The organism is Thermosynechococcus sp., from assembly GCF_046299635.1.
In the GTDB taxonomy this organism is placed as follows: domain Bacteria; phylum Cyanobacteriota; class Cyanobacteriia; order Thermosynechococcales; family Thermosynechococcaceae; genus Thermosynechococcus.
This window is the reverse complement of the sequence record NZ_JBKBHV010000012.1, coordinates 1-57671: the sequence shown is the minus strand read 5'-3', so window position 1 is coordinate 57671 and position 57671 is coordinate 1. Positions and strand designations below refer to the sequence as shown.

Here is a 57671-nt window from a genome sequence, read left to right as displayed (position 1 = left end):
GAAGAAACCTACAATATTGTGGCGGCTCACGGTTACTTTGGTCGTCTTATTTTCCAATACGCCAGCTTTAACAACAGCCGCTCACTGCACTTCTTCCTCGCTGCTTGGCCAGTGGTGGGCATCTGGTTTGCTGCCCTTGGCATTAGCACGATGGCCTTCAACCTCAATGGCTTCAACTTCAACCACTCTGTTGTAGATGCGCAAGGGAATGTCATCAATACTTGGGCCGACATCATCAACCGCGCCAACATCGGTATTGAGGTGATGCACGAACGCAATGCCCACAACTTCCCCCTCGACTTGGCCAGCGGTGAATCGGCTCCTGTGGCGATGATTGCCCCAAGTATCGAAGCCTAAACAGGGCGCTCCTAAACCTCTCTAGTGATAAGTCCAAATATGGCTCCCCACAGGGGGGCTTTTTTTATGGTCATTTCATTATTGGGACGGGAGCTGGTACTGATCAACGATTTTTTGGGCAAAGGCGGGCACATGGGCGGCGAGTTTTTGGGGATAATTGCGCCGCACATAGAGATAGTTGCGGGTGAAGTGGGAGTCAATGGAAAAGCGGGCGTATTCTAGACCCTTAGGGCCGATGCGCTCAATCACCAACCCTATCAGTTTGGCTGCCCACATCGGCAGGGTCACCCCTTTATCGTAGGCAGGAATACTTTGCTGCACGGCAGCGTGGCGATCGCCGGCACTGGTGACCGGCTGAGTTTCCAGTTGATCGCGCACAAGGTCAAGCATTTCTTGGCCACGCTCATTGCGCACCACCAGCCACTGCCAACCAAAAGGAGCCCCCATATAGCCCACCACTAAGTCGGCAAGGCCATTTACGTAATCAAAGCAACTCATGCAGGAAGGGGCAAAAATGTCCTTCAGTTGATTGGTTTTCAGGCCGAAGAAGGGCACCGTTTCTGTGGAGCCGTCACTGTGTTTGAAATGTACCCGAAAGTCTTGCATGAATTCGTAGTGGATCACGGTTGCGGGCGATCGGCTTGTGGTTTCTAGGAATTTTTCCAGACCGGCACGGGTGACGTTATCTACGCAGGGGGTGCCTAGGACGTAGAGCTTCTCAAGCCCCAGTTTCTCTTGGATGGCTCGCAGGGCTTGAATTTGACAGCCGACCCCAATCACTAAAAGCCGTTTGAGGCCGGATTGCTCCACCTGCTCCAGCACCGACAGATTGGGCGAGAGGGTGGGTTTATTGACGCGGGCGGCCAGAATCTCTGCGCGGGTACGGGCAATCACAGGCTTGGGGGTAAAGCGATCGCTCTCGCTATGTTGAACACAGACAACCCCCTCAACCCGTCCCGATTCCAGCATGGCGATGGCAATACTGCTGACAATCCCCGTCCATTGCGCCCCCGGAAGGGGTTCGGTTTTGCGAGCCGCCAGCATCTGCCAGTGAACCCCAAAGTAGCACTCATCCCAGTTGTCAAGATCGCGGGCACGGCCATGACTTTGCTGCTCAAGGCGCTCAAACTGCTGATTGAGAAAGGCACAGGCCTCCTTAACGTAGTGGATATAGTAGGTGTCGCAGAGGCCACACTCACTACACAGCGCCTTGGCGGGACGGGGGCTACCGGGCTTGAGGCCACGGGCTTTTTGATGGGCAGCAGTCATGGGCACTTACTTCAGCAGGGAACGGGCGCGATCGCCAATGGCTTCGGCGGTCAGGCCGTTGTAGGCCATAAGTTCGGCGGCGCTGGCTGTGGTTTCTCCCCGCTGCCATGCCAAGACATCGCGGGGACAGGTGGCGCGCAAAAGAATTGGCTCCAACAGTGCTGCAGACCCGCCAGTTACTCCCAAAAGGGCATCCCCAGCAAAGAGTCTTTGGAATGTGGCCTCATCGGCAAAGCCACCATCCGGTTCAGCACAGGTCTGCCAAGCCACATCGGTGGGGCGATACAGCCGTCGCGGATTGATCACCGAGACAATGCGTACCCGATAGCCCAACTCCTCCAACTGGGGCAGAGCACTATAGACGGGTTGCAAAATCATGTCCCCTAGCACCGCCAGCACCAAGGTGGCACGACCACTAGCAGACTCGTAGAGGGTCACCGCACCCTCCTCAAGAGCCTGTTCTGTTTGGGCAAAGGTGGTGCGCACTGGGAGGGGGGTTTTACTGGCAAAGATGGCAATGCCTTTGTTTTGAGCCGTCAGTGCCCAGCGATAGCACACTTGAATGCTGTTGGCATCGGGAGGAAAGAGGGCAAAGACATTGCCGTTGCGCAGTAGGGCAGCATAGTAGGCTTCAATTTCCGGACGCTGGTGGGTCCAGCCATTGCGTCCCTGCTCTAGGGCACCGGCAGTCAAGAGGGTAACCGTACTGGGGGTCGGTCGCCGCAATTCGGCCATGGCTTGGGTGACCGTTTGCCAAATGGGGAGGCCGTTAACGGCAAAAGACTCGTAGGAGCACCAAAGGCTGCGGCTCCCCATTAAGCACAACCCTGCCGCCAGACCCGCGCAGGCATCCTCGCTCAGAGGTTCATAGACTTGGCCGTTGGGCAGTTGGTTGTAGAGGGGATCTGGAGTCGGGTGAATGATCTTCAGGGCTTGGTTGATATTGCCGATCCCAGAGGCTTCGTTGCCATCGGCATTCGTGACCAAATAGCGGCGATCGCGCTGCCCCACTGCCGCCACCAGTCGCCCCATTGCCGTTGTGGCCACTTTATTTTCCCCCAATTCATAGGCTTCGAGGGCAATTTCCCCAAGGGGAGGCAAGTCTAAAACTTGCTCGGTGACCACCACTTCCGCCGCCGGCCCGCCGGCTGCCGCCACACAGTTTTGGCGCACCAGTTCCCACGCTGCCGGGGAGAGGGCACGGGCTTTCAGAGCATTGACAATATCGGGGTTGTCGAGGGTGTGCTGGGCGTAGAGGTTGTGGGATTTTGCGCCCTTGGCATGGACGCCGGCACCCTTGAGTTGCTTCAGGATAAAGACCGTCAGCTTACCGGAGAGGGCCGATCGCGCCGCCTCCTGCACCCCCTTGAGCACCGCCTGCATAAAGGCCAATCGCTGACCAAAGGAGAAAAGGGTGCTATCCACGTAATCGCCTTCTTGGCCGCTGTCATCAAAGTCCTTGGCATCCACCAGCACCACCTCTTGGAAGCCGTTGCCGTGCCAGTAGGCCATCATGGCCTCATTGCTTTTGGTGGAAACCATGCTGTGGTGCTCTTGGCTGAAGCCATTCCACACCAGAATGGGCAGGAAGTTCGTCACGTCTGGGAAAGCGGTGTGGAAGTGAGCCATACTGCTCATGACGTAGGGTTCCCCTAGGCCACCATCGCCCAAGGTGAAGGGAAAGAGGGTTTGACGGTGCAACCAGGCGGCGGCCATGGCAAAGTGCTGCCCCTGTCCAAGGGGGCCGGCCGGGGCAAGAACGCCGGGAATGTAGCCGGAAAGGTGACCCAGCAGGCCGTGTTTTTCGCGGAAGCGATCGCGCAGGTCTTGAACGGTATAAATGCCCATTTTTTCGAGGGAGCGATCCAAGAACAGGGCGGCGTAAAAACCGGGGGCATGGTGGCCGACTTCAGTGATGATGTTCTTGTACCCCAGCATCACGAGCGCTGCATAGGCTTCCGCTTGGCTGGCAAACCCACCGGGGTGACCGGAGGCCTTACTGCCGGTCATCTGTAAAATCAGATAGCGCAGGGCATCGGCATAGAGAAGTGTTTGATAGGCCGCCTCAGGGGCATCAAGATCTGTGACGGCGCTCTGTTGGGCATTTAGCAGCGGTGTCTGACCATAGCGTTCCCAATCCGGCCAATCGTTGCCAAAATACTGAATTCCGGCACAGAAACTAGGCACCGACGTTACCGCTGTCATAGATTTAGACCCAACTGTTGACTGCACGCTTAGTCTCCTATCTTACAGGGGTGGGGGGTCGCCCTGGCGGCAAAGAGGGTAGGGAATCTGCCTGAAATGCAGGCATTGCCATGGATGACGGCCATAGATTGATTTTTCTGGAGGAAGGGGATTAACAATGGCATTGGTGATAGCCGGCGATCGCAGTGGGGTGGGCAAAACAACGGTGGCTTTGGCATTAAATGCCGCTTTAACAGCACGGGGGCAGCGCGTCCAAACCTTTAAGGTGGGGCCAGACTACATTGATCCGCTCTTTCATACCGCCATCGGTGGTCGCCCCTGCCGCAATCTCGATGCTGTGCTAACAAGTGCCGACTATATCCGCGCCTGTGTCGGCTACCACAGTCAGGGGATGGATGCGGTGCTCATTGAGGGGGTGATGGGGCTATTCGATGGCCGTGGCGGCAGCGACGAGGGCAGTACGGCACACATTGCCCGGCTCCTGCAGGCTCCTATCCTCCTCGTCTTGGATGTGCAAAAACAGGCAGCCTCGGTGGCGGCCTTGGTCTATGGCTTTTGCCACTATGATCCTTCGCTCCAGATTGCCGGCGTGGTTCTGAATCGAGTGGCGGGCGATCGCCATCGGCAAATGTTAGAGGCTGCCCTTGCCCCCCTTGGCGTCCCCATTCTCGGCATTCTCTATCGCGATCAGGCCTTGGCCCTCCCTAGTCGCCACTTGGGGTTAGTGCCTCCCCACGAATTGGCGGACTTGCACCGCCTAGGCGATCGCCTTGCTCATTTGGGAAACACCTGTTTTGAATGGGAGCGACTCACACCGCTTCTTGCCCCCGCTATCCTCCCCTCAGCGCCCCCGTTTGCCGTTTCTCCTCGTTGGTCTGTCACCCTTGGGATTGCCCAAGATGCCGCCTTCCTCTTCTACTACGCCGATACGCTTGATCTGCTCCAAGCCTTGGGAGCCACGTTGGTACCCGTCTCACCCCTAAGCGATGCCCACTTGCCCGACGGTCTGGATGGCGTGATCTTGGGGGGGGGCTTTCCGGAGGTCTTTGCCCCCGAACTGGCAGCGAATCACTCGTTCCTTGAATCCCTACGGCAGGCCATTCAAGGGGGCTTAGCCATCTATGCCGAGTGTGGTGGCCTCCTGTACCTCAGCCAAGGCATCCAAACCCTTGAGGGAAATTACTATCCTTTGGTGGGGCAGCTGCCGACGGTGGCTCACATGGGGCAGAAACTTACCTTGGGCTACCGCCAGACCACAGCTGTGCAAACAAGCGTATGTATACAGCCAGGAGACACCGTTCAAGGCCATGAGTTTCACTACTCCTACTTGAGTGGGTCGCCACCAATGCCCCTCTGGCAGCTGAACGGCCAACCGGAGGGCTGGGGCAATCCTCGCCTCCATGCCAGTTATCTCCACCTCCATTGGGGCGGTCATCCGCAGTGGGCAATCCGCTTTCTGCAGCAGGCCGCAAAGGTTGGATAAGGCCAGCGCCGGTGACGTACCTCTTTAAGGTGTCTGTTAGGAGGGTCAATGCCAAAGCGATACCGTTGGGGGCTATGCCTTTGTCTTGGACTGCTGGGGGCACTCGGTGTGATTTTAGCAGCTTGGGCAACGGCGCCCTCGGAAAACTTGGCGTACTGGCAGCGGGTGATCCAAGAACACCAACAGCACCAGCAGGCGGTGGGTCGGCAGCGTCAGCAGTTGGAACGCCTTGAGGCGGCAGCCGGCGATCGCCTGCAGAGCTTGGAAACCCATTTAGACACCACTACCCGCCAGTTAGCGGCGGCCGGCGATCGCCTGCAAGCCGCAGAAAACCTGCTCAAAGAACTCAAGGGGCAGCAACAGACCCTCCGCCGCCGCTACACCGCCAGTGTGGCCGTGATTCGCGATCGCCTGCGGCGGCTGCAGCGCTACCGTGAGATTCCCCAGTGGGCAATGGTCTTTGAGGCGGAAACTCTCAACGATTGGTTTGAGCAGCAGGGGCGTCTGCGTCAAGTCTATGAGCGCGATCGCCGGCACTTGGCCGCCTTGGTTCGCGATCGCCAGCAACTTCAGCAGCAGGAACGGCATATTCAAGTGCAACAGCGCTTCATTCAAGCCCTGCGCCGCCAACTGCAACAGCAACAGGCCATCTATGAGCGCGAAGCGGCTAATCAACGTCAACTGATTGCCCGCCTTAGGAGCGATCGCCAAGCCCTAGCCTCCATCGAGGCCCAACTTGCCCGTGACAGCCTTGCCATTCAGCAGCTAATTCACCACCGCCTCGGCTATGTCCCCAAGGGTCTCCTGCCGCTGCCCCGCCGTGGCCGACTGGCCTATCCTGTGCAAGCCCCCCTGACCAGTCCCTTTGGCTGGCGGATTCACCCCATTCTGGGCACCGAGCGCTTCCATGCCGGCGTGGACTTCGGCGCCGATTTTGGCACCCTCATCTATGCTGCCGCAGCGGGGCGGGTAATCTTTGCCGGCTGGTCAGGGGGCTACGGCCAAACGGTGATCTTAGATCATGGCGGCGGCATGACCACCCTCTATGCCCATGCCCAGCGATTGCTCGTCCAGGAGGGTGAATTGGTGCAGCAGGGACAACCCATTGCCGAGGTGGGTTCTACGGGACTCTCCACCGGCCCCCATCTCCACTTTGAGGTGCGCTTCAACGGGGAACCCCGCGATCCCTTGGCCTACCTTTAGGAAGGGGGTTGCCAAAACACCCCAATGGCATTGTTAACCCGGGTGGTGGTCACCGAATGGCGATCCACCAAAACCCCACCCAAGTAGAGCGCCGTGGAGCTGCCGCCATCCAGATTCACCGCATTGATCAAGCCCAAGCGGCGGACAATCTCTGCCCATTCCGCAAGGGTGGGTCCCCTGCCGCCTACCCGGTTGTGGGTGGTGACCCAGACAATGCTGCCATCCCGGCGATTGCCCATGGCACTGCGGGGAGCTGCCTGGGCGTCCAAACCTGCCCCAAATTGCTCTCCGGCTGCATTCAAGACCACTTGCCCCTGTTCCACAAGGAGAGGACCGGCGCCGACAATGTTGGGAAGGGCATTAAAGACCGCCGGCACAGCCGTGGTTTCCAGTTCCACCGCCGCCCCCATGGGAAAGCTTGCCAAGGCGGAATGAAAGTTACGGGCTACTAGGAGAAAGCCATCTGGAGGAATGGGAACCGTTTGATTCACCTTGATGGGTTGCTGCCCCACCACCTGTTGATTGCGCACGGTAATCACCACTTCACTACCCGTTTTCCCTTGGTAAACCGCGCCCCAACTGGGGGTATAGAGGGCAAGACCGGCTTGGACATAGCCGGAATTTAACGTGACAATGGGCAGGGTACCGGCAGGCGTCCTCACCTGCTGCTGCAAACTCAGACGACCGACAACGATTTGGCCGCGATCGTCCCAGCCAATGGCACCGCGATTGAGAATAGGGCCGGAAAGCCAATTGCCCTCACTGCGAATTGCCCCCAAGGGCGCTTGGCGATCGCGATTAAAGAATCCGGCATTTAGGGCCGCCGCCGCCCCCCATGCTTGAGCCAGTTCCGGGAGGGTGGCCAATCCCACCACAGTTGTCGGCCAAACGGTCAAGGGACGCAGCCGCAGCCCCGGCTGTTGGGGGTTGAGGATCAGCAAATCCACGGGGAACTGGTGATTGCCGAGGGTAACGGTTTGCTGTTGCCAACGGATCCCCGGTGCCCATTGAATCGTACGGGGTGGGGGGGCATCCCTGCGAAAGTCAATGACCAGCCGCAGTGGGTTGAGCAGCATTGAGGCCACCGGGCGGGCGGTGGCGGGAATTTTGGTTTCTAGCACTGTGCGATGGGGAGTAGCGGTAATTTTGACATTGGGCAGCGGGGTGAGCTGTCCCGTTGCTTCAATGGTCAGGCTCAAATCGCGAGGAGTCAGGCCGCTGCGGCTAAAGGTGAGCCGATTCACCTGCCAAGGTGTAGGGCGGTCGAGTTCAAAGACCCAGCGATCCCCCCAAGGTTGTCGTGCTTGCCGCCAACTGAGAATTCGCGCCGGGGGAGTGCTGATCTGGAGGGTATTGCCTTGGGGTTGCACCTGCCACTGGTATTGCTCAATCCATGGGGTAATGTCCAAGTAGCGATACATGCCGTTGGGGCTAAAGCGCACCGCCAAAGGGCTAAATTGCGGCTGAAACCACGCCACCGGCTGCTGCAAGGGATCCGTGGTCTCCCCCAGCAGAACACCAAAGCGATTGGCAAGACCCCCATCGCTAATCCCCGTGCGCAGTTGATTTTGGTGATCGCGCCACTGCTGCCAAGCCACAGGATAGTCGCGGCCGTTTAGGTTCAGGCGATCGCCCTCCAGACTTTGGGCAAGAGCAACAGTTGCGCTGGCGATCGCCACCGCCATCCCGCTTCCTACGGCTACCGCAACCGACCTTGACCGCACCCTCAACCCTCTCCACCCATACTGAGACGCTGTCAGTATAGAATAGATGTTCCTGTTGCATTAAAGGTTGCCTCGGCAACAACAGGCTGGCTTTAGACCCCTAACCTAGGCCTGATCGGAGGAGGAAGGAACTTCCTCTGGGGGCGGTGCCACTTGGGGCTGAAACTGGAAGAGGGAATACACCACATTGCGGCGAATGGCCACCATCATGTCCAGGAACAGCTCATAGCCCTCCCGCTTATACTCAATGAGGGGGTCTTCTTGACCATAGCCGCGCAGACCCACCGACTCCCGCAGGGCATCCATCTGTTGGAGGTGCTCCCGCCACAGCAGGTCAATTTGCTGGAGGATAAAGAACCGCTCCGCCTGCCGCATCAGGCCGGGTTGGATGCGCTCAATTTCAGCTTCTTTTTGCTCGTAGGCGGTGCGCACTTGCTCATGCAAAAAGGCCTGCATCTCCGGTACGCTCAGGTGCGCCAGATGCTCGGGGCGCAGATCCGCAAGCAAATAGACAAATTCCTGCACCTTGGCCACCAAGCCCTCCAAATCCCATTCCTCCGGGGGCAGATCCGGGTTGACATAAGCGGCAATGATGTCGTCCATTGTTTTTTCGGCGTACTCCAGCACCCGGTCCTTGAGGTCTTCCCCTTCGAGTACCCGCCGCCGCTCGGCATAGATGGCCCGCCGCTGGTTATTCATCACCTCGTCGTATTCAAAGACCTGCTTGCGGATGTCGTAGTAGTAGGTTTCCACCTTACGCTGGGCATTTTCCAAGCTGCGGGTAAGGAGTCCCGATTCAATGGGCATATCTTCGTCAACGCGCAGGGCATTCATGATGCTGGCGACGCGATCGCCCCCGAAAATGCGCAGGAGGTTATCCTCCAAACTCAGGAAAAACCGTGTTGATCCAGGGTCGCCTTGGCGTCCTGCTCGACCCCGCAACTGGTTATCAATCCGCCGCGATTCATGGCGTTCTGTGCCGATCACGTGCAAGCCGCCGAGGGCCACTACCTCTTCGTGTTCTTTTTTGGTGACCACCTCATATTCTTCGCGGATGCGGTTAAAGGCATCCCGCAGCGCTTGAATCACCGGGTCTTGGGTCGGTGCTTTCTCTGAGGCGATCGCCAGCATATCTTCCGCCTGCAACTCGGGCAGGCTACGCTCGCCATAGGTTTTGACTGCTACATCCACCGCATGGCGTAGCAGCTTTTCCGCATCCTTACTGATTTCACAAGGGAAGAGTCCCGGTGAGGCCTTCCAGTTTTTTTGCGCCGCCTGACTAAAGCCTTGGCCGCCCCCGCGATCCATTTTCAGCCCCAATAGCATCATCGGGTCATCACTGGGGGGCATGACAATGCGAGGCATAAAGTATTCCCGCACCTTCAGGCGTGCCATGTAGTCGGCATTCCCCCCCAAGATAATGTCGGTGCCTCGGCCTGCCATATTGGTTGAGATCGTCACTGCACCCTTACGTCCTGCTTGGGCAATGATCTCCGATTCCCGCTCGACATTTTCGGGTTTAGCATTCAGCAGATTATGGGGAATTTCCAACTCCCGCAGCAGTTGGGACAATAGCTCCGACTTTTCTACACTCGTAGTCCCCACCAGCACCGGTCGCCCTGTAGCATGCATTTCTGCACATTCAGAGGCCACTGCCAGCCATTTACCCCGCTCCGTTTTATAGACCACATCGGGAAAATCTCGCCGTTGACTGGGGCGATTGGTGGGTACTACCGTCACTTCTAGTTTGTAGATTTTCTCGAATTCTGCCTCTTCCGTCTTGGCCGTCCCCGTCATTCCCGCCAACTTTGGATAGAGCAAAAAGAGATTTTGGTAGGTAATCGTGGCGAGGGTTTGCGACTCATTTTGAATTTCGAGACCTTCCTTGGCTTCGATTGCCTGATGCAGGCCATCACTCCAGCGGCGACCCACCATGACCCGCCCCGTGAATTCATCCACAATCACCACTTCACCATTGCGGACGATGTAGTTCACATCCCGGTGAAAGAGTTCCTTGGCCTTGATGGCATTAAAGATATAGTGCGCCCAAGGGTCTTGGGGGTCATAGAGATCGCTCACACCGAGCAACTTCTCCGCCTCGATAAACCCCTCATCGGTCATCAGCACATTGCGGGCTTTTTCATCCACCTCGTAGTGCTCATCCTTTTTCAAGAGGCGAGCCACCTCCGCCGCCTTGAGATACTTCTCGGTGGGACGCTCCACTTGACCGGAAATAATCAGGGGGGTGCGGGCTTCGTCAATCAGTACCGAATCCACTTCGTCAATGATGCAGTAGTTAAAGGGCCGCTGCACCACCTCGGCCATGGACGTGGCCATATTGTCCCGCAGATAGTCAAAGCCGATTTCGCTGTTGGTGGCATAGGTAATATCGCAGGCATAGCTTTTCTGCCGCTCTTGGGGCGCCATTTGCTGCTGAATCAGCCCGACGGTCAGACCCAAAAAGCGATGCACCTGCCCCATCCATTCCGCATCCCGCCGTGCCAGATAGTCGTTGACCGTCACAATGTGTACCCCTTTGCCGGTGAGGGCATTCAGGTAGGCCGGCAGGGTGGCCACCAAGGTTTTTCCTTCCCCCGTTTTCATTTCGGCAATCTGGCCCTCATGGAGAATCATGCCCCCGATGAGCTGGACATCAAAGTGGCGCATCCCCAGTACCCGTCGTGAGGCTTCGCGCACCACGGCAAAGGCCTCTGGCAGCAAGTCATCGAGGATTTCGCCATTGTCGAGTCGCTGCCGAAACTCAGCCGTTTTCGCCTGTAGCTCACTATCGCTTAGGGGCTGAATTTGCTCCTCCAGCAGGTTGATCTCGACCACAAGGGGTTGATACTTTTTTATCTTGCGCTGATTGGGATCGCCAAATAGGGCTTTCAGCATGCGACGGGCACCATGGATACAGAGCTATACATTTTAATCGTATAGCAACTGCTAGTTCCTCGCTGCCTAGACGTATTGGCTGATGTCCTCTTGGCAGACATTGCTGAGGTAGGTGAGGGCACGAAACCGCAGCATCACCACCTCCTCATAAAAGGGATTGAGTTTACAGAGGGGGGGAATGGTGATCACTGGCCGACCAAAGAGAGAGAGGGTGCGGGCAAAGGGGCATTGGGCTGGAATCAACCGGCAAATGCGGTGGGCGATCGCCGGTGTGGTAATCGGATAAGTCACTAACCACTGACGGATTTTGGTCATTAAAGAAGTGGGCGTGCGTTGGGCAAGGAGTTGGTTCATGGGGCTGTCCTCACAATTGCGCATACCCTCACGGTAAAAGATAATCTGGTTAAATAGCAATGCACTTTTAATATAAAAAATATTTATCAATAATAAGCATCGCTAAACTTACAGCTGCTGCAAGGGACAGATCTCCATCCCTCAGCTCAGCAGAGTGCTAAACTGTTCAGCAACTCAAACTCTGATGAAGTTTTGTCTAGAAATTTTTCAATTGCTTGCATAAACTGATTTGCTATTTTTCCCCATTCATCTTGGCCTTGCTGACATTCATTAAGGAACATACCCAATGAGTCCACTGGTTGCTAACTACTACCTCACGTACCGCTGTAACGCCCGCTGCCACTTTTGCGACATTTGGACACTAGAGCCGGGCAAAGAAGCCGATTTTAGCACCATCCAAACCAATCTCCGCGATTTGAAGCGTTTGGGGGTGAAATATGTGGACTTTACGGGGGGCGAACCGTTGCTGCGTGCCGATGCCCCGGCCATCTACCGGGAAGCCAAGCGTCTCGGTTTCATGACCAGCATGACGACAAATACGATTCTCTATCCCCGCCGTGCTAAAGAAATTCAAGGCTTGGTGGATTTCTTGAATTTCTCCCTCGATGGTCCGGATGCTGCCACCCACGATCAGTCGCGGGGGGTGAAAATTTTTGACACGCTGGTGGAGTCCGTCAAAATTGCCCTTGAGCTTGGTGAGTATCCGGTGCTCAACCATACCGTCACCGCCCAAAATTACGAACGGATTGGGGAGGTGGCCGAGTTTGCCCAACGTCTAGGGGTACGGGTTTGGTTGAACCCCGCTTTTACCGCCCATGAAAACTACAACGACAAGAAGAACCCCACCGCTGAAATTGCTGACAGCATTGAACAAAACGCGAAGAAGTATAACAATGTTGGTTACAATAAGGCAGCATTGGCTCTCATCCGTGCAGGGGGAAACAAGACCCAAAATCCCCGTTGCAAGGCGGTGGATGCCGTCATTGCCATTTCCCCCAATGATGAGTTGCTGCTACCGTGCTACCACTTTGCGCAGAAGGGAGTCCCCATCAATGGTCGCCTGTACGAACTGTACAAGTCCTCCGAGGTGGTAGAGGAGTATCGTCGCTCCCAAGGCCGACTCGCCGTCTGCGAAGGCTGCACAGTGTGGTGTTATCTCATTCCCAGCTTCTTTAAGGGAGTGGATAAGTACTGGTTTCTCAATCAGGTGACCTATGCCGGAGAATTCCTGGCCCGAAAACAGTTTCTACAACGAAGCCGATCCCCTCGACGAACTCCTGTCGGAGTGGGTTGACGCTCCAGAGAGTCCTCCATTACAACCGCGTTCTGAGGGTCGCCGTCGCAAGGCTTTCCTAGCGCTCTCCCTGATTTGGGGGAGCACGATCGCCCTTCATTTAATCGAAGGCGGCATCTGGCTCATCTATGTCCTAACGCTTGTGATGAGTGTGCAAGCCCTGCGCTACTGGCGGGTTAAACCGCAAACGCCGCCCCTGTCAGAGACAGCAGACAGTGTGCAGCCGATGGTGTCCTTGGTGGTGGCGGCTAAAAATGAGGAGGCGGTGATCGCTCGCCTGGTGAAAAACCTCTGCCACCTGGATTATCCCCACTACGAGGTGTGGATCATTGACGACAACAGTAGCGATCGCACCCCGGATATTTTGACAGAACTTCAGCAGCAGTATCCCCAGCTCAAGGTGCTGCGGCGGCTGCCGGGAGCAGGGGGTGGCAAATCCGGGGCTCTCAATCAAGTGTTGCCCTTGACACAGGGCGAAATTATCGGCGTTTTTGATGCCGATGCCACGGTGCCCCAAGACTTACTGCAGGAGGTGGTTCACCGCTTTCAAGTGCCCCGTGTCGGTGCCGTGCAGGTGCGCAAAGCTATCAGCAATGCCGACCTCAATGGGTTGACCCAAGGCCAGGCTGTCGAAATGATCCTCGATGCCTACTATCAACAGCAGCGGGTGGCCTGTGGTGGCATGGGAGAACTGCGGGGCAACGGTCAATTTGTGCGGCGGCAAGCCCTAGAGCGCTGTGGCGGCTGGAATGAGGAAACCATTACTGACGATCTGGATCTCAGCCTGAAGCTGCATCTCCACGGTTGGGAAGTTGACGTGCTGATGCATCCGGCGGTTCAAGAAGAGGGCGTGACCACCCTAGTGGCCCTCTGGCACCAACGCAATCGCTGGGGCGAAGGCGGCTACCAAAGCTATCTGGACTACTGGCAACCCTTGCTGCGCAATCGCCTTGGCTGGCAAAAAAGCTGGGATGTTCTCTGCTGGTTTTTGATTAAATATGCCATTCCCACCGCCACCCTTCCCGACCTGCTGATGGCGGTGCTGCGCCACCGGCCACCGCTACTGGTGCCCCTGACAACCCTGAGCTTTACGATTTCCATTGTGGGCCTGTGGCGGGGCATTCCTCAGGTTCAATCGGTGAGCCTCTGGCAGCTCTTTTGGCAGAGTTTGCGCGGTACCCTTTATATGCTCCATTGGCTACCGGTGGTGAGTACGACGACACTGCGCATGGCCTTACGGGCTAAACGCCTCAAGTGGGTGAAAACAGTGCACCATGGCACCTAAGATCCACCTAGGAAATCAAGTTGCGGTAGGCTAGGGGCAAGGTCATTCTCAGAGGCTTTCCATGGCGCGCAGCAATTCTAATGTTCTTCCCCTGCTCATTTCCTTGGTTTTTACATTGGCACTGCTGGGGGGAGCAGGGTTGTTGGTTATGCGATTACTGGGTCGTCAAAACCTCTTGCCCCCGTTGTCGAGTAATTCTACCTTGCAGTCCTCTTCACCACCACCGCCCGCCGGGTCGGAGGTTTCCACTGAGCCAGCCGCCAAAACCTTTAACGAGGTCAAGGCAGTTCCCAATGGTGTCTTTGCCTATGGTGGCAGCACCACGTGGGCACCGATTCGCGGCTTTCTGGATCCGATAATTTTGCGGGCTTGGCCGAATTTTCAGTTGCGCTATACGGACCCGCCCAGCGGAACGCCGGGTTCGGGCAGTGGGATCCGCATGTTGCTGAACGGCCAGTTGGCATTTGCCCAATCCTCGCGGTCTCTCAATGCCCAAGAACAACAGCAGGCAGCAGCCAAAGGACTCAAGTTGGTGGAAATTCCGGTAGCCATTGATGGGCTGGCGATCGCCGTCAATCCCCGCCTCAACATCCCCGGCTTAACGGTGCAGCAGATGGTGGACATCTTTACCGGCAAGCTGACCAATTGGAGCCAAGTGGGCGGTCCTAATCTTGCCATTGCCGCGTTTTCGCGGCGGCCGGAGGACGGCGGCACCGTGGAGTATTTTATCCAAGAAGTTCTAGGGGGTCAGCCCTTCGGCTCCAATGTCACGCTGGTGCGGGATACCACCGATGGCCTACGGCGGGTGGCTGCCACCTTGGGCGGAATCTACTATGGATCGGCACCGGAAATCGTTGGTCAGTGTACGGTTCGCCCTTTACCTTTAGGACGGCAACCGAATCAATATGTCCCCCCTTATCGCGAGCCTTATGTGGATCCCAGCCAATGTCCCGGACGGCGCAATGTCCTGAATCACGCCGCATTTCAAGATGGAACGTACCCCATTACCCGCCGTCTGTTTGTGATTGCCAAGGGGGATAACAGTCCAGATGCCCAAGCCGGTCGTGCCTATGCCAATCTATTGTTGAGCGATCAGGGACAGTTGCTCATTGAACAGGCGGGCTACGTTCGCTTGCGGTAGGGGGTGGGAGATTGGATAAACCCCTCAATCGAACCTATGAACGGATCATGGGGGCGATCGCCGGCCTTAACTTTCTCCTTGTCCTCTTTGACCTCACCTATATTCCCCTGCGGGATTTTTGGCTGTTGGGTAAGGTGCGCCTTCCCCTAATTCAGCGGGTGATTGATCTACCTCAGCCCTTCCAAATCACTCCCCTGTACGATCCCATCAAGGGCATTGAACCCCACCGCGCCACCCAAGCATATATTGAAACCGTTGCCAAGCTGCGGCAGACCATTGCCGAGCAGGGGGTAGAGGCTCCGGCCACTCAAGCGCTCTTGGCTCAGTTGCGCCGGCAAAGCACCACGATGGTGGACACCAACCCCTTTGCCTTGGCCAATAAAACGGGCACCCTCGAACAAATCAAGAACCTGATGCGGCTGAGGGTTTTTGGCCATCGCGACGCCTCCTCAAAACAGTCCTTTGAGCGCTTTTGGAGTGTGGAGTATCTCAATACCCAAGACTGGCAGACCAACCTTGCTTGGTTTGAGGAGCAAATTATCCCCCTGATGGCTACGAACTACTGGCGTCGCTACGGTGAGGATGGCCACTTTATCAACCGCTTTGCTACCCTTGATCTCCCCTTCAATCTCCTCTTTTTTGTTGAGTTCTTGGGACGCACGTTTTGGCTGAGCCGGCAATACCGCAGTGCCCGTTGGCGAGATGCCATGTTCTGGCGTTGGTACGATGTCTTCCTCTTTTTCCCCTTTTGGTGGTTGGCACCCCCTTGGGCATGGCTGCGACTTGTGCCGCTGCTGATCCGCCTTGATCAAGCGGAGGTGATTTGCCTAGATAGCCTTGAACGGCAGGCCTCCCAAGGTTTAGTGGCCGCGATCGCCACCGATATTTCGGAAGTGGTGGTCCTGCAAGTCCTCAGCCAACTGCAAAAAGCAATTCGTCACGGCCAGCTTAGCCGCTGGTTAGCCCAAGGCGGCAAAGATCTCAACAACGTAGATGAGCTGGGGGAGTTGGCGGCCTTGGTGGGGCAGGTGGTGATTTACCGCGTGCTGCCTCAACTGCGCGCGGAGGTGGAAACCTTGGTGGCCTACAGTGTGGATCAACTGCTGCGGCAGGCGCCCCCCTATCGGCGGCTATTGGAAATTCCGTCCCTTCAAGCCCTCCCGATCCACTGGCGGCAGTCCCTTGCCAAGGAGATTAGCGATCGCCTCTTTCTGCTGTTAGAGCAAACCGGCAAAAACCAAAACAATTCCCCCCGCGAAGGAACCTTACTGGTGAGTCAACTGGCTCAAAAATTCGGCCAAACCCTGAGTGCCGAGCTGCAGGAGGAACGGGTGGGCAAGATCATTCAAGAGCTGCTGGTGATGTGGCTGGAGGAAATCAAAATTAACTTTGTGCGTCAAACCCAGATGGAAGGCATGGAGAGGATTTTAGAGGAAACCCGTGCCCTGCAGGAACGCCTAGAAAAGGGGCAGCTCAAACCTTAAGCTATTCGAGGGGCTGCAGCAGCCAGAGGGCGGTGTAGGTGATGTCCTGCGGGGTTGGTTGGATGAGGAAAAAGTGCAGATTTTGGGTGGATCGCAGGCGATCGCAAAAAAGTTCTCCCGCTTGGGCCATCTCCGCATCCTCAAACGTCAAAAAGACCCAGCGATCGCGCAAACCGCTGTGCAACACCACCCCACAGGGCTGCCCCGCCACAAACTCCAAGCCATAGGGCACCTGCTCTTGAAACCACCGGGCAAGCTTCAGGGACTTGCGACCGCCGTAGAGAATAATTCCCGGAATCAATGTATCGGCAGCCAAGCCTAGAGAGGCCGGCAACATGGCCATCTCAAAGGCCAGAATCCGCAGCGGATATTGCATCAGTTGCTCTAGATCCGGAGGGGTAATGGCGGCAAATTGCCACGAGTCGCCCCAAATATCCTCCGGCAGTGGCAATGGCGGCGGCTGCTCGATTGCCAAGGGATCGTAGGCTTCCCCCGTATAGGTTTTTAGGGCAGGGTACTCTTGGGCGCGTTGGCGCAGGTAGCGCTTCAGGGCCGGTGTGCGGCGGGTAGCTTCGAGGGCAAGGTTGAGTTCTTGGCAGGCTCCCTCCACCAATCCTAAAGTCTGCGGGCGAAACACCTGTACCCGCTCTGGCAAAGGCCGACCGCAATTTTTGAACTCTGTGACCACCCATGCACTGCTCACCAGCGGCTCTGGGCAAAAGGCGGTGTAGTAAAAATTTTCTTCGGGGTCACAAATCACCAGCTCCCACAGATCAAGGCCACTAGGGGTGCGCAAGGGGCGACGGTAAAGGTCAACTTGCCAACAGGACATTGACGGATAGAAAAGGGCTGCATTTTGCTATTGTGCCTCTTTTCTCCTGATTTGTTGGCGTGTTTTGAGCTTGCATGCTATCCATGTCTAGGCCACAACTTTGCCCCGGAACACCAGATAATTGTAGAGATTGTAGGCCAGCATAATCGGGATTAAGAAGGCCACAAAAATCAGCATAAAGACCTGGGCACTGGGAGAGGCTGAGGCTTCGTAAATGGTGACGCTGGGGGGAATGATATTGGGGAAAATGACAAAGCCCAAGCCGATAAAGGACACCAGAAACAAAAGAAATGTCCACACCAAGGGCATGACTTCTTCGCGCTTTTGTAAACTACGCAGCAAAAGAACCACAAGCAACACACCCAGAATGGGAATGGCTGCAAAAATGTAAAACAGCGGCGGCTGAAACAGTTGGGCACGCAGGTGCTCATGGAAAATGGGAGCACTAATGGTAATCAAGACGGCGCCGATGAACGTTGTCCAAGTAGCGATTGTGGCTGTGCGGTAGTGGGTTTGCTGCAACTCGCCGGTGGTCTTGTAAATCAGGTAGGTGGAGCCAATCAGTACATAGCCCTGAATCAGCGTCAGTGCCACCAATACGGAGTGCCACGTCAACCAATCCCACATGCCACCGGCAAAGTGACCCGCCGCATCAACCTGAATGCCTTCAAAAACGGTGCCCACGGCAAAGCCCTGCCCCAAGGCGGCCAAGAAACTGCCAATGCCAAAGGCAAGGTTCCACACCCGCTTATTATTGGCATTCTCACGAAACTCAAAGGACACTGCCCGCAAAATCAACCCCACCACCATAACCACTGCGGGGATGTAAAGGGCATTCAAAATCGTGGCATAGGCCAAGGGAAAGGCTCCAAACAGCGACCCCCCCATGAGTACCAGCCATGTCTCATTGGCATCCCAAACATTGCCCAGGCTGGTCATGAGGATATTGCGGCGACGTTCATCGCTACTGGTGAGGGAGAGAATACCGATGCCAAGGTCAAAGCCATCGAGGAGAATGTAGAGAAATAGGAATAGACCAAGGATAAAAAACCACACCTGCGGTAGAAAGTGCTCTAAGGGGGCAAGGGGATTCGGTTCCATGGTGTACTCCCTTATTGTTGAGTCTCGAGGGGACGGCGATCGGGTTGGTGTTGTGCCAATTTGATGCGAATTTCCAGTTGTTCGGCATTCTGAAGGCCGGGCACGGGCAGGGCCACATTGGGGCCTTTTTGGATGATGCGGCTACCAAAGAACAGCGCCGCAAAGAAGAAAACCGTGTAGAGGGCAACCAGCCCACTCAGGGAGAAGAGCACGAGTTGGGGCGGTAAATGGGAGACCGCTTCCGCCGTGCGCAATTGGCCATAGACAATCCACGGTTGACGCCCCACACAGCGCACAATCCAGCCTGCTTCGACGGCAAGATATCCCAACGGCCCGGCAAAGATCCAGCCCCACCACAGCCATCGGTAGTTGCCGAGGCGATCGCCCTCAAGACCTGTACGCCACCAGACAACCATCGTGACGATCGCCAGTGCGGCAAGATACAGCCCAATGGCCACCATCAGCCGAAATGAATAGTAAATCAGGCCAATCAGATGGGGGCGATCGCCGGCTGCCCACTCCTTGAGGCCAAGAATCGGGCTATCCAGCGTGGGCTTCAGTTCCAGCAGATAACTCAGCACCCCGGGAATTTTTACTTCAAAGGTGTTGACCTCGGCGGCCTCATGGGGGAAGGCAATCACACTCCAGTCGGCAGGGGTACCCGCCGGCACCGTTTCCCACAGAGCCTCCATGGCGGCTAATTTGGCCGGTTGGTAGTGATAGACCTGCTCGGCACTCAGGTGGCCGACAAAAACCTGCAGGGGAGCAATCACCAAGGCCATGACTAAAACCACCTTCAGGGATTTTGTGAAGAAATTGGGCAGGCGGTTTTGCAGCAAATACCAAGCACTAATGCCGCCAATGACAAAGAGCGAGGTTTCGAGGGTGGCCAAGAACATGTGGGCAAAGCTCTTGACCATGAAGGGGTTGGCGATCGCTTGGAAGTAGTCCTGGACGCGGAATTTGCCCTCGACAAATACCCCCCCGGCAGGGGTCTGCAGCCATGAGTTGGCAGTAAGAATCCAGAAGGTGGACAGATTGGCACCAACGGCAACACAAATGGTCGAAATCCAGTGCATCAGCGGCGGCACCCGTTGCCAGCCAAAGATCATGATGCCCAAGAAGCTGGCCTCCAGCATAAAGGCCATGGTGCCCTCAAACCCCAACACGGTGCCGAAGAAATCTCCCACCGCTTCCGAGAAGGGCGCCCAGTTTAGACCAAATTGAAAGGCCATGGGGAGTCCCGACGCCACCCCTATGCCGAAGTTGAGGATGTACAGCTTAGACCAAAAGCGCGCGTGGTGATAGTAGGCTAAGTTTTTGGTTTTCAGCCACAGCCCCTCGATTACCACAAGGTAAATACTCATGCCGGTGGTCAAGACCGGCCAGAGCATATGGAAAATGGCCGTGAGGGCAAATTGCCAACGGGAGAGCACAACGGTATCGAGACTAGCCGGTGTCATAGGATTACCTAGGGGTTGACCTGCCTTACTTTTAGCAACCCCCCTTCGACTTCGACAAGGAGAATAGGCTACCGTTGCAAAAATTTCAGCTTTCCTTAAGACTCCGCCGCCGTCATGGGCAGGGGGCAGCTACACACCAGATGGCGATCGCCATAGGCATTGTCAATGCGGGCAACGGCCGGCCAGAATTTGTACTCCCGCAGCCAGGGGGCGGGGTAGGCGGCCACTTCCCGCGAATAGGGATAGGGCCATGGATCCTGAGCCAGCATCAGGGCGGGATGGGGGGCATTCTTCAGGGGATTTTGCTGCCGATCGCTCACCCCGGCCTCAATTTGAGCAATTTCGCTCCGAATGGCAATCATGGCCTCACAAAAGCGATCCAATTCCGCCTTGGTTTCACTTTCGGTGGGTTCAATCATCAACGTGCCCGGCACCGGCCAAGAGATCGTGGGGGCATGGAAGCCGTAGTCCATCAGCCGCTTCGCAACGTCTTCCACCTCGATGCCCGCCGATTTTTTCAGAGGCCGCAGATCGAGAATGCACTCGTGGGCCACCAAGCCGTGGGCACCTTTGTAGAGAACGGGATAGTAGGGTTCAAGGCGCTTGGCAATGTAGTTGGCATTGAGGATGGCGATCGCCGTCGCGCGCGTCAACCCCGCCCCCCCCATCAGGGTGATGTACATCCACGAGATCGGCAAAATACCGGCACTGCCCCAAGGGGCGGCGGTCACAGGGCCAATTTCTGAGCCTTGGGGAATCACCTGCGTTGTCGGCAAAAAGGGCGCCAAGTGGGCTTTGACGCCGATCGGCCCTACCCCCGGTCCACCCCCGCCGTGGGGAATGCAAAAGGTTTTGTGGAGATTCAAATGGCAGACATCGGCACCAAAATCTGCCGGCCGGCACAGCCCCACTTGGGCATTCATATTGGCACCATCCATATAGACTTGACCGCCGTGGCGATGGATGATCTCACAGAGGCGGCGAATTTCCGTTTCAAACACCCCGTGGGTCGAAGGATAGGTGATCATCAGCGCCGCCAGGCGATCGCCATAGGTTTCGGCTTTCGCAGCTAAATCGGCAATGTCAATGTTGCCTTGGGCATCGCAATTGACGGCCACCACTTGCATGCCGGCCATGACGGCGCTGGCGGGATTGGTGCCATGGGCAGAGGTGGGAATGAGACAGACGTTGCGCTGGGGTTCCCCACGGCTGTGGTGGTATTGGCGAATCACCAACAGGCCCGCATATTCCCCCTGGGAGCCGGCATTGGGTTGCAGGGAAATGGCATCAAAGCCTGTGATCTCCGCCAGCATTGCTTCTAGCTCTTGAAACAGTTGGCGATAGCCTTGGGCCTGCTCTGCCGGCACAAAGGGATGCAGTTGATTGAACTCCGGCCAGCTGATGGGCAGCAGTTCAGCGGTGGCATTCAGCTTCATCGTGCAGGAGCCAAGGGGAATCATCGAGGTGGTAAGGGAAAGATCCTTGGCCTGGAGGCGGTGTATGTAGCGCAGCAGGGCGTGTTCGCTGTGGTAGTTCTGAAAGACCGGGTGCTGAAGATAAGGAGAGTGACGTTTCAGGGCTGGCGGCAGGCGATCGCCCCCTCTCCTTTCCACCGGCGTAGCGCCAAACAGAGCCAGTAAATCTGCAACATCTTGTTCAGTGGTGGTCTCATCCACGCTAATGCCCACACTGCCATCCTCAAAGTAGCGCAGGTTAATTTGGGCTGCTGCCGCCCGCTCCTTGAGCACATGGAGCGACAGATTCCCTAGGCGAAGGTGCAGGGTGTCAAAAAATTGAGAATGGTAAAGCTGATAGCCGGCGGCTTCTAGGCCTGCTGCTAGGCTCACTGCCCGTTGATGGATGCGCTCGGCAATTCGCCGCAATCCCTCTGGGCCATGATAGACGGCGTACATACTGGCCACAACCGCCAACAGAACTTGGGCGGTGCAAATGTTACTGGTGGCCTTTTCGCGGCGAATGTGCTGCTCCCGGGTTTGGAGGGCCAGGCGCAATGCCGTTTGACCAAGGGCATCGTGGGAGACCCCCACCAGCCGTCCCGGCAACTGCCGCTTAAATTCTTCACGGATGGCAAAGAAGGCCGCATGGGGACCGCCATAGCCCAAGGGCACACCAAACCGCTGCGAACTGCCCACGGCAATATCGGCGCCCAATTCCCCCGGCGGTGTCAGCAGGGTGAGGGCAAGGAGATCGGTGGCCACGGTCACCAACAGTCCCCGCCCATGGGCAGCGGCAATCAGGGCTTGGGGCGATCGCACTGCGCCATCGCTAGCAGGATATTGCAAGAGCAAACCAAAGGCATTTTCCCAAGGCAAGTCATCGGCGGTGGGGTCAATGGGCACAATCTCAATGCCAAGGGGCAGGGCACGGGTGCGCAGCACCGCTAGGGTTTGGGGATGACAGTCTTGAGCCACCAAGAAGCGTTTGGCTCCCTTTTGAGGGCGGACATTCAAGCTCAGGGTCATGGCTTCTGCAGCCGCCGTCGCCTCATCAAGAAGGGAGGCATTGGCAATGGGGAGTCCGGTCAGATCGCTCACAAGGGTTTGAAAGTTGAGGAGCGCCTCTAGGCGTCCTTGGGCAATTTCTGCTTGGTAGGGCGTATAGGGGGTGTACCAGACGGGGTTTTCCAGAATGTTGCGCTGAATCACCGCCGGTGTAATGCAGTTGTAGTAGCCCATGCCGATGTAGCTGCGCCAAAGTTGGTTTTTCGCCGCAATAGCGCGTAGCTTTTTCAGCGCAGCCGCTTCACTGAGACCCTCGCCAAGCGCCAAGGGACGCGGCAAGCGAATTTCCGCGGGAATGACGGCATGGATCAGTTCCGCAAGGCTGCCATACCCCAACAGGCGCAACATTTCGGGGAGATCCGCAGGCGTGATCCCAATGTGCCGTGCCACAAATTCCGCATCTGTTTCTAAGTTGATCTCCAGTTGGGGCAGTGAACTGACCATCCCTATTGCACTCGTAGAGGAAATTGTTCATATATCTTAATCCTTTGGGTGGGGTTTGCGACCATGGATTACCTGTAAACTGTGCCCCAAGTAGTTACTTTGCCGCTCCACGGTAAATCCCTGTAATCGGAGGTGCGCGGCCAAGTCCGTTTGCAGCAGTTCCCAAGCGGTTTCCGTTTCAAACAGCCAGAAAAAGAGGGCCATCCCCGGCCAAAAGAGGGGGACTTGGGGACGATGAAAGTCAATGAGGGCAAACCAACCACCGGGCTTTAGAACCCGCCACACTTCTGCCAAGAGGGCATGCCGCTGCTGCGGGGTCATTTCGTGGAGCGCCATGCTGGTGTGCACCAGATCAAAGGTGGCATCGGCAAAGGGCATCTGCTCGGCAAAGGCTTGGACATAGGTGGCTTGGGGGACGCGCTGTTGGGCACGGGCGATCGCCTTGGGGGAGGCATCCAGTCCGATGACCTGATCAAAGCGTTGGGTTAAGGCTTTTGTGACAACGCCGTGGGCACAGCAGAGGTCTAAAACAACGGCACTGCGGGGCAAATCCAGCGCTTGCCAAGCCAAGCGATGCAGGCGATCGCGCCCCCCGAGCGGGAGTGCGGCAAGGGCACTAATGGTGTCGTAAAGCCACGGATATTGATAGCTCCAAGTGCGTAGAATGGTTGCCACCCGGTCAGGTACAGAATTGAATTTTTCCGAAACTTGAGCCAAGTGTAGCGCCTTTTTGGGAGTAATTCCTTAAGATAAGGACTGTTAAAGAATTCCTAATTCTCACGGCGTCGGGAGTGAACATGGGTCAACTATCCCTCTGGCAGCAGAGCTATCTCCTACTCGGAAGCTTGGTGGGCGTTTTGATGACCATGAGCGGGGGGGCGATCGCCCAACCCCACGCTACGGCAACCGATCTGTTGCCCCTCCATCCCAATCCCGATCCCCTTTACCTGCCCAGTCGTGCCGATCAAGTGAAAATTGATTTGGATCGCCCCCTTACCCTCAACGAAGCGCTTGAACTGGCGCGGCGGAATAATCGCCAACTGCAAATTCTTGAAGCGCAACTACAGCAGAGTCGGGCAGTTTTGCGCCAAGCTAAGGCTGCTCTTTATCCCACCCTCTCCTTACAGTTGGGCATTAATCGTACCGATTCAGCGGCAATTCGCCTGCAAAATGCCCAACTGCCCCCACCCTTGCGCGTAGATAGCACCAGCAACACGTGGACAAGTACGGTGCAACTGGGATACAACATTTTCACCGCCGGCCAACGGGATGGCAACATTAAAGCTGCCCAAGAACAGGTGCGCAATGCCGAACTGGATTTACAGCGGGAACTGGAACAATTGCGCCAGGAGGTCACCAATGGCTACTACAACATCCAACAGGCGGAAGCTCTTGTGCGCATTGCCGAAGCTGCCGTCCAAAACTCGCAAGTAAGTCTGCGGGATGCGATCGCCCGCGAACGGGCTGGCCTGGGCACACAATTCGATGTCCTCACCGCCCAGGTGCAACTGGCCAACAACCAACAGCAACTGGTGCAAGCCCAAAGTCAACTGCAAACGGCTCAACGTCAACTGGCACAGCTGCTTAGTCTGAATGACAAGGCCAATGTGCGGGCGGCAGACCCCATTCGGGTGGTGGGGGAATGGACACTTTCCCTTGAGGAGAGTATTGCCCTTGCCTTGCGCAATCGGGTGGAACTGGAGCAGCAACTGACCCAACGGAATGCAGCCCTCCAACAGCGACGGGTTGCCTTGGCAAATTTGCGACCCCAGCTGGTGGCCGGGGGAAGTTTCAACACCCTTGATAGCCTCACGGATGATAGGGCACCCCGCTGGGGATATACCGTCGGGGGTCAATTGAACTGGACGCTCTTTGATGGCGGGGTTTCCCGCGCCAGTGCCGCCCAGCAGGAGAGTAATGCAGCGATCGCCGAAGCCCAGTATGCCGCCTTTCGCAACTTGATTCGCTTCCAAGTGGAGCAGGCCTACTACACCCTGAAATCAAGTCAGGAAAATATCCGCACCAATGAAGTGGCAGTGCGCCAAGCCACCGAGGGTCTCCGCCTTGCCCGGCTGCGCTTCCAAGCGGGTGTGGGCACCCAAGCGGAGGTGAGCAGTGCCGAAGCAGCCCTAGTTCAAGCCCAGAGCAACCTCCTCAATGCCACGGTTGAGTACAATCGGGCGATCGCTGCCCTGCAACGCTTTGTCAGTGGTTTGCCTCTCAGTCCGCAAGGAACGGTAACCCCGTGATGTTCGGTTTTTTGAATCTCAATAAACCGGCCGGCTGCACCTCCCACGACTGCATTAACGAGCTGCGCAGGCGGCTGCGGCTAAAGCGCATCGGCCACGGTGGCACGTTGGATCCAATGGCCACAGGGGTACTGCCGATCGCCCTTGGGGCGGCGACGCGACTGCTGCCCTATTTGCGGGATCGCAAGGCCTACATCGGCACGGTGCGCTTTGGTCTTACCACGACCACCGATGATATTACGGGTGACCTCTGCCAAGAGCAGCCCGCCGGCCACCTTACCCTTGAGGCCGTTCAGGCACAGCTGCCGCAGTTTATCGGCCGAATTGCGCAATTGCCCCCCGCCTACAGTGCAATTCAAGTGGATGGCCGGCGGCTTTATGCCCGTGCGCGGCTGGGGGAAGTGGTGAGCGTTCCACCACGGATCGTCGAGATCTACGATATTGCCGTGTTAGATTGGCAACCGGGAGAGCACCCCGACCTCACCCTGCGCATTACCTGTGGCGGTGGCACCTACATTCGTGCCCTTGCCCGCGACCTAGGGACGGCGTTGGGGGTAGGGGGAACCCTGGCGGCCCTGCAACGGATTGAAAGTGGTGGCCTCAAGATTGAGGAAAGCCATTCCCTAGAAAGCATTTCCCCAGAGCATTTACCGTTGCGATCGCCCCAAGCGGTTCTCGCTCATCTGCCGTGGCGGGAACTCAATGACGCACAACTCAGCGACTGGTGTCATGGCCGCCCCATTGTCTGTGGGGATCTCCCCCCGGCGGGAACCCTTGTTGGCGTCACGTTTGCCGGTGTTTGTGTGGGCATCGGTGCCAGTGGGGGCGATCGCCTGCAGCCCAAGGTTGTTCTTAAGGAATAACTGGGTCTTCCGAAACATTTTTCTAGTGCTAGCTTAGAAAAAAGAAGTCATCAGTTAGGTGAAGGAATGGGGGTTCGCTGGCAGCAACGTCTCATCTGTTTTTTCGTTGTGCTGGGGGCGGTCTGGGGCGTTTTCTCCAGCGACTTGGCGATCGCCCTAACGGAGGAACAAAAACTCTTCAATGAGGCATGGCGCATTGTCAACCAGGCCTATGTGGATCCCTCCTTTAACGGCCAAAACTGGTGGCTGGTGCGCGAAAAAGCCCTGAAACGTCCGTTGCCCAATCGCGAGGCCACCTACGAGGCCATAGAAAAGATGGTGGCCACCCTTGAGGATCCGTTTACCCGTTTCCTGCGACCTGCCCAATTTCGGAGCCTGCAAACCACCACCGCCGGGGAATTGACGGGCGTCGGCCTCCAGATTAGCACCGACCCCAAAACCGGTGTTCTTGAAGTCATTGCCCCCATTGATGGCTCTCCCGCAGCTCAAGCGGGGATCCAACCAAGGGATCGCATTTTGGCTATTGACGGTGTTCCCACCGCCAAGTTGAGCCTTGATGAAGCTGCCGAACGCATGCGGGGCGCTGCCGGTTCTGCGGTTCACCTGTTGCTGCAGCGGGGCAGTGAAGCCCCTCAGGAAATCACCCTGCAACGTGGCCACATTGCAATTAATCCGGTGATTGCTGAAGCTCGCCCCATCCAAGGGCACACGGTTGGCTATATCCGCCTCACCCAGTTTAGTGCCATGGCGGCCACCGAAATGCGCAATGCCATTCAGCGGCTAGAGCAGCAAGGGGCGCAGGAGTATATTCTTGATCTGCGCAATAATCCGGGCGGACTGTTGCAGGCAGGGGTAGAAATTGCCCAACTCTGGCTAGATGGGGGGGTTATCGCCTATACCGTCGATCGCCAAGGGATTATTGATAGCCTCAATGCCGCTGGGGCAGCCCTCACCCACGATCCCCTCGTTGTGCTTGTCAATGGGGGTACTGCCAGTGCCGCTGAGATTTTGGCCGGCGCCCTGCAAGACCATGGGCGTGCCCGCCTCGTGGGCGATCGCACCTTCGGTAAAGGCTCAATTCAGTCCCTTTTTAGTCTCAGCGATGGATCGGGTCTGGCGGTGACCATTGCCTACTATGAAACCCCCAACCACCACAACATCAACAAAGTGGGCATCGAACCAGATCGGCGGGTTCTCGAGGGGCCGGAGAGTCTGGCGGCCATGGGGACAGCAGCGGATCCCCAATATCTGGCAGCTCTAGAGCTGCTCCACCGCCCGGTGCAGGTTGCCGCTAACGCAGCGTGACAAACTCCTCCGCCGTCGAGGGGTGAATGGCCATGGTGGCATCAAAGTCCTTCTTGGTGGCACCCATTTTAAGGGCGATCGCAATCCCTTGAATAATTTCAGCGGCAGTGTCCCCCACCATGTGGGCACCGAGCACCTCCTCGGTATCCTTGTCCACCACCAGCTTGACGATCACCTTTTCATCGCGACCCGTAAGGCTGTGGTACAGCGGGCGAAAGGCCGTACGGTAGATTTTGACATTCTCTGCCCCCAACTTTGCCTTGGCCTGAGCTTCCGACAGCCCCACCGAAGCCGCTTCCGGTTGGGAAAACACCGCTGAGGGGATCTTTTCGTAGCTCAGGGTGCGCGGTCGGTTGCCAAATTGGGTATCGGCAAAGGCCCGTCCTTCGGCAATGGCTACAGGGGTGAGGTTGACGCGGTTGGTGCAATCGCCCACCGCAAAAATGTGCTCCTGGCTGGTGCGATAGTATTCATCCACGGCAATGGCAACAATTCCTTGGCTGTTGGTCGTGAGGTGCACCCCCGCCTGATCAAGACCTAGCCCCCGCAGGTTAGGGGCACGCCCCACGGCACACAGCACCGTATCCACCTTGGTTTCGCAGGGTTGACCCTCTTGCTCATAGGAGATGCGGATGTGGCCCTGTTTAGTAAGCTTCAAGCCGGTTACGTGGCAGCGAGGACGCACATCAATGCCGTGGCGCAGCATCCCCTCATAGACGCCGTCTTGAATGTCTTGATCAAACCCCCGCAGGGGACGATCGCCCCGCAGAAAGTGGATCACTTCTGTGCCTAAGCCGCGCATAATGGTGGCAAACTCGACGCTAATATAGCCACCGCCGAGAACCGCCAAGCGCTTGGGCTGCTTGGGCAGTAAAAACATCTCCCGTGAGGTAATGCTGTGTTCAATACCAGGCACCTCGGGCTTAATTGCCTCTCCCCCCACGGCAATCAAGATTTTCGCCGCTGTCACCCGCCGCTGAACCTGTCCTTCGCGATCCACCAGTTCCAGGGTGTGGGGATCGACAAACCGCGCAAAAAAGGGCAGCAGTTCAACCCCGGCCTTAGCAAGATAGCTAATGTGCAGCTGGCTGAGACGATTCACCTCTTGCTGCACCGCTTGCATGAGGCGTTCCCAGTTCAATTTGGCTTTGACAGGACGCCAGCCGTAGCCAACGGCATCTTCAAAGAGATGACTGAATTTAGAGCCGTAGACCATGAGCTTTTTGGGGATACAGCCCCGAATGACACAGGTGCCGCCGACCCTATCCCCTTCGGCAATGGCTACCTTGGCGCCATAGGAAGCTGCCCGTTTTGAGGCCGCTAAACCGCCGGAGCCGGCTCCAATCACAAACAGGTCGTAGTCGTAGCTCATTTTTGCTCCCCAAAGCCTAGCCTCAGTCTAGCGAATCGGCGTCAACCCCAAAAGTAGCCGTAGCCAAGGCCGCACAGGGTTGCCATTAGCACAACCAATGCCACATAGGCAATCGTTTTGCGCCAGCCAATGATTTGGCGGATGACCAGCATGTTGGGCAAAGAGAGCGCCGACCCGGCTAGCAGGAGGGCAAGTGCAGGCCCTTGTCCCATACCGTTGGCCAGTAGGCCTTGCAGGATAGGAACTTCCGTCAGGGTGGCAAAGTACATGAACGCCCCGGCGATCGCCGCCACAAAATTTGCCCCAATAGAGTTACCGCCGACGGCTTGGGTAATCCATTGACTGGGAATGAGCGCTTCACTCCCCGGTCGTCCTAGGAGGGCACCGGCAATGAGTACTCCCCCCAACAAGAGGGGTAAAATCTGCTGAGCATACTCCCAGGTGGACTCAAACCAAGCCTTGGCCTCACCCCGCGCCGTACTGGTCAGCCAGCCCAAACCCACAATGGCTGCACTAAAGGGAACCAACGGCTGTGGGGCAAATCGCCATGCGAGGACGGCAGTGACACCGATCACCAGCAACACTTTGGCGGGCTGGAGTTGATACCAAGACATCAACAGGCCACCGAGAATGAGACCCAACAATCCCGTAAGCCACCACTTACTTTGGGCGATCGCCTGCCAGAGGGGAGCTGCGGTGGCAGGCTGTGCCCAGTTGGCAAACACCAGAATGCCTACCAACACCGCAAGGAAGATTACCTGCTGCCAGAGCGGACGGGCAGCTTCCTGGCCGGCCGAGGGCGGGCTACTCCGCGAAGATGCTGCAACCGGGCCGGGAAAGAGGGCTTGCATGATCAACCCAATCACCACACTAAAGAGGATGGCCCCGATCGCCCGCGCCACCCCCAGCGACAGCCCCAACACCCGCGCCGTGAGGATGATGGCCAAGACATTAATGGCCGGCCCGGAGTAGAGAAAGGCGATCGCCGGCCCCAATCCGGCGCCGCGCCGATAGATACTGGCAAAGAGGGGCAACACCGTGCAGGAGCACACCGCTAAAATGGTGCCCGAGACTGCCGCCACGCCATAGGCCAAGGCCTTCGGGGCTTCTGCCCCCAGATACTTCATCACGGCCTCTTGACTGAGAAAGACGGCGATCGCCCCGGCAATAAAAAAGGCCGGCACCAAACAGAGAAGGACGTGCTCTTGGGCATACCAGCGCACCAAATACAGCGCATTCCAGAAGGCAGCATGGAGGCGCGGCCACTGCTGCAACTGCTCAACAGGCAAATAGAAGCACAACAGGAAGACGGCAAGGATGGCGAAAAGGGATTTCCACTGCCCCTGCCAAAAGGTACTGCCTTGCATTGCTCTCTCCTTTGGGAATCTCAGTGGGGGAGTAACGCCGCAATTTCATCCGCACTCAGGACTTTACCTTGGGAGACCACTTGACCGTTGATCCGCAAGGCGGGGGTGCGCATCACGCCGCAGTCGGCGATCGCCAAGGGATCGGTAATGTGATTCACCTCGGCCGTCAAGTTCAACCGCGTCAGGGCAGTGCGGGCATTGGCTTCCAATTCGTGGCACTTTTCACAGCCTGTCCCGAGAACATCAATTGTCAGTTGACTCATACGGGTTTGCCTCAATCGGTTTCTCTCACCCTAGGCTAAACCCTATACCTCACTACAAGGTCAAGGGGAGGAGGGTGCCGACTCCTCCAACAGGGTACAGGTTTGATCCGTCATCCCGGTGGCAAGACGGCTGTGGCATTCCTGAAGGAGGGTTTCCAACTCCTGCTTGAGTGCCTGCAACTCCAGCATCTGGACTTCAATGGCAGCAATTTTCTGTTGGAGTTGCTCATACACCGCCCAGCAGGTGAAGGTGCGCTGCTCGCGTAGATCGAGCAGTTGGCGAATTTCCTTGAGGCGAAATCCCAAAGCCTTTGCCCGCTGGATAAACTGCAATCGCTCAATGTCCACCTCGGTAAATTGGCGATAGCCTCCCGGCGTGCGCTGGGGCGGCGGCAGTAAACCAATGCGCTCGTAGTAATACAGGGTTTGGGGATGAATGCGCAACTGCTCAGCCACCTCTTTGATTTGCCATGTTTTTGTTGTCATGGCCGGGATTTGCGCTCCTACATAAAAGCTTGGCGATGAATGGCCTGGAGTGCTTGGTATTCAGCCATTTTGCCAAGGCGACGGAGCGATCGCAACCGCTGTTCTATGAGCATCCGTGCATCGGTGCGACTAATGGACTCAAACGCCATTCCTCCCGGCCGTTGGCTGACAATAAAAAACAGTCGCTGGGCGTACAACGTGGTAAAAAGTTGCCGATGCTCATCAATAGGGCAGACGCCGTAGAGCAAGCCAAAGGTGGGGTGATTGAGATACTGCTCAGCGGTCATCGAGAAGTTCATTTAGAAAAAAACTACCTCGCAACAGGATCGTGACAGGTCAACACGGCAAGGATGGGTCGTGAGGGGGAAAAACAAGGGAACACCGCAGACTGCGGCTAAAATTAAGTAAAACACTTGACTAAAAAACTTTCCAGATTATACCCAAACCCTCTCCCCCTCTATGACCCGTTCACTTCCTCCCTTTTGGCCCAGTGTGTTGCACCGCTGTGGCGTGATTTTCTTTGGCACGCTGACGTTCTTCTTTACACTGGGGGTGGTGGGTGTGAGTGCTACAGTCTTCTTTGCCCTCCTTGGAGTTTTGTTGGCGCCCACCAGTGAAACCAGTCCCTACGAGCACATTAGCGGCAAGGAAACGAGTCGCGATCGCATTCTCAGAATTGATATTACAGGGCCAATTCTCGGCAGCCCGCAAAACGAAGAGGATACCTTCTTTGCGCCCCTTGTGGGGGTCACCTACGGCTATGAAGTGCAGCAGCAGCTAGAAGAGGCTGCCAAGGATGAAACGATTAAGGCTGTCCTACTCAATTTCAATACTCCCGGCGGTACTATTTTTGGCTCGCAGGCGATCGCCGACGGCATTAAAAGCTACCGCGCAGCCACCCAAAAACCCGTCTATGCCTTTATTGAGGGCATTTCTGCCTCCGGTGGCGTTTGGGCAATGGTAACGGCGGATAAGATCTATGCCGATCACGGCAGTATGATTGGCAGTATTGGCATTCTTGGTCCTAGTGTCCTCTACTACGATCGCCCCACCCGCTTGGATAATGGCCTGCTTCAGGGGGGCGTCACTGCCAACAGTATTGAAGAACGCACCCTCAGTGCCGGTCGGGGCAAAGATATTGGCAATCCCTTCCGTCGCCTTACGCCCCAAGAAATTCAGGTGTTTCAAGCCGGCCTTGAGCAGGAGTACAGCAAGTTTGTCAACCACGTGGCCCAAGCCCGCGGTATTGATCCCACTGTCATCCGCAACCAAATGGGAGCAATGATCTTTAGTAACGATCAGGCGCAGAACTACCGCCTCATTGATGGCACCCGTAGCCGTCCCCAAACCCTCAGCACCCTTGCTAGGGCTGCTCATCTCAAGGAGGGAGAATATGCCATTGTCCGTTTTCGGCGCGATCGCTCTCCTTTGATCCATCAACTCTTTGGGGTTCAGTCACCGCCTCCAGCGCCAGAAGCACAGCAGGTGTGGAAACAAGAGCAACTTTGTGCCCTCAGCCAATTGCGTGCTCTTGCCTACTATGGTTTCCTGTCTTGCCGCCGTCAGTGATGCGCTTTGACATTATTACCCTTTTTCCCGAGTTCTTTGCCTCCCCCCTCAGCAGTGGGCTAATGGCCAAAGCTTTGGCACGGGGCATTGCTGAAGTTGTCCTGACGAATCCCCGCGAGTTTAGTACCGATAAGCACCGGCGGGTGGATGATGAACCCTATGGCGGCGGTGTCGGCATGGTCATGAAGCCTGAACCCCTCTTTGCGGCAGTGGAATCGCTGCCCATCTTACCGCGGCGGGAAATTCTCTATGTCACCCCCCAAGGGCAACCCCTCACTCAGCAGCACCTCTGGCACTGGTCACAGGAGCGAGATCAACTGGTGATTCTCTGTGGTCACTACGAGGGGGTGGATGAGCGGGTAGTGGAGCACCTAGTCACCCAAGAGATTTCCATTGGCGATTTTGTGCTGAGCTGTGGGGAGATTCCTGCCCTTGTGATTCTCAATGGTGTGCTGCGCCTCCTGCCGGGCACTGTAGGCAAAGCTGCTTCCCTCCACCAAGATAGCTTTGAAGATGGCTTACTCGATTATCCCCACTACACCCGCCCCGCCGAATTTCGGGGTTGGACCGTGCCGCCTGTCTTGCTCTCCGGTCATCATGAAAAAATTGCTGCGTGGCGGCGATCGCAACAAATCGAGCGTACCCGACAGCGCCGACCGGATTTATATGCCAAATGGCTTGCTGCGCAGGCGTCTAGAGCCTCTATCGAGGAGCATTTCAAAACCAAAAGCAAAAGTTAAACTAAAATAAAATTAGCAAAACTGGTTATCAAGATAACCTGCGGCAACAGCAACAAGTACTAAAGTTTTCTCAAGGCATTCTTTTACTCGGTCTTTTGAAATGTTTGACGCCAGCCTGTTCCCTGAGATGACAGCAGCAGAGAAGAACCTGATTGATGTTTTGCAGAAGCTTGGCGCCGCGGAGGTTGAGCACTGTCTGGCCACGATTCTGGATGCTTTACCCTTGGGTATTTGCCTTTACAATCCTGAGGGGCAGTTAGTTTATACCAATCCACAGGGACGCAAGTTTCTTGGGATTAGCGACCCGCTGTATCCCTGCGCAGCAATTCAGACCAATATTAAACTCTACTTTTGCGATAGCGATCGCCCCTACCCCAAGGAAGAGCTGCCCCCCATTTTGGCGCTGCAGGGGGTTTGTGTTGGGCCGGTGGAGTTGGATGTGCAGCGGCTTTGCGATCGCATTACCCTAGAGGTTTACGGCATTCCCCTATTAACTCGCCAAGGGGCAGTGGTGGGCAGCCTTGCCGCCTACATTGACATTAGCGATCGCAAGCGGCAGGAAATTGAGCAGCGCATTCTGGCCAACTATTTTCAAACCCAAGCCAATCGGTACCACGAGATCCTGCAAGCCCAAACCGACTTTGTGGTGCGCTCCACCCCCGCCACCACCATTACCTTTGCCAATCAGGCCTTTTGTCGGGCAGTGGGGCGATCGTCTCAGGAGGTCATCGGCCGTAACTGGGTGGAATTTGTCTCTGCCTCGGAGTTAGCACTGATGCTTGAAGCCTTGGCCGCCCTGACCCCTGAAGCGCCGACGTTTACCTCCGAAAGCCGCCTGCAAAATGCCCAAGGCGCCGTGATCTGGACGCAGTGGGTGAGCCTTGGGGTCTTCAATCAAGCAGGGCAGCTGCAAGAAATCCAATCGGTTGGCCGCGATATTACCACCCTCAAAGAGCAGCTCTGGCGGGAGCAAACCCTCAACCGCATTAGCCAAGCGATTCGCAACTCCCTTGATTTGGAGACGATCTTTCGGACGGCAGTCTGTGAAGTTGCCCAGATGGGTTTGGGGCTAGATGCCTGTGTGGTACAGTACTTGTCCGATGCTCAGGTTTGGCGCCATGTTGCCGAGTACTACCATGACCCAGAATTTACACCCTTAGTGGGCTTTGAAATCCCTGATGCCAACAATCCTTTTGCCGATCGCCTGAAGCAGGGAGAGGTGGTGGCGATCGCCGACACGCAGGCAATTACCGACCCAGTCAATCAAACAATCGCCCAGACCTTTCCGGGAGCATGGCTCCTCATTCCTTTGTGGGTCAACAATCAATTGTGGGGCAGTTTAACTGTCTTTACGTTGAATCGCTCCCACCACTGGTCAGCCGCAGAAATTGCCCTCGTTCGTGCTGTCGCTACCCAGTTGGAAGTGGCCATTCACCAAGCGAGTCTGCACGAACAATTACAGCGGGAGCTAAACCAGCGCCGCCAAGCAGAAGCAGCCCTCTGCCGCAGTGAAGAACGCCTTCGCCGCACAGCCATGAATCTGCCGGGGGCACTCTTTCGCTATCTGCAACGGGCTGATGGTCAGATTCAAGTGTTTTACCTTAACCCCCTTTGCGAAAAGATTTGGGGTGTTTCAGCCGAGGCTGCCGCCGCCGATGGCAAAGTCCTCTGGGCATTGGTGCATCCCGAAGATTACACCGCCACTTGGGAGTCGGTGCGCCACTCGGCGGAAACCCTTACCCCTTGGCAATGGCAGTTTCGCATTGTGCGTCCCGACGGGGAGATACGGTGGCTAGAGGGGGCGGGGCAGCCAGAAGCCCTTGAGGATGGCGGTATCCTGTGGCACACCTTGGTCTTGGATGTCACAGAGCAGCGACAGATCCAAGAGCGCTTAAGAGAGCAGCAGGCGCAACTGCAAATGGTGATGGTCACTGCCGGCATCGGCTTTTACTCCTTTGATTGGGAAACCGAAACCTTTTGGGTCTCTGACAGCTACAAGCAGCAACTGGGAGAGCCGACCACGGCAGGATTTACCCTTGAGGATTGGCGCAACCGCCTGCACCCGGAAGATAGGGAATCGGCATTGCAGTTTTTCCGGGCTTTCCTTGTGGGAGCTGATTCCCACACCCTTGAATTTCGCCTGCGGCATCGCGACGGTTCCTATCGCTGGTTTTATGCCAGTACGACGCTGCTTTGTGATGAGAAGGGACAGCCCTGTAAGGTCATCGGCACCCAACTTGATATTACCGAGCGCAAACAAATAGAAATTGCCCTCAGAGAAAGTGAGGAGCGCTATCGTCTCTTGGCAGAAAATACCAATGACATTATTTGTCTGTTAGATTCCCAAGGGCAATGTCTCTACGTTAGTCCGTCTTGTGAGGCGCTGCTGGGAATTGCCCCCCAAGGAATGGTCGGTCGCCCCTTTGCCGAATTCTGTCCACCCCAAGAGCGATCGCGGGTTAGCCAAGAGTTACAGCAAATGAGGCAGCAGGAGCGATTTTGGCCAATTACTCATCGCGTGGTTACTGCCGATGGCAGCCTGCGCTGGCTAGAGACCTTGGTGAAAGTCCGCCGAGACTCCCAAGGGCGGAGCCTGTACCTGCAAACTGCCTCCCGCGATGTAACCAATTGGATACAGGTACAGGGACAATTGAAACAGCAAGCCTACTACGATCCCCTGACCGGCTTACCCAATCGCTACTACTTGACCGAGGAATTGGTCAAGGCTATTGCTCAAGCGCAGCAGCAGTCGGACTTTCACTACGCTTTGCTCTTTTTGGACTTAAATCGCTTTAAGCTCATCAACGACAGCCTCGGCCATAATGTCGGCGATCGCTTGCTCGTCAGTTTTGCCCAGCGCCTCCGTCAATGGATCAACCCCCAGTACTTGGTGAGCCGCTTTGGGGGCGATGAATTTGCCATCTTGGCCACCGGTCTTAGAGATCGCGAAGAAGCTATTGCCATTGCTGAATCCCTATTGCAGCAGCTCAACCATCCATTGGCAGTGGACGAACTGCAACTCTTTGTCAATGCGAGTATTGGCATTGTCTTTGCGCAGCGCGAGTATAACGAGAGCTTTCAGGTGATCCGCGATGCCGATATTGCCATGTACCGTGCCAAAGAAGAGCGGCGGGGGGGCTATGCCCTTTTTGATATCCAAATGCAGACGACCATTTGGCAAACCCTGCGTCTAGAGCATGACCTGCGCTGCGCCATTGACGCCAATGACCTGCAGATGGTCTATCAGCCCTTCTTTGAGTTGAAAAAGCAACGCTTGGCCGGCCTAGAGGCGCTGGTGCGCTGGCGACATCCCAGTGGTGAGGTCATTTCCCCGGCACGGTTTGTGCAGATTGCGGAGGATACAGAGTTAATCAGCGCGCTTGATCGGTGGGTGCTAGAGGAGGCCTGCCGCCAGCTAAAGGTCTGGCAAGAGCGCTTTCCCCAAGTGGCCAATCTCCTGCTCAGTGTCAATATCTCCGCCAAAACCCTGAAGCACCCGCACTTTTTCCGGCAGTTGGATGCTGTGCGCCAAATCTACCCCTTGGCCAAGGGACAGTTGATCTTGGAGCTAACCGAACGGGTGGCGCTGGATATCGGAGAAGAGATGCTGGTACTGCTGACGGCATTGGGCGATCGCAACATCGAGATTAGCATTGATGATTTTGGCACCGGCTACTCCTGCCTGAGCTATCTACACCGCCTCCCCATTCACCACTTGAAAGTGGATCGCTCATTTGTGCAGGAATTGGATAAGCCGGAAAACTACCGCATTGTGGAGATGATTATTATGCTGGCTCACCACTTGGGCTTTGGAACCATTGCCGAGGGCATCGAAACCCCCCAACAATTAAAACAGTTGAAAAAATTGGGCTGTCGCTACGGTCAAGGCTATTTGATGGCTCGGCCAATGCTCCCTGAGGAAGTTGAATCCCTTTTGAAAAATCTAGACTAGGGGATAAGCTTCCCTTAGACCGAAAGGCCGGAGATGCCTCCCTTTAATTTGCCAATCCGGTAAAAGTAGCCTATGGCAATCCTGCATGGGACGTGGCTGGCAACGCCGACCCCACAATTCTTCTTATGGGCAGAAGAATGGCAATCGCCGGCTCAGGCAATCACGCCTTGGGCGTCAACGGTAGTGCCCACTTATCCCTATGCCGCTTCCCTAAAGTCTCCCCCTGCCAAGGCCAGTCCCTGTTTTACCTACGTCGCTTTACCCGCCCAGATCCAAGGAAACGACCTTCTGCCACCCCCCCTTGCAGAAGTGAGGGGAGAACCGCTGTTTCTCTGGCAGGTGCCGGGCTGGTCAATTCCCGCCTCTGAGGTTTTAGAGCAACTGCATCAACTGAGTCTGCACGGCCAAGACAGGGGCAGCATTGGCGATGATCTGCGCTATTGGTTCCACGTCAGTCGCTGGCTGTTGGATTTAATGGTGCGCGGTCAGTACCTGCCGACGGCTGAGGGCTGGCGGATTCTGCTCACCCATGCCGGCGATCGCGATCGCTTTCGTCAATTTAGTCAGCAGATGCCCGATGTGTGCCGCTGCTATCAGCCTGACCCCACCGCTTTACGGTTTCCGCCCCATGGCCCAGAGCTGCTGGCGGATTTTCTTCAGCACGTCTTGCAGGGCTATCTCCACACCGCCCTTGCCGCCTTAGACTTACCCAAGGCAGGCTTGGCCAAGGAGCATAGTCACTGGCTGACTTTCCTAAAAACAGGGCAGGGGATAGAACTGCCACCTTCTTTTGTTGAACGGCTCCAGCGTTGGCAAGAACCCTACCGCGAACAGTTGGATCTGCGTCCCCAGTGGCGCTTGGCACTGCAACTCATCCCCCCCGACACGGGCGATGGGGACTGGCGCTTGGCCTTTGGCTTGCAAACTGAGGGGGAAACGGACACAATGCTGGCCGCCGCAGAGATTTGGCAGTGTCCGCAAGAGTCCCTCCTCTATCAGGGGCAAGTCTTGCTTCAGCCCCAAGAGACCCTCCTGCGCGGATTAGGGTTGGCCTCACGCATTTATCGTCCGCTGGATCGCAGTCTTCAGGAACCCTCCCCCGTGGGTCTCACACTCCAGACCGCGGAAGTTTATGCCTTCTTGCAAAGTGCCATCTCCCCCCTAGAGCAGCAGGGGGTGGCCGTAATTTTGCCGCCCAGTTTGCGCCGCAATAGCGCGCAGCATCGCTTGGGGCTAAAGATGATTGCCACATTGCCGCCCACAGCCACCGGCGGCCTCAGTGTGGAGAGCCTGATGCAGTTTCAGTGGCAGTTGCAGTTGGGGCAGCATCCCCTTTCTGCGGCGGATTTTGAGCAATTGCGCCGCCAAGAGATTCCCCTTGTCTACCTCAAGGGCGAGTGGGTGCTCCTGCGTCCCCAAGAGATCAAGGCTGCCCAGGAGTTTCTGCGGTCTCCTCAAGAGAGCCACCTCTCCCTTGCCGATACGCTGCGGATTGCCACGGGGGAGACGGTGACGGTGGCCAAGTTACCGATTCTGGGCTTAGATGCAAATGATGCCCTTCAGGCACTACTCGATAGCCTCACGAGCAAACAAGCCCTTGAGCCGGTGCCGACACCAAAAGAATTTTGTGGCGAACTGCGCCCCTACCAAGCGCGGGGAGTGGCGTGGCTGAGTTTCTTGGAACGCTGGCGGCTGGGGGCTTGCTTGGCCGATGATATGGGCTTGGGGAAAACCATTCAACTGTTGGCCTTTTTACTCCACCTCAAGGAAACAGGACGAGCCTACTGGCCAACCCTCTTGATCTGTCCTACCTCGGTACTGGGGAACTGGCTGCGGGAGTGCCAAAAATTTGCGCCGACCTTACGCGCCTACGTCCACCACGGCAGCGATCGCCCCAAGGGCAAGGCCTTTCTGAGAAAAGTTGAAACCCACGATCTAATTCTCACCAGTTATGCCCTCCTGCAGCGCGATCGCGCCACCCTCCAACAGGTGTCATGGCAGCATCTGGTTCTCGATGAAGCCCAAAACATCAAGAACGCCAACACGCAGCAGGCGCAAGCGGTGCGGGAACTCGCCGCCCAGTTTCGCATTGCCCTGACGGGAACCCCCCTAGAAAATCGCCTTCTTGAACTCTGGTCTATCATGGACTTTCTGCATCCGGGGTATTTGGGCAATCGCACCTACTTTCAGCACCGCTATGTCCGACCGATTGAACGCTATGGCGACACCACCTCCCTCAATGCCCTGCGTACCGCCGTGCAGCCCTTCATTCTCCGTCGCCTCAAAACCGACCGCAGCATTCTCCAAGACCTGCCGGAAAAACAGGAGATGCTGGTGTATTGCGGTCTCACCCTAGAGCAAATGCAGCTTTACAGTGCGGTGGTGGAAGACTCCTTGGCCGTCATTGAAACAAGCAAGGGCATTCAACGCCGAGGTCACATCTTGGCAACCCTCACGAAGTTGAAGCAAATCTGCAATCATCCTGCCCAGTATCTCAAGCAAGAGGATTACCACCCCGATCGCTCCGGTAAATTGCAACGCCTCATAGAAATGCTGCAAGAGCTTCAGGAGGTGGGCGATCGCGCCCTTGTCTTTACCCAATTTGCCGAATTTGGCCATCACCTGAAAACCTATCTAGAGGGGATACTCAAGCAGGAGGTCTTTTTCCTGTCGGGACGCACCCCCAAAGCGCAGCGGGAGCTGATGGTGGAACGTTTTCAGCACGATCCAGAGGCTCCCACCGTCTTTATTCTTTCCCTCAAGGCCGGGGGGGTTGGTTTGAACTTGACCCGTGCCAATCATGTTTTCCACTACGATCGCTGGTGGAACCCCGCCGTGGAAAATCAGGCCAGCGATCGCGCCTTCCGCATTGGCCAAACCCGCAATGTCCAAATCCATAAATTTGTTTGCACGGGCACCCTCGAAGAGAAGATCCACGACCAAATTGAACAGAAAAAAGCCCTTGCGGAAATGATTGTCAGTAGCGGCGAACACTGGCTGACTGAGCTCAACCTCGACCAACTGCGGCAACTACTCACATTAGATCAAGAGCGAGTAATGACACTCTAGGCCATCGCCCACTCAGAGGCGTGCTCACCTCGCAGGAGACGAATTTGGGCGATCGCGAAAATGGTGGGAATAATGCGGGCATAGTTCGTAGAAATGGCGCGCCAACCTAAGTCGGCAATAAACCACACCCAGAGGGCAGTACTGGCAAAGGCCAAGACACTGCGACCAAGGGCAAATTTGGCAGCTCCCATGGCAGCTCCCCGTGACACCAAGGGGGTAATTGAGAGCTTGTAGCCGGCAAAACGAATCGCAAACTGCCGTGCCACCTGCTGCACCACCATTGAACGGACGACGGAACTGATGGCGATCGCTGCTCCCCCTTCGAGGATCAGGCGTACGGTTTCCATAGAAATGGGGTGGCCGTTGCGCAGTTCGGGCAAGCTATCTTGAATTTGGGCGGCCAAGACCTTGCGATCCTCATCCCCTAGTTTTTTCCACATCCGCTGCAACACATTCAAGAAAATTTCCATTTCCAGTTCAGGAACTGTCCAACGGGGGGAAAACTTAATGTTCAAATAGCGACAGACCCGCATCAAAGTTTGCCGATAGCTGACCTGTTGAGCCTTGCCCTTGAGTACCGTCAGGCCATCCGCTGCCAAAAAGCGAAACCGCTCCTCAATGCAATCCAGCCACGCCTGGCGATCCTGAGCTTGGACGGCAATGGGGTCAGGGGTGGTCAGGTAGTCTAAGGGATTGAGCCGACGCCGAAACAGAATTTCCGTTAGATCCTGTAACTCCTCCTCCGTCGCCAATTCCAGCGCAGCCCGTAGCTCGTTCATGGGGTTCTCGCTCCAGCAGCAGCACAATTGAACACGATGATTCTTCACCCCTGATTATAGGGATTCAGGCTGAAATTGTGGTACAGCCCTTTTCATAGGAATGGGACATGCCCAACTATCCCAGCAAAGGGTGGTGGGGACAGTACAATACAAAAGAGTAGCAGGCTGGCGAAATAAAAACCTATGGATTTATTAACCCTAGAAGGTTGGCTCGATAACACTGCCTTTGCGGTGCTTTTGATGACGATGTTGTTCTACTGGGGGGGAGCCGCGTTTCCCCAATGGCCGGTTCTGACCGCTGCGGGTCGCACGGGGATGGCGATCGCCAACCTCTGTATTACCGGCCTGCTGGCGGCGCGCTGGATTGAAGGGGGCTACTTTCCCATCAGCAATCTCTACGAATCCCTCTTTTTCCTGTGCTGGGGGCTGACGGCAATGCACTTGGTCGCCGAATCCCTCAGTGGTCAGCGCCTTGTGGGGGTCGTCACTGCTCCTGTTGCCATGGGGATTGCCGCTTTTGCTGCTCTCTCCCTGCCCCCGGAAATGCAACGGTCGGCGCCCCTTGTGCCTGCCCTGAAGTCCAACTGGCTAATGATGCACGTCAGTGTGATGATGCTCAGCTATGCCACGTTGATGGTGGGGTCACTGCTGGCGATCGCCTTCTTGGTGGTCACGTGGGGCAAACCCGTCAGCCTCAAGGGGAGTTCGGTGGGGACAGGCAGCTTTCGCCGTCGCCCGCTAGAGCCTGCCTTCGAACCCTCAACGGGGGGCGGCGGCACCACCGTACTCACCCCACCCACCCTGCAATTGAGTCTGCAACGCCTCACCTTAGCGGAGACCCTCGATAACTTGAGCTACCGCATGATTGGGTTGGGGTTTCCGCTGCTGACCATTGGGATTATTTCCGGAGCCGTGTGGGCCAATGAAGCTTGGGGTGCCCCTTGGAGTTGGGATCCCAAAGAGACTTGGGCCTTGATTGTCTGGCTGGTGTATGCCGCCTATCTCCATGCCCGTATGACCCGCGATTGGCAGGGACGTAAACCGGCCATTCTGGCCAGCGTGGGATTTGCCGTCGTCTGGGTCTGCTATTTGGGGGTGAATTTGCTCGGCAAAGGTCTGCACTCCTACGGTTGGTTTTTCTAGTGGGTTTTGCCCGTGTGGGGCATCTACCACGCCCGCCTGCACACCACCTTAAAACTCCGGCAATGGCTCCCGCAAGGGTCGCGGATTCTCATTGCCCTGTCGGGGGGGCAAGATTCGGTGTGCCTAACCCAACTCTTGGTGGATCTGCGGCCCCATTGGGCGTGGTTTTTGGCGGTTGTCCACTGTGATCACCGCTGGCGTCAAGATAGCGCTGCCAACGCTGCCTTTGTCCAAGAGCTGGCGCAGCAATGGCACCTGCCCTGCGAGGTGGTGGGTGCTCCGCCGATGCCGAAAACTGAGGCAGCCGCCCGTTCATGGCGCTACCACGTCTTTGAGACCGTTGCCCAGGCTTGGGATTGCACCCATGTGGTGACCGCCCACACCCAGAGCGATCGCGCCGAAAGTCTGCTACTGCATCTATTGCGCGGCAGCGGTTCGGATGGGTTAGCCACTCTTTTGCCCATGCGCTCCCTAGGGTCAGTTCAATTGGTGCGACCCCTCCTAGGGATGACGCGAGCGGAAACGGCTGCCTTTTGCCAGGCCTACGGCTTACCCGTCTGGCAGGATGAAACGAACCAAAATCTGGATTATCGCCGCAATCGGCTACGTTCAGAGTTAATCCCCTATCTGCAACGGCACTTCAATGCCAATGTCGAACAGGTGTTGGCTCAAACCGCCGAACTGCTGGCCGGCGATCGCGCCTATTTCGAGGCCGAAGTTGAGCGCCTTGCTCCTGAAGTGATCCGCGAGCATCCCCCCGCCTTGGATCGGCTGCGCCTGCGGGAATTGCCCCTTGCCCTCCAACGGCGCTTGATTCGGCGGTTTCTGCGGCAGCACCTGAAACGGGGTGTTGATTTTAGGGTCATTGAAGCCGTGTGTCCCCTCATTGCAGCAGGCAATGGCAGCCAAACCTCAACGCTAACCGGGGGCTACCACCTGCGGGTCTGCGGCCGGTGGCTAGAATTGATCAGGTCAACGGCACCACCGCCTGAATCTGTTCCCCCGCATCAAGGGGAGCGATTGCCACCCCCACCGACTCCTTATTGAGGATAGGGATCTCTTCCCCGTTGGTCATCCATGCCCGTTCTTGGGTCGTCACCAGAGCCAAGGGCCTACCGCCACGGCCAATGCCCGCCAAGCGATCTGATTTCTGCTGCAGGGGCATCGCCAACTGGCCTAAATGACCGAGGGGCAGGACTTCAATCAGGGGGAGGGGCAGTTGCTTGCCAAGGCCTAAGGCAGTAACGAGGATGACATTCTCTAGTTCCGAAAGGGCGATCGCCCCCACTAATGTCTCCTGCACACTGAGGCGCACCGCCGCTTGGCCTTGATTCAGCCGTCCCAATACCGGAATATCGGGGATGAAAAAGTGAAAGACCCGCCCCCGTGAGGTGGCCAACACCAAATGATCCACGTCCGCCGGCAGTACCCAACCGAGGGCATCCCCCGCCTTGAGTTTCGTGAGTTGGAGGCCACGCCCGCTCCGGTCTTGAAGCTCTGAGATGGGAATGACCTTAATGCGGCCTTGGCGCGTCAGCAGAATCAGCTTCTCTGCGGCGGGTTGACTGGGGAGGACAGTGAGGAGAGTTTCCCCTTGAGCAGACTGCGGCAAGAGAGTCAGGAGGGGTTGACCGCGATCGCTACGGCCGGTGACAGGGAATCGCTCTACGGGTAGCAGATAGACCTTGCCACTTTCAGTAAACACCCAGAGGCGATCGCCGGCCTGCACCGAGAAGGTCAAAGGCAACGGCTCCGACCACGGGAGCCAGGTTTGTAGCGGAACACTCCCGCGACTACGCTGGGGCAGACAGCGCCCATAGCCACGGTGATTCACCTCCACCCAGAGGGGAATATCCTCACCCCCATTGGCTTCGACCGAGGTGGGAGGCGGCGGCACTGCCGTGAGAATTTGGGTACGGCGGGGGTCGGCAAACTCTTTCTTTAACTGGCGCAATTCTTTTTTCAGTGCCTTAAGGCGCTCCGGACGCCGGTCAATCAAGATTGCCAACCGGGCAATCTGCGCTTGCAACTCCGCCTGTTCCTGTTCTAGGGCTTGGCGCTCCTGTTGGGTGAGGCGGCGTAGGGGCATGGCCATCAGGGCACCGGCTTGGCGATCGCTCAACCCCAAGCGTGTCATCAATTCCTGCCGAGCGGTGTTGCCATCCGCTGCCGATCGCAGAATCTCAATCACCTGATCTACGGCATTGAGACCGATTAAAAGGCCGGTCACCACCTCTTGGCGGGCTTGAGCCACTTCGAGATCGTGGCGATATTGCCGTAACAGCGTCTGCTCACGGAACTGAAGAAACTCACCAAGGATCTCCTTGAGGGAGAGTTGACGGGGTTGATTGCCCACCAGTGCCATCAAGTTGATACCGTAGGTGACTTGCAGAACCGTCAGGCGGTAGAGTTGCTCCAACAGTTGTGCCGCCGAGGCATCCCGCTTCAGTTCAATCACTACCCGCAGCCCGGCGCGATCGCTCTCATCCCGCAGATCGGCAATCCCCTCTAGGCGACCTTGATTCACTAAATCCGCCACCTTCTCAATCCATGCCGCCTTATTCACCTGATAGGGCAACTCCGTCACCACAATGGCTTGGCGGCGGTGGCGACCGCGTCCGGGTTGAATCTCCTCAAGCTTGGCTACCCCCCGCAGGGTGATCGTGCCTCGACCCGTGGCGTAGGCGCGCTGTAATTCTGCCCCATCCACAATCACACCCCCCGTGGGAAAGTCCGGCCCCGGCAGGTGGGTGAGCAGTTCCTCCAAGGAGAGATGCGGGCGGTCAATAAGGGCAATCAGAGCCTCTACCACTTCCCCCAAGTTGTGGGGCGGGATATTCGTGGCCATCCCCACGGCAATTCCTGTTGCCCCATTCAACAGCAAAATCGGCAGTTGCGCCGGCAGCACCAGTGGCTCCACTTGAGAACTGTCAAAGTTGGGGATAAAATCCACAATGGCGTCGCTGATATTCTCCAGTAACGTGCGGTGGGCGATCGCTGCCAAGCGCGTTTCCGTATAGCGCATTGCCGCCGGTGGATCATCATCCACAGAGCCAAAATTGCCCTGCCCTGCCAAGAGGGGATAGCGACTGCTAAAGGGCTGCACCAAGCGCACCAGTGCCTCATAGACCGCTTGATCTCCGTGGGGATGATATTTTCCCAACACATCCCCCACCACCCGTGCACACTTGCGAAAAGGGCGATCGGGCGTCAGCCCCAACTCATACATGGCATAGAGAATCCGCCGATGCACCGGTTTTAGACCATCCCGCACATCTGGTAGCGCCCGCCCCACAATCACACTCATGGCGTACTCCAAATAGGAGCGTTGCATTTCACTGTGCAGTGGCGTAGGAATCACCTGTCCAGAGGTCAGCAAATCCAGTTGTTTGGGCATGATCACGAACGAGCCAAAGGATCATTCCCCACGATACAAGAGTTTTGCGAATTGTAAAGCAACTTAAGATTCCGTGGGTGTTGCTTCCTCAAGCTTCTCCTTGGTCAGCCGCGCCACCAGTTCCTTGATGAGGTTGACTAACAGATGTAAATGATGGGCACCACAAAGAAACTCAGAAACGTGGCCGCAAGCATGCCGCCCGTGACGCTTGTTCCCAAGGAGTGACGGGACTTTGCCCCTGCACCCGTAGCAATCACCAGCGGGAAGATGCCTAGAATAAAGGAGACTGCGGTCATCAGAACAGGACGCAAACGTTCTTCGGCGGCATTGATCACCGACTTAACAATGGAGGTGCCCTTACTTTCGCGAATTTGGTTGGCAAACTCCACAATCAGAATCGCATTCTTACTGGCGAGGCCAATCAGCATCACCAAGCCAATTTGGCAGAATACATCATTACTCAGCCCCCGCAGCCACTGCGCTAGCAAAGCACCCATGATCATTAATTTGAGCAATTCGACCAGAAACTTGGGGGTGTAGGGTGATAGACTCACGGGATTGCAAAGAGGCATTGTAAACAGCGGTTTGTGCAAGGGTTTCCGTTTATCCGAGGTAAATAGAGAATAGCTCCGATTGGCAATCCTCCGCTAAGATGTAGAGCAAGGGGCAGGGTGTCATTTCTAGCTCACCTTAGAGGCTAGGACAGTCCTTGCGTCAACCTATATCAACGACAGTACAGGTACCAGTGGCTCTTACCAAGAAAACACAGCAAGAACAACCCATGATTAATGAGCGCATCCGTTTTCCTCGGGTGCGGGTGGTGGATAGTGATGGTTCCCAATTGGGGATTATGTCGTCCCAAGAGGCGATCGCGATCGCCCGTGAAAAGGAACTAGATCTTGTTCTCGTCAGTGACAAGGCAGATCCACCTGTTTGCAAAATTATTGACTACGGCAAGTTTCGCTTTGAACAGGAAAAGAAGGCGCGTGAAGCCCGCAAAAAGCAGCACACCTCCGATGTCAAAGAGGTGAAGATGCGCTACAAAATCGAGGAACATGATTACAACGTTTGCATTAACCGTGCGGAGCGTTTCCTCAAGGCCGGTGATAAGGTCAAAGCAACGGTGACGTTCCGAGGGCGGGAAATTCAGCACTCCCACTTGGCAGAAGAACTCCTCAACCGGATGGCCAATGACCTGCAAGCTGTCGCCGAAGTGCAGCAGGCACCGAAGCAGGAGGGGCGCAATATGATCATGTTTTTGGCGCCGAAGCGGTAATCAAGACTGGGGGCGAGTATGTTTGGCTTTCGTCCAGACCCCAAGTTCACCCCACTGGATGTTTCAGCTAATGAGAAACCTCGGTCGGCATTACTGTTGGCGATCGCTGCCCTTGTCACAATTCTTCTTTGGCAGATTCCTTTGGGAAACTATCTGCTGTATCCGTTTACAATCTTGGCCACTTGGTTCCACGAGATGGGACATGGCCTCACGGCGATTCTGCTGGGGGGTTACTTTCGGGAGTTAGTCATCTATCCCAGTGGTTCAGGGTTTGCCCGCTATGGGGGCGAGGTGCTGCTAGGAAATTTAGGACATGGCTTAGTTGCCATGGGCGGGCCATTGGGACCCGCGATCGCTGGCAGTCTCTTTATTTTGTCGAGCCGCTCTCATCGTGCCACAGATATTTGCCTCAAAGCCCTAGGAATGATTGTCGTTGCCTCAGTGCTGCTGTGGGTGCGATCGCTCTTTGGCATTGTCTTTATAACATTGGTGGGCATGGCCATTCTGCTATTGGCCTATCGCGGGAATCGCTGGCTCAAGGGGATTGCCATTCAGTTCCTTGGGGTGCAGGCCTGTATTAGTACTTTTCAGCAGGTGGACTACCTCTTCACCTATGCCATTCCGGGGGGGCAGATTTCCGATACAGGTCTTCTCCAACAGTACCTCTGGCTCCCCTATTGGTTGTGGGGGGCGCTGATTTCTATGATGACCTTGGGGTTGCTGCTGTGGAGTCTCAAGGTGGCCTATACCCGCCCTAAGTAATGCCCCAGCGGTGTCGCCAACGACTGGTGGATTCACGGTTAGCGGTTTGCTGCTCTGCTTGACGACGCGCTCGAATCGTTTCCGCACTATCCCGCAGGTGCGGATCGCGGTAGGGAATCCCAGCCCGTGTTTGCAAGTGTTCCTGCTCCATCTGTGAAAGAGGAATCAACTGATCTGCTTGCCAGCGCGCCACGGTTCCTTGTGCCCATTCATGGCTGTGTTGGGGTGCCGCAATTGGGAGCGTTCCGATGTGTAAACCGGCCTGCTGCAACGCTGAACGGACTGCGGCAGCGCGACAATAGGTGGCCAAATGCCCTTCGGGTGCCAGACACTGAGCAACTAGGCTGAGAAACTCTACCGTCCACAGTTGCGGACAGCGCTGGGGCGAAAAGGGATCAAGGAAAATCGCATCCGCTTGAAATCCCTGGCGAACTAGGTCTTGAATTGTTTGGCGGGCATCGCCAATTAAAAGCTGTGCTTGGCACTGTGGGGTGCTCACCTGCTGTCGCTCGGCCAATCTCTCAAGAATTGCCTGAACCGAGGCTGACCAAGAGGGCATCACTGCCAAAGCAGCTTGAGGAACGCGCAGATCGAGTTCTAGGCTGATGACCGTGACCTGACAGGTGGGATTATGTTGCCAAATCACCTCTAAGGCAGCGGCGGTGTTGTAGCCCAACCCATAGCAGATGTCCAAAAGTCGCAGATGGGAGGCTTGGGCTTTGCGGGGCAGATCGGTGGCGATCGCAAACTTTTCAAAGGCTTCTTGGCGCGCCCCTGCTAAACTATGGAAGGTTTCGCCAAACTCCTCAGAAAAAAACGTAAAAGAGCCGTCCGCCGTCCGTTGGGGCTGCCAAAGGGGAGGCACCGCCGCGGCCATCTCTTGAGAAGAAGCCATCACCGCATTTGAGGGGGTGTTTGCGGTTGGGGTGGCGGGGATTGCTGCATCATCACCACACCGAGGCCTCCAAGCAAAAGAAGGGTAACAATGCCGCCAATAATGAGCAACCGCGGGGAAGCGGATTCCGCCGTCGGCAGCGGTGCTGCCCTTGCCACCTCTGGTTCTGGGTATGAAAGATTCAGTTGTGTTTCTTGAGGTGGCTCCTGCTTGCTTGCTTCTTCGTCGGCTTGGGTAGTCGTTGCCGCAAGGGGTGTTGCCTTAATGCTGTGGTAGTTGACACTCTTTAAATACTTGATAAACTCCGCCTTCCCCATTGACACCGTGGTATAGCGTGCCTTGGCCGCTCCGCCAAAGTTGATTTCATCGCCGTCCTTCAGCTCGTGGCTGTGTACCCGCCGGCCATTCACAAGGATGCCGTTGGCACTGGCTTTACCATCGGCATTGCCGTCAACAATGCGATAACGGTAGCCATTGGGGGAGGGAATCCGCAGCAGTAGAGCATGTTGCCGTGAGACACCGTGACCATGAATCACAATCGCGTTGGTAACATCACGGCCAATGGAGTAGGTAGCCGCCTCTAAAGGGATGGTGCGCTTCCCCGTTTCATCTTCAATGCTGAGGAGGTGGTGCTCACGGTTACCGCTCATGGGAACAGCCTAGAGTTAAGCTTGTTTTTCATTAACATCTTACCTTGAGGGTTGTAGGCGGCGTTGCCGCTGATGAACGTTTGGATAAGTGAAGTTTTTGAAGTTTTAACACTCTTCAGCATTGGGAGAGCGATCCTCTAGGTCAGAGGAAAGAGGCGGACGGGGGCAAGGGCTTGCAGTTGTTGACCGAGACGAAAGGCTTGGGGTTCATAGAGTTCAAGGGTCAGCGCCGCAGGAAGTTGTTGGATAAAAGCCCGCGATCGCGGCAGGGGCAGGCCTGTAATTTTGGTGATCAGATTGCCGATTTCGAGGGCGGCTTCTGAATTGCGGGGGTGACCGACCCACAGTCGCCAGAAACGCCGGGGCGCCATTTTGCCCTGTTCAATGCGCCTGAGGCCATCAATGGTAGCTAAGACAATCAAGCGATCGCCCACCGTAAGTTGCAGCGTGTCACTGGGCAAAAACTGCTGAGTGGTCTCACCGCCGAGAAACTGCTCGTGGCGATTGTAGAAAATAGGTATTACGGCATAACCGTAGGCCACCTCGCCGATCAACTTTCCCTCAAGAGTATCGCCGGCGGTAACGGTGTAGTCGGCAATCAGTACCGTCTGTTGGTCAATTTGAAACAAGCCGAGCATCGTTTCGCCAAAGGCAGCACCGGCAAAGGCCTCCGCTGCAAGGGCATAGGCACAGAGAGGACGGGCATGGGGTAGAAGATCTCGCAGATCATTAGTGAGGATTGGATCGTAGATGCCAATAACTAAACCAATGGGGGACTCACGCTGCTCCGTGGTTTGGCGGGCAATTAAGGCTGCCTCTAGGTTCAACATTTCATCGGCAGTGGTGAGAACTACGCTTTTAGCCGTGTCCAAATGAGCTTGGGGGAGCTTTTCAGGAATGTTGCCAAGGAGCATCGGCAGGTCTTCAAAAAGCTGGGTTTGCTCTGGGTTGTCCACCAACAGCACAAGAGGTTGACGGAAGGTACGCAAGATTTGCACCACCTGCTGCCCAATGCGATCTAAGCCGACAACAATCACATGATCTGCTGTGGGTAGGGGCGGACGTTTCTTGAGGAACTCAAAGCGTGCTTGCAGCAGCTTTTCCGCCAAAAGCCCCAAGACACCGACAATAAAGAGGAGACTGACGATCGCCACCAGAATACAGACTACCAGCAGCCAAGGGGGAATCGGGTCGTTTTCTAGGCCGCCAAAGACATCGCCAAAGCCCCCCAACAGGAGAATAAACCCCGCCGTAAAGGCCTTTTGCCAGTTGAGGTTAGGAACGTTGTAGCGCAGTAGGAGAGCAGTCAATAGCCACAGACCACTGCCAAGCCACAGCCCATTGAAGATTAGCTCGCGGGAGCGATCGCCCCGCAGCCACTGCCAGAATTGCTGCACCTGCTCAGGAAGCTGACGCCCCTGCTGAATGAGACGCTGGAGGGGATTGGGGTCGGGGAGAGGCAAGGATTTCACCATTTCCACCTGTTCAATCCAAATGGGGCGATCGCCCGCCTCAAACAGTAAATCTGGCGGCCAATGGTTAAACAGGCGATGGGGGCGAGTTGGCTGGAAGATCGAGGATTGAGAATGGCAAGAGCGAATACTAATCAGGCGTTGGTGACGGCGCTGCCAGCGGTGGGCGGGTGTACCCACTAGGGGACTCTCAGTGGTAATCGTCTGTTGCAACACCCGAAACTGCTGACCCTCAATTGTAAAAGCAGCAAGGATATTTTCCTCAAGGGCGGCAAGGGCAAAAGCAGGCGCCGGCAGTTCCGTGGGATTGAGCGCCACAAAGCTCCCCAGTTTTTTCTCAAGAAGGGCGTTGAGATTATCGCGACTAGAGCGCACCACAAGGTGGACATCTGCATTTAAGCGGCGAGCCACAATCGCTGTAGCAATATTGGTGGCCTCATCACTTGTCACCGCCAGTAGCGTGCGGCAGCGATCAATCCCGGCGGCTTTCAGAACCGCTTCCTGCCGACAGTCACCAATAACGACGGGTTCACTGAGTAACTCTGTCAACTGGGGAATCTCCCACTCGATGTTGGCGTTGCGCTCAATGGCACAGATCTCGATTGCCAAGTGGTCGGCGGCAAAGCGACGCAGACTTTGGATGCAAAACTGGCCTAAACTACCGAGGCCACAGACGATAAAGCGATCCGGCACAGGGGTTTCACCCTCTCCTAGTCGCGTGACTAGTGGTGTCGGTGCCGCCACAGACCAAGACTGCCACCAATAGGGAAACGGCTGATGGGGTTCAGCCGCCAAGAGGAGAAATGTGCCCCGCTGCCACTGCTGCCAAAAGGCCTTCCCCCAATTGGCTAGGCGATTGAGATCAACGCTGGTGGATTCAATCCAGATGCTGAGGTGGCGATCGCCCACATCAATGAACCACGCTGCACTGCCACCCAATAGTTGGCGCAGTTGGCGGTCAATAACCTCCTCAAGGCTGGCCATAGCTCCTTAGCCAAAATGGGACAGCAGCGTCTGTTGATCCAACTGACAACCAATCACCACAAGGCGCGTTTGCCGGGGTTCTGCCGGTTGCCACAGGCGATCGTAAAACGAATCTAACCGCTGACCGACCCCCTGTACCACCAGACGCATCGGCTTGCCCTCAATGGCTGCAAAGCCCTTAATGCGGTAAATATCGGGCACTTGGAGCAATCGCTCAAGGGATTCGCGTAGGCGTTGCGGATCGCAGGCTCCCAGCTCTAAGCAAACCGCTTGAATCGCCTCGTCATGATCGTGCTCTTCCTCAACATCGTGATGACTGGGCCGCTGGGTCAAATTCTCCTCAACCGCTGCATTAAAGCCCAGCAATAGATCCGGCGGCACCTGTCCTTGGCAAGCGGCAAGAAGCTTAATGCGCGGAGGCAATTGACGACGCAGTTCCCCAAGGAGCTGTTCCACCTGGGGAGGAGTCAGTTGATCGGTCTTGTTGAGGATCACCAAGTCGGCACAGGCCAGCTGATCGTTAAAGAGTTCCTCAAGGGGGGTCTCCTCATGCTGCAAGCTGGGATCTGCCTCCTTTTGGGCAAAGAGCGCTTCTAAATCGGCACTCACCTGGCCGGCTGCCAAGGCAACACCATCCACGACGGTCACAACGCCATCAACGGTAGCCGCATGGCGCACCTCCGGCCAACGGAAGGCCATGACCAAGGGCTTGGGCAACGCCAGTCCCGACGTTTCAATGACGATGTGATCAATCTCCTGCCGCCGCGCCAAGAGGCTCTGCATGGTGGGCAAAAACTCCTCCTGCACCGTGCAACACAGACAGCCATTGGTCAGTTCCCAGATCCCCGCCGCGCGATCGCAACAGGACTGCAATAGCTCACCATCAATGCCCACATCGCCAAACTCATTCACAATCACGGCAATGCGCCTACCCGCTGCATTTCGGAGCAGCTGGCGAATCAGGGTCGTTTTACCACTGCCAAGGAAGCCGGTAATAATTGTCACCGGAATTTTTGCACTCATTAAAATGCCTCAATACTAGGAAAATCTTTAAGTTGATGGGCGGCTTCACCACAGGTTCGCGGTGTCGGAAATACCTTTTCGGGGTTGGCCAGACGTTTGGGATCAAAGGCAGCACGCACCTGCTGCATCGTCTCTAGATCCGCCGCGCTAAACATTTCCCTCATAAAACAGGCCTTATCGCTGCCGATGCCGTGTTCCCCAGAAATACTGCCCCCCAAGCGCACACAGAGCTTGAGAATTTCACCCCCTAGGGCTTCTACCTCGGCAAGGGCGCCGGGAACCGATTGATCGTAGAGAATCAGAGGATGCAGGTTGCCATCCCCGGCGTGGAAGACATTGGCAATGCGATAGCCACTGCGCCGACTCAGTTGTTCAATCTCCTTGAGGACAGTGGCCAGCTGACTGCGGGGAATCACCCCATCTTGGACAAAATAGTTGGGACTGAGCCGACCCGCAGCGGCAAAAGCAGCTTTACGCCCCTTCCAAAGACGCAGGCGTTCTTCGGCTTCTGTGGCCACCGTCACATGGCGTGCCCCCTGTTCATAGCAAATGCGCATGACTCGCTCTTGGAGGATGGGCACTTCTGCCTCTAGGCCATCCACTTCCACCAGCAGCACGGCAGCCGCATCGCGGGGATAGCAGTGGGTAGCCACCACATCCTCAACGGCATTGATACTGAGGTTGTCCATGATTTCCATGCCGGCGGGAATAATCCCGGCCCGGATTATGGCGGAAACGGTTTCGCCGGCGGCTTCCATGGTGGTGAAGTCCGCCAATAGAACGGCGATCGCCTCCGCCTGTTTGAGAATCCGCAGCCGAATTTCCGTGGCAATTCCCAGCGTCCCCTCCGAGCCGACAAAAACCCCCATGAGATCATAGCCGGGCATTTCGGGAGCAGCACCCCCTAGTTCCACAATCTCCCCATTGGGCAAGACCACCGTGAGTCCCAGCACATGGTTCGTGGTGACGCCATACTTCAGGCAATGGACACCCCCCGAGTTCTCCGCCACATTGCCGCCAATGGAGCAAATAATTTGGCTCGATGGATCGGGGGCATAGTAAAAGCCCTGATCGGCGACGGCTTGGGTAACCCACCCATTGATGACCCCCGGCTGCACGACCACCTGCTGGTTCTCGAGATCGATCTCTAAAATCCGGTTCATGCGGGAAGTGACAACGAGAATCCCCTCCGGGTGGGGCAGCGCGCCCCCCGATAGCCCTGTCCCTGAGCCACGGGCAACAAAGGGAATCCGATAGCGATCGCACACCTTGAGAATTGCCGAGACTTGGGCGGTGGTTTGGGGAAGCACAACCAGCTTGGGTTGCTGCCGATAAATGGAGAGGCCATCGCACTCATACACAAGGGCTTCCGCCGCGTTGGTGATGAGGCTACCCTTGCCGACAATGGCCGCTAGCTCCTCTCTGACCCGCTGCCAAGGGGTAATTTGCCGTAGTGTGGACATCCCCAGTGCTCTGAAACCACCTTCTCTTATCCTAAATTGGCTCCCTCTTGGAGAAATGGGGGCAGGGGGGGTTTGACATTTATTTACTGAATAGTTATAAAATTATATTTAGAACAACTAAACTAAAGTAGTAACCGTTTTAAGTCTAGTTTTCAGGCTGAACGAGTCCCCTCACCCTTTATCCCATAAAGGAGTCTCCTATGCTATTTCGTCAACTCTTTGACTACGACACTTGGACCTATTCTTACCTGATTGCCGATGAGGCCACCGGTGAGGCCGCCTTGGTGGATAGCGTCCTTGAACAGGTAGATCGGGATGTGCAGTTAATTGAGCAATTGGGGCTAAAACTGCGCTACTGCCTCGAAACCCATGTCCACGCCGACCACATCACCGGCGCCGGTAAAGTCCGTGAGCGCACGGGCTGCAAAACCCTTGTTCCTGAAAATGCCCAGGTGGACTGTGCCGATGGCTATATTAAAGACGGTGCAGTGATCCATGTCGGCAGCATCCCCATTCAGGCGATCGCCACCTTGGGTCACACCGATAGCCACATGGCCTTCCTAGTGAACGGTACCCACCTGCTGACGGGGGATTCCCTCTTTATCCGGGGCTGTGGGCGCACCGACTTCCAAAGCGGGGATGCGGGTGCCATGTATGATGCGGTCACGCAGCGGCTCTTTACCCTGCCCGATACGACCTTGGTCTATCCCGGCCATGACTATCGGGGTCACACGGTTTCTACCATCGGGGAAGAAAAACGCTTTAATCCTCGCTTTGTGGGTCGCGATCGCCAGCAGTTCATTGAGTTTATGGCCAACCTCAACCTGCCCGATCCCAAGAAAATCATGGAAGCGGTGCCTGCTAACCAACAGTGTGGCATGGTTGCCGCTGCCGTCTAGCCCTTTGACCCCTGATTGCCCCTGTCTTCTTAGTCAACCCTGAGTAATCACGTGAGAACCGACGACTATGACTACAACCACGACTGAATCTCCCCTCATTTCCGCGGCTGAACTGCACAATGCCCTGCAACGGCGAGAAGTCCTGCTCATTGACGTGCGGGAACCCAATGAGTACAACAATGCCCACATTCCGGGAGCGCTGCTGTGCCCCTTGGCCAATGTGAAGGAGCTGGAGCCTCCCTGTAGCCCTGACACGCCTGTGGTGCTCTACTGTGAATCGGGGCGGCGATCGCAGCTGGCCTACAACATCCTTGCCCGGCGGGGGTTCCAAAACCTGAAGAACCTCGAAGGAGGCATCCAGCGCTGGAAACAGAAGGGCTACGCCGTCCGGGGTGCTGCCGATGCCCCCCTCAGCATCATGCGGCAGGTGCAAATTGTGGCCGGCAGCTTAATTCTCACAGGGGTGATCTTGGGCTTTACCGTCAACTCAGGATTTTTCCTCCTGTCGGGCTTTGTCGGCGTGGGCATGCTCTTTGCCGGTCTCAGTGGTCGCTGTCTGATGGGAGAATTGCTGATGCGACTGCCCTTTAATCGCCCCCAAGGGAAGTAGGCAATGTTCAGCTACTGGTTGGGGCATGGGCTGGCGATCGCCATCGGCTTGAGTCTGGGTCTATTGGGGGGCGGCGGTTCGGTTCTGGCTCTGCCGGTGCTGGTCTATGTCATGGGCATTGAAACCAAAGTCGCAATTCCAATGACGCTGGTAATTGTCGGCAGCGTTAGTTTGCTGGCGGTCATTCCCCAGTGGCGGCGCGGCTACGTCAATTTGCGGTTAGCACTGATTTTTGGTTCTGCAACCATGATGGGTGCCTATCTCGGAGCGCGACTGGCAGCCTTGCCTTGGATTACGGATACCGTGCAACTGTTGCTCTTTGCCGTTGCCATGATGGCGGCGGCTATTTTAATGATTCGGCGGCAGCAGCGCCCCCCTGCACCTGAACTCACGCCTCCAGAAGTTTCTCTAGAAAGCCAGCTTTATACCCCCCCCGTGTGTAAGTACTGCTGGCTGTGGCTACCCACAGAGGGCTTAGGAGTTGGTATCCTAACAGGCCTAGTGGGCGTGGGTGGAGGATTCGCTATTGTGCCTGCCCTTGTTTTATTGGGGAAAATTCCCATGCGGCAGGCGATCGGCACCTCACTCCTAATTATTACTGCCAATTCCGTGGCGGCGGTTTGGGGCTATCTGGGCACTGTTAACTTGGATCCACACTTGACTCTGACGCTAACCTTAGCAGCAGCGAGTGGTTCCGTTCTCGGTAGCTATCTCAGTCACTACATTTCTGCCAAGCAACTTCAGCAGGGTTTTGGTTACTTCTTAATTGGCATTGCCGCCTTTGTAGTCCTGAAAACGCTACTGTCACCCCCGCAGCGCAGCAAAAGCTCCTCCCTACCGCCGAGGCACTACCTCCCTGCATCAGTTCCCGTAAGGGCAAGCCGCACTTAGGACTCTGGGATTTCTGAGGCACGCTGCTGTTGCCTAATTTGATTAAGCAGTGAGAGAACGCGACTGCCCCGTTCGAGCGAGCGATCCTCAATAAACACGACCTCAGGGGTTCGTCGCAGGCGAATGCGCTGCCCCAGTTCCCGTCGCACAAAGCCGGAAGCGGCCTTCAGTCCCGCCATGGTCGAGCGGCGGATCTCCTCGGTGCTGTAGATGCTGACGAAAATCTTAGCGTGCTGCAAATCAGCGGAAACTTCCACATCGGTGACACTGACCATTCCCGCCCCCACGCGCTCATCACGGATCTCATACATTAACAACTGACTCACTTCCCGTTTGATTAATTCTGCTACCCGTGCCACCCGTCGTTCGGTCGCCATGGCGGGCCTCCTTTTCTCGGTTGTTGGTAAAGACTATCCTGCACCTTATCTTATCAAGACGGCCATCACTGGGTTTGCTGGATTGGGGGCGATCGCTCAAGACTTCTATGGCAGTAACCGCTGGTAGTGGCGTTACAATACTTAACATTTCCTAGGGGAGTTCTGTTCAAGTTGAGGCTTTAATTTCCTGCTGTCTTGGTGAATTGCGACCCCTAGTCAAAAATGAGAAACCTGAGAAGCTAGGCAACAATCACCTTGATATTTCGTAAGAATTCCGCTATCACGTTAATATAGTTCTCCCGCAGCAAATGCTGATGGGAAGCTTGACCTACCCTTGATAAATGCCAACAGTAATTAGGTAAAATCACCTACTTGCTCAAGCGTTTAATGAGGGATGGGTTTCTTAATTTATGAAGCCAAATTAACAGGATGCTGGAGCGATCGCTCCCTGTTCTAAGGAGTCGAGACGCCCTACCAGCAACTGTAAGGTTCTAAATCTGGCATCTATATCTGCAAGAGGATTTAATCCATGACGATCGCGATTGGACGAGCGCCAGCAGAACGGGGATGGTTCGACATCCTCGACGACTGGCTCAAACGTGACAGATTTGTCTTCGTAGGCTGGTCAGGCATCCTGCTTTTCCCCTGCGCCTACCTTGCCCTCGGCGGCTGGCTGACGGGTACCACCTTTGTCACCTCTTGGTACACCCACGGTCTGGCCTCCAGCTACCTCGAAGGCTGCAACTTCCTCACCGTTGC

45 protein-coding genes and 2 pseudogenes (1 of these 47 running past the window's edge) are annotated in these 57671 nt (G+C 56.2%); 23 read left to right on the top strand and 24 right to left on the bottom strand.

Translation table 11 applies throughout. The annotated features are described in order from the left end of the window. Positions 1 to 357 carry the 3' end of a photosystem II q(b) protein gene (gene psbA, locus ACK4IR_RS06900; RefSeq protein ID WP_409873640.1) on the top strand. It extends 726 nt beyond the left edge of the window, so the window shows 357 of its 1083 coding nt (coding positions 727-1083); the start codon falls outside the window, past its left edge; it ends in the stop codon at positions 355 to 357. Positions 358 to 435: 78 nt separating this feature from the next. On the opposite strand, the gene ACK4IR_RS06895 is transcribed toward psbA, so the two are convergent. After that, on the bottom strand, positions 436 to 1626 hold the full coding sequence (locus ACK4IR_RS06895) for a Coenzyme F420 hydrogenase/dehydrogenase, beta subunit C-terminal domain (RefSeq protein ID WP_409873638.1): 1191 nt from the start codon (positions 1624 to 1626) through the stop codon (positions 436 to 438). Positions 1627 to 1632: 6 nt separating this feature from the next. Further along, on the bottom strand, positions 1633 to 3831 hold the full coding sequence (locus tag ACK4IR_RS06890) for a phosphoketolase (protein WP_409873637.1): 2199 nt from the start codon (positions 3829 to 3831) through the stop codon (positions 1633 to 1635). Between the two features lie 157 nt (positions 3832 to 3988). On the opposite strand from ACK4IR_RS06890, the gene ACK4IR_RS06885 reads away from it, so the two are divergent. Then, positions 3989 to 5314, top strand: coding sequence for a cobyrinate a,c-diamide synthase (locus ACK4IR_RS06885; protein WP_409873635.1), 1326 nt, complete (start codon positions 3989 to 3991; stop codon positions 5312 to 5314). Between the two features lie 48 nt (positions 5315 to 5362). After that, the gene (locus ACK4IR_RS06880) at positions 5363 to 6517 is read left to right on the top strand and encodes a murein hydrolase activator EnvC family protein (protein ID WP_409873633.1); all 1155 of its coding nucleotides are present in this window, start codon (positions 5363 to 5365) and stop codon (positions 6515 to 6517) included. On the opposite strand, the gene ACK4IR_RS06875 is transcribed toward ACK4IR_RS06880, so the two are convergent. The 3 genes from ACK4IR_RS06875 to ACK4IR_RS06865 form a co-directional block, all read right to left on the bottom strand. Next, positions 6514 to 8241 (bottom strand): phosphodiester glycosidase family protein, encoded by a 1728-nt coding sequence (locus ACK4IR_RS06875; RefSeq protein ID WP_409873631.1) that lies wholly within the window; start codon positions 8239 to 8241, stop codon positions 6514 to 6516. The two genes, ACK4IR_RS06880 and ACK4IR_RS06875, sit on opposite strands and share 4 nt — an antisense overlap. Before the next feature lie 105 nt (positions 8242 to 8346). After that, positions 8347 to 11136 (bottom strand): preprotein translocase subunit SecA, encoded by a 2790-nt coding sequence (gene secA, locus ACK4IR_RS06870; RefSeq protein WP_409873629.1) that lies wholly within the window; start codon positions 11134 to 11136, stop codon positions 8347 to 8349. Between the two features lie 66 nt (positions 11137 to 11202). Continuing rightward, on the bottom strand, positions 11203 to 11514 hold the full coding sequence (locus ACK4IR_RS06865) for a Mo-dependent nitrogenase C-terminal domain-containing protein (RefSeq protein WP_409873628.1): 312 nt from the start codon (positions 11512 to 11514) through the stop codon (positions 11203 to 11205). 262 nt (positions 11515 to 11776) lie between these two features. Between ACK4IR_RS06865 and ACK4IR_RS06860 the strand changes: the two genes are divergently transcribed. From ACK4IR_RS06860 to ACK4IR_RS06845, 4 genes are all read left to right on the top strand, one after another. After that, complete coding sequence (locus tag ACK4IR_RS06860; RefSeq protein ID WP_409873626.1) at positions 11777 to 12784, top strand: radical SAM protein; 1008 nt, start codon at positions 11777 to 11779, stop codon at positions 12782 to 12784. After that, positions 12705 to 14069: a glycosyltransferase gene (locus ACK4IR_RS06855; RefSeq protein WP_409873624.1), complete on the top strand. Its 1365-nt coding sequence runs from the start codon at positions 12705 to 12707 to the stop codon at positions 14067 to 14069. The genes ACK4IR_RS06860 and ACK4IR_RS06855 overlap by 80 nt, the downstream gene beginning before the upstream one ends. Before the next feature lie 61 nt (positions 14070 to 14130). Further along, a complete protein-coding gene (locus ACK4IR_RS06850; RefSeq protein WP_409873622.1) occupies positions 14131 to 15210 on the top strand; it encodes a PstS family phosphate ABC transporter substrate-binding protein in 1080 nt (359 codons plus the stop codon). Positions 15211 to 15221: 11 nt separating this feature from the next. Then, positions 15222 to 16694 carry a hypothetical protein gene (locus ACK4IR_RS06845; RefSeq protein WP_409873620.1) on the top strand — a complete coding sequence of 491 codons (1473 nt, stop codon included), beginning with the start codon at positions 15222 to 15224 and terminating at the stop codon, positions 16692 to 16694. Between the two features lies 1 nt (position 16695). On the opposite strand, the gene ACK4IR_RS06840 is transcribed toward ACK4IR_RS06845, so the two are convergent. The 5 genes from ACK4IR_RS06840 to ACK4IR_RS06820 form a co-directional block, all read right to left on the bottom strand. Further along, positions 16696 to 17526 carry a Tab2 family RNA-binding protein gene (locus ACK4IR_RS06840; RefSeq protein ID WP_409873619.1) on the bottom strand — a complete coding sequence of 277 codons (831 nt, stop codon included), beginning with the start codon at positions 17524 to 17526 and terminating at the stop codon, positions 16696 to 16698. 87 nt (positions 17527 to 17613) lie between these two features. Further along, complete coding sequence (gene cydB / locus ACK4IR_RS06835; RefSeq protein ID WP_409873617.1) at positions 17614 to 18627, bottom strand: cytochrome d ubiquinol oxidase subunit II; 1014 nt, start codon at positions 18625 to 18627, stop codon at positions 17614 to 17616. 11 nt (positions 18628 to 18638) lie between these two features. Then, positions 18639 to 20090: a cytochrome ubiquinol oxidase subunit I gene (locus ACK4IR_RS06830; protein WP_409873615.1), complete on the bottom strand. Its 1452-nt coding sequence runs from the start codon at positions 20088 to 20090 to the stop codon at positions 18639 to 18641. Between the two features lie 95 nt (positions 20091 to 20185). Then, entirely contained in the window at positions 20186 to 23056 is a 2871-nt protein-coding gene (gene gcvP, locus ACK4IR_RS06825; protein WP_409873614.1) for an aminomethyl-transferring glycine dehydrogenase, read from the bottom strand. Positions 23057 to 23092: 36 nt separating this feature from the next. Further along, entirely contained in the window at positions 23093 to 23731 is a 639-nt protein-coding gene (locus ACK4IR_RS06820; protein ID WP_409873613.1) for a class I SAM-dependent methyltransferase, read from the bottom strand. Positions 23732 to 23853: 122 nt separating this feature from the next. Here ACK4IR_RS06820 and ACK4IR_RS06815 point away from each other — a divergent pair, with 122 nt between their 5' ends. From ACK4IR_RS06815 to ctpA, 3 genes are all read left to right on the top strand, one after another. Further along, positions 23854 to 25305: a TolC family protein gene (locus ACK4IR_RS06815; RefSeq protein WP_409873611.1), complete on the top strand. Its 1452-nt coding sequence runs from the start codon at positions 23854 to 23856 to the stop codon at positions 25303 to 25305. Beyond that, the gene (truB, locus tag ACK4IR_RS06810; RefSeq protein WP_409873655.1) at positions 25305 to 26168 is read left to right on the top strand and encodes a tRNA pseudouridine(55) synthase TruB; all 864 of its coding nucleotides are present in this window, start codon (positions 25305 to 25307) and stop codon (positions 26166 to 26168) included. Before ACK4IR_RS06815 ends, truB begins: the two co-directional genes overlap by 1 nt. 66 nt (positions 26169 to 26234) lie before the next feature. Beyond that, entirely contained in the window at positions 26235 to 27473 is a 1239-nt protein-coding gene (ctpA, locus tag ACK4IR_RS06805; protein WP_409873609.1) for a carboxyl-terminal processing protease CtpA, read from the top strand. Here the strand turns inward: ctpA and gor are convergent. From gor to pipX, 5 genes are read right to left on the bottom strand one after another with little or no spacing between them, the layout of a single operon-like run. Next, positions 27460 to 28845, bottom strand: coding sequence for a glutathione-disulfide reductase (gene gor / locus ACK4IR_RS06800; RefSeq protein ID WP_409873608.1), 1386 nt, complete (start codon positions 28843 to 28845; stop codon positions 27460 to 27462). The genes ctpA and gor overlap by 14 nt on opposite strands. 41 nt (positions 28846 to 28886) lie before the next feature. Then, on the bottom strand, positions 28887 to 30212 hold the full coding sequence (locus ACK4IR_RS06795; protein ID WP_409873606.1) for a permease: 1326 nt from the start codon (positions 30210 to 30212) through the stop codon (positions 28887 to 28889). Between the two features lie 20 nt (positions 30213 to 30232). Next, complete coding sequence (locus ACK4IR_RS06790; RefSeq protein WP_409873604.1) at positions 30233 to 30475, bottom strand: thioredoxin family protein; 243 nt, start codon at positions 30473 to 30475, stop codon at positions 30233 to 30235. A 60-nt stretch (positions 30476 to 30535) separates the two neighbouring features. Further along, positions 30536 to 30961, bottom strand: coding sequence for a heavy metal-responsive transcriptional regulator (locus tag ACK4IR_RS06785; RefSeq protein ID WP_409873603.1), 426 nt, complete (start codon positions 30959 to 30961; stop codon positions 30536 to 30538). Between the two features lie 17 nt (positions 30962 to 30978). Then, positions 30979 to 31248 (bottom strand): transcriptional coactivator PipX, encoded by a 270-nt coding sequence (pipX, locus tag ACK4IR_RS06780; RefSeq protein WP_409873601.1) that lies wholly within the window; start codon positions 31246 to 31248, stop codon positions 30979 to 30981. 172 nt (positions 31249 to 31420) lie between these two features. Between pipX and ACK4IR_RS06775 the strand changes: the two genes are divergently transcribed. From ACK4IR_RS06775 to ACK4IR_RS06760, 4 genes are all read left to right on the top strand, one after another. Beyond that, positions 31421 to 32530 (top strand): S49 family peptidase, encoded by a 1110-nt coding sequence (locus ACK4IR_RS06775; protein WP_409873599.1) that lies wholly within the window; start codon positions 31421 to 31423, stop codon positions 32528 to 32530. Beyond that, positions 32530 to 33270 carry a tRNA (guanosine(37)-N1)-methyltransferase TrmD gene (gene trmD / locus ACK4IR_RS06770; protein ID WP_409873653.1) on the top strand — a complete coding sequence of 247 codons (741 nt, stop codon included), beginning with the start codon at positions 32530 to 32532 and terminating at the stop codon, positions 33268 to 33270. Before ACK4IR_RS06775 ends, trmD begins: the two co-directional genes overlap by 1 nt. A gap of 100 nt (positions 33271 to 33370) precedes the next feature. Further along, on the top strand, positions 33371 to 37222 hold the full coding sequence (locus ACK4IR_RS06765; RefSeq protein WP_409873597.1) for an EAL domain-containing protein: 3852 nt from the start codon (positions 33371 to 33373) through the stop codon (positions 37220 to 37222). A 72-nt stretch (positions 37223 to 37294) separates the two neighbouring features. Then, complete coding sequence (locus ACK4IR_RS06760; protein ID WP_409873595.1) at positions 37295 to 40291, top strand: DEAD/DEAH box helicase; 2997 nt, start codon at positions 37295 to 37297, stop codon at positions 40289 to 40291. Here ACK4IR_RS06760 and ACK4IR_RS06755 read toward each other — a convergent pair. Continuing rightward, on the bottom strand, positions 40288 to 41070 hold the full coding sequence (locus tag ACK4IR_RS06755; protein ID WP_409873594.1) for a YaaW family protein: 783 nt from the start codon (positions 41068 to 41070) through the stop codon (positions 40288 to 40290). The two genes, ACK4IR_RS06760 and ACK4IR_RS06755, sit on opposite strands and share 4 nt — an antisense overlap. A gap of 183 nt (positions 41071 to 41253) precedes the next feature. Between ACK4IR_RS06755 and ccsB the strand changes: the two genes are divergently transcribed. Beyond that, positions 41254 to 42213, top strand: coding sequence for a c-type cytochrome biogenesis protein CcsB (gene ccsB, locus ACK4IR_RS06750; RefSeq protein WP_409873593.1), 960 nt, complete (start codon positions 41254 to 41256; stop codon positions 42211 to 42213). Positions 42214 to 42225: 12 nt separating this feature from the next. Next, on the top strand, positions 42226 to 43260 hold the full coding sequence (gene tilS / locus ACK4IR_RS06745) for a tRNA lysidine(34) synthetase TilS (protein WP_409873591.1): 1035 nt from the start codon (positions 42226 to 42228) through the stop codon (positions 43258 to 43260). On the opposite strand, the gene ACK4IR_RS06740 is transcribed toward tilS, so the two are convergent. Both ACK4IR_RS06740 and ACK4IR_RS06735 read right to left on the bottom strand, forming a co-directional pair. Next, positions 43181 to 45610 carry a DNA topoisomerase (ATP-hydrolyzing) subunit A gene (locus ACK4IR_RS06740; RefSeq protein WP_409873589.1) on the bottom strand — a complete coding sequence of 810 codons (2430 nt, stop codon included), beginning with the start codon at positions 45608 to 45610 and terminating at the stop codon, positions 43181 to 43183. The two genes, tilS and ACK4IR_RS06740, sit on opposite strands and share 80 nt — an antisense overlap. Before the next feature lie 63 nt (positions 45611 to 45673). Next, positions 45674 to 46116, bottom strand: a pseudogene (locus tag ACK4IR_RS06735) (efflux RND transporter permease subunit); the annotation flags it as partial. Positions 46117 to 46391: 275 nt separating this feature from the next. Here ACK4IR_RS06735 and infC point away from each other — a divergent pair. Then, positions 46392 to 46886, top strand: coding sequence for a translation initiation factor IF-3 (gene infC, locus ACK4IR_RS06730; protein WP_220131114.1), 495 nt, complete (start codon positions 46392 to 46394; stop codon positions 46884 to 46886). 18 nt (positions 46887 to 46904) lie between these two features. Continuing rightward, positions 46905 to 47648 carry a M50 family metallopeptidase gene (locus tag ACK4IR_RS06725; RefSeq protein ID WP_409873587.1) on the top strand — a complete coding sequence of 248 codons (744 nt, stop codon included), beginning with the start codon at positions 46905 to 46907 and terminating at the stop codon, positions 47646 to 47648. On the opposite strand, the gene ACK4IR_RS06720 is transcribed toward ACK4IR_RS06725, so the two are convergent. From ACK4IR_RS06720 to ACK4IR_RS06700, 5 genes are all read right to left on the bottom strand, one after another. After that, entirely contained in the window at positions 47641 to 48543 is a 903-nt protein-coding gene (locus tag ACK4IR_RS06720) for a tRNA (5-methylaminomethyl-2-thiouridine)(34)-methyltransferase MnmD (protein WP_409873585.1), read from the bottom strand. The genes ACK4IR_RS06725 and ACK4IR_RS06720 overlap by 8 nt on opposite strands. Beyond that, entirely contained in the window at positions 48543 to 49193 is a 651-nt protein-coding gene (locus tag ACK4IR_RS06715) for an FHA domain-containing protein (protein WP_409873583.1), read from the bottom strand. Before ACK4IR_RS06715 ends, ACK4IR_RS06720 begins: the two co-directional genes overlap by 1 nt. A gap of 137 nt (positions 49194 to 49330) precedes the next feature. Beyond that, positions 49331 to 51649, bottom strand: a complete 2319-nt coding sequence (locus tag ACK4IR_RS06710; protein ID WP_409873582.1) for an NAD-binding protein — start codon at positions 51647 to 51649, stop codon at positions 49331 to 49333. A 6-nt stretch (positions 51650 to 51655) separates the two neighbouring features. Next, complete coding sequence (gene cobW, locus ACK4IR_RS06705) at positions 51656 to 52672, bottom strand: cobalamin biosynthesis protein CobW (protein ID WP_409873580.1); 1017 nt, start codon at positions 52670 to 52672, stop codon at positions 51656 to 51658. Continuing rightward, complete coding sequence (locus ACK4IR_RS06700; protein ID WP_409873578.1) at positions 52672 to 54135, bottom strand: FAD-linked oxidase C-terminal domain-containing protein; 1464 nt, start codon at positions 54133 to 54135, stop codon at positions 52672 to 52674. Before ACK4IR_RS06700 ends, cobW begins: the two co-directional genes overlap by 1 nt. Positions 54136 to 54335: 200 nt before the next feature. On the opposite strand from ACK4IR_RS06700, the gene ACK4IR_RS06695 reads away from it, so the two are divergent. The 3 genes from ACK4IR_RS06695 (at position 54336) to ACK4IR_RS06685 (ending at position 56535) form a co-directional block, all read left to right on the top strand. Continuing rightward, on the top strand, positions 54336 to 55034 hold the full coding sequence (locus ACK4IR_RS06695; RefSeq protein WP_409873577.1) for an MBL fold metallo-hydrolase: 699 nt from the start codon (positions 54336 to 54338) through the stop codon (positions 55032 to 55034). A gap of 67 nt (positions 55035 to 55101) precedes the next feature. Continuing rightward, entirely contained in the window at positions 55102 to 55644 is a 543-nt protein-coding gene (locus tag ACK4IR_RS06690) for a rhodanese-like domain-containing protein (RefSeq protein ID WP_409873575.1), read from the top strand. Between the two features lie 3 nt (positions 55645 to 55647). Then, positions 55648 to 56535, top strand: a complete 888-nt coding sequence (locus ACK4IR_RS06685) for a sulfite exporter TauE/SafE family protein (RefSeq protein ID WP_409873573.1) — start codon at positions 55648 to 55650, stop codon at positions 56533 to 56535. Here the strand turns inward: ACK4IR_RS06685 and rbfA are convergent. Further along, positions 56532 to 56912, bottom strand: a complete 381-nt coding sequence (gene rbfA, locus ACK4IR_RS06680) for a 30S ribosome-binding factor RbfA (RefSeq protein WP_409873571.1) — start codon at positions 56910 to 56912, stop codon at positions 56532 to 56534. The two genes, ACK4IR_RS06685 and rbfA, sit on opposite strands and share 4 nt — an antisense overlap. On the opposite strand from rbfA, the gene ACK4IR_RS06675 reads away from it, so the two are divergent. Then, complete coding sequence (locus ACK4IR_RS06675; RefSeq protein ID WP_409873569.1) at positions 56911 to 57039, top strand: hypothetical protein; 129 nt, start codon at positions 56911 to 56913, stop codon at positions 57037 to 57039. The two genes, rbfA and ACK4IR_RS06675, sit on opposite strands and share 2 nt — an antisense overlap. A 402-nt stretch (positions 57040 to 57441) precedes the next feature. Further along, positions 57442 to 57671: pseudogene (locus tag ACK4IR_RS06670) on the top strand (photosystem II D2 protein (photosystem q(a) protein)); the annotation flags it as partial.

Excerpts from the sequence above, each read along its gene's own strand:
- ACK4IR_RS06895 (WP_409873638.1), bottom strand. The coding sequence starts at position 1,626 with ATGACTGCTGCCCATCAAAAAGCCCGTGGCCTCAAGCCCGGTAGCCCC.
- ACK4IR_RS06890 (WP_409873637.1), bottom strand. The coding sequence starts at position 3,831 with ATGACAGCGGTAACGTCGGTGCCTAGTTTCTGTGCCGGAATTCAGTAT.
- ACK4IR_RS06885 (WP_409873635.1), top strand. The coding sequence starts at position 3,989 with ATGGCATTGGTGATAGCCGGCGATCGCAGTGGGGTGGGCAAAACAACG.
- ACK4IR_RS06880 (WP_409873633.1), top strand. The coding sequence starts at position 5,363 with ATGCCAAAGCGATACCGTTGGGGGCTATGCCTTTGTCTTGGACTGCTG.
- secA (WP_409873629.1), bottom strand. The coding sequence starts at position 11,136 with ATGCTGAAAGCCCTATTTGGCGATCCCAATCAGCGCAAGATAAAAAAG.
- ACK4IR_RS06865 (WP_409873628.1), bottom strand. The coding sequence starts at position 11,514 with ATGCGCAATTGTGAGGACAGCCCCATGAACCAACTCCTTGCCCAACGC.
- ACK4IR_RS06860 (WP_409873626.1), top strand. The coding sequence starts at position 11,777 with ATGAGTCCACTGGTTGCTAACTACTACCTCACGTACCGCTGTAACGCC.
- ACK4IR_RS06855 (WP_409873624.1), top strand. The coding sequence starts at position 12,705 with ATGCCGGAGAATTCCTGGCCCGAAAACAGTTTCTACAACGAAGCCGAT.
- ACK4IR_RS06850 (WP_409873622.1), top strand. The coding sequence starts at position 14,131 with ATGGCGCGCAGCAATTCTAATGTTCTTCCCCTGCTCATTTCCTTGGTT.
- ACK4IR_RS06840 (WP_409873619.1), bottom strand. The coding sequence starts at position 17,526 with ATGTCCTGTTGGCAAGTTGACCTTTACCGTCGCCCCTTGCGCACCCCT.
- cydB (WP_409873617.1), bottom strand. The coding sequence starts at position 18,627 with ATGGAACCGAATCCCCTTGCCCCCTTAGAGCACTTTCTACCGCAGGTG.
- ACK4IR_RS06830 (WP_409873615.1), bottom strand. The coding sequence starts at position 20,090 with ATGACACCGGCTAGTCTCGATACCGTTGTGCTCTCCCGTTGGCAATTT.
- gcvP (WP_409873614.1), bottom strand. The coding sequence starts at position 23,056 with ATGGTCAGTTCACTGCCCCAACTGGAGATCAACTTAGAAACAGATGCG.
- ACK4IR_RS06815 (WP_409873611.1), top strand. The coding sequence starts at position 23,854 with ATGGGTCAACTATCCCTCTGGCAGCAGAGCTATCTCCTACTCGGAAGC.
- truB (WP_409873655.1), top strand. The coding sequence starts at position 25,305 with ATGTTCGGTTTTTTGAATCTCAATAAACCGGCCGGCTGCACCTCCCAC.
- ctpA (WP_409873609.1), top strand. The coding sequence starts at position 26,235 with ATGGGGGTTCGCTGGCAGCAACGTCTCATCTGTTTTTTCGTTGTGCTG.
- gor (WP_409873608.1), bottom strand. The coding sequence starts at position 28,845 with ATGAGCTACGACTACGACCTGTTTGTGATTGGAGCCGGCTCCGGCGGT.
- ACK4IR_RS06795 (WP_409873606.1), bottom strand. The coding sequence starts at position 30,212 with ATGCAAGGCAGTACCTTTTGGCAGGGGCAGTGGAAATCCCTTTTCGCC.
- ACK4IR_RS06790 (WP_409873604.1), bottom strand. The coding sequence starts at position 30,475 with ATGAGTCAACTGACAATTGATGTTCTCGGGACAGGCTGTGAAAAGTGC.
- ACK4IR_RS06785 (WP_409873603.1), bottom strand. The coding sequence starts at position 30,961 with ATGACAACAAAAACATGGCAAATCAAAGAGGTGGCTGAGCAGTTGCGC.
- pipX (WP_409873601.1), bottom strand. The coding sequence starts at position 31,248 with ATGACCGCTGAGCAGTATCTCAATCACCCCACCTTTGGCTTGCTCTAC.
- ACK4IR_RS06775 (WP_409873599.1), top strand. The coding sequence starts at position 31,421 with ATGACCCGTTCACTTCCTCCCTTTTGGCCCAGTGTGTTGCACCGCTGT.
- trmD (WP_409873653.1), top strand. The coding sequence starts at position 32,530 with ATGCGCTTTGACATTATTACCCTTTTTCCCGAGTTCTTTGCCTCCCCC.
- ACK4IR_RS06765 (WP_409873597.1), top strand. The coding sequence starts at position 33,371 with ATGTTTGACGCCAGCCTGTTCCCTGAGATGACAGCAGCAGAGAAGAAC.
- ACK4IR_RS06760 (WP_409873595.1), top strand. The coding sequence starts at position 37,295 with ATGGCAATCCTGCATGGGACGTGGCTGGCAACGCCGACCCCACAATTC.
- ACK4IR_RS06755 (WP_409873594.1), bottom strand. The coding sequence starts at position 41,070 with ATGAACGAGCTACGGGCTGCGCTGGAATTGGCGACGGAGGAGGAGTTA.
- ccsB (WP_409873593.1), top strand. The coding sequence starts at position 41,254 with ATGGATTTATTAACCCTAGAAGGTTGGCTCGATAACACTGCCTTTGCG.
- ACK4IR_RS06740 (WP_409873589.1), bottom strand. The coding sequence starts at position 45,610 with ATGCCCAAACAACTGGATTTGCTGACCTCTGGACAGGTGATTCCTACG.
- infC (WP_220131114.1), top strand. The coding sequence starts at position 46,392 with ATGATTAATGAGCGCATCCGTTTTCCTCGGGTGCGGGTGGTGGATAGT.
- ACK4IR_RS06725 (WP_409873587.1), top strand. The coding sequence starts at position 46,905 with ATGTTTGGCTTTCGTCCAGACCCCAAGTTCACCCCACTGGATGTTTCA.
- ACK4IR_RS06720 (WP_409873585.1), bottom strand. The coding sequence starts at position 48,543 with ATGGCTTCTTCTCAAGAGATGGCCGCGGCGGTGCCTCCCCTTTGGCAG.
- ACK4IR_RS06715 (WP_409873583.1), bottom strand. The coding sequence starts at position 49,193 with ATGAGCGGTAACCGTGAGCACCACCTCCTCAGCATTGAAGATGAAACG.
- ACK4IR_RS06710 (WP_409873582.1), bottom strand. The coding sequence starts at position 51,649 with ATGGCCAGCCTTGAGGAGGTTATTGACCGCCAACTGCGCCAACTATTG.
- cobW (WP_409873580.1), bottom strand. The coding sequence starts at position 52,672 with ATGAGTGCAAAAATTCCGGTGACAATTATTACCGGCTTCCTTGGCAGT.
- ACK4IR_RS06700 (WP_409873578.1), bottom strand. The coding sequence starts at position 54,135 with ATGTCCACACTACGGCAAATTACCCCTTGGCAGCGGGTCAGAGAGGAG.
- ACK4IR_RS06695 (WP_409873577.1), top strand. The coding sequence starts at position 54,336 with ATGCTATTTCGTCAACTCTTTGACTACGACACTTGGACCTATTCTTAC.
- ACK4IR_RS06690 (WP_409873575.1), top strand. The coding sequence starts at position 55,102 with ATGACTACAACCACGACTGAATCTCCCCTCATTTCCGCGGCTGAACTG.
- ACK4IR_RS06685 (WP_409873573.1), top strand. The coding sequence starts at position 55,648 with ATGTTCAGCTACTGGTTGGGGCATGGGCTGGCGATCGCCATCGGCTTG.
- ACK4IR_RS06675 (WP_409873569.1), top strand. The coding sequence starts at position 56,911 with ATGGCGGGCCTCCTTTTCTCGGTTGTTGGTAAAGACTATCCTGCACCT.
- rbfA (WP_409873571.1), bottom strand. The coding sequence starts at position 56,912 with ATGGCGACCGAACGACGGGTGGCACGGGTAGCAGAATTAATCAAACGG.